Annotated in this window: 43 protein-coding genes and 2 pseudogenes; 17 read left to right on the plus strand and 28 right to left on the minus strand. The window is 51.6% G+C overall.

The window, feature by feature from the left end:
* Nucleotides 1-424: 424 nt before the first annotated feature.
* From NWF35_RS12495 to NWF35_RS12515, 5 genes are all read left to right on the plus strand, one after another.
* Nucleotides 425-787 (plus strand): VOC family protein, encoded by a 363-nt coding sequence (locus NWF35_RS12495; protein WP_301239503.1) that lies wholly within the window; start codon nt 425-427, stop codon nt 785-787.
* Between the two features lie 300 nt (nt 788-1,087).
* The gene (locus tag NWF35_RS12500) at nt 1,088-1,780 is read left to right on the plus strand and encodes a DUF421 domain-containing protein (RefSeq protein WP_301239504.1); all 693 of its coding nucleotides are present in this window, start codon (nt 1,088-1,090) and stop codon (nt 1,778-1,780) included.
* Nucleotides 1,781-2,261: 481 nt separating this feature from the next.
* A complete protein-coding gene (dapD, locus tag NWF35_RS12505) occupies nt 2,262-2,972 on the plus strand; it encodes a 2,3,4,5-tetrahydropyridine-2,6-dicarboxylate N-acetyltransferase (protein WP_301239505.1) in 711 nt (236 codons plus the stop codon).
* A gap of 65 nt (nt 2,973-3,037) precedes the next feature.
* Nucleotides 3,038-4,240 (plus strand): aspartate aminotransferase family protein, encoded by a 1,203-nt coding sequence (locus tag NWF35_RS12510; protein WP_301239506.1) that lies wholly within the window; start codon nt 3,038-3,040, stop codon nt 4,238-4,240.
* A gap of 14 nt (nt 4,241-4,254) precedes the next feature.
* Nucleotides 4,255-5,406 (plus strand): N-acetyldiaminopimelate deacetylase, encoded by a 1,152-nt coding sequence (locus NWF35_RS12515; protein ID WP_301239507.1) that lies wholly within the window; start codon nt 4,255-4,257, stop codon nt 5,404-5,406.
* Between the two features lie 120 nt (nt 5,407-5,526).
* Here NWF35_RS12515 and NWF35_RS12520 read toward each other — a convergent pair whose 3' ends face one another.
* Nucleotides 5,527-6,642 carry an RNA-guided endonuclease InsQ/TnpB family protein gene (locus NWF35_RS12520; RefSeq protein WP_301239556.1) on the minus strand — a complete coding sequence of 372 codons (1,116 nt, stop codon included), beginning with the start codon at nt 6,640-6,642 and terminating at the stop codon, nt 5,527-5,529.
* Between the two features lie 602 nt (nt 6,643-7,244).
* On the opposite strand from NWF35_RS12520, the gene NWF35_RS12525 reads away from it, so the two are divergent.
* Both NWF35_RS12525 and NWF35_RS12530 read left to right on the plus strand, forming a co-directional pair.
* Nucleotides 7,245-8,057 (plus strand): ABC transporter ATP-binding protein, encoded by an 813-nt coding sequence (locus NWF35_RS12525; RefSeq protein WP_301239509.1) that lies wholly within the window; start codon nt 7,245-7,247, stop codon nt 8,055-8,057.
* Nucleotides 8,017-8,838 carry an ABC transporter permease gene (locus NWF35_RS12530; RefSeq protein WP_301239510.1) on the plus strand — a complete coding sequence of 274 codons (822 nt, stop codon included), beginning with the start codon at nt 8,017-8,019 and terminating at the stop codon, nt 8,836-8,838. Before NWF35_RS12525 ends, NWF35_RS12530 begins: the two co-directional genes overlap by 41 nt.
* Nucleotides 8,839-9,258: 420 nt before the next feature.
* Here the strand turns inward: NWF35_RS12530 and sufB are convergent, their stop codons facing one another.
* The 5 genes from sufB to sufC are packed head-to-tail and all read right to left on the minus strand — an operon-like array spanning nt 9,259 to nt 14,465.
* The gene (gene sufB / locus NWF35_RS12535) at nt 9,259-10,683 is read right to left on the minus strand and encodes a Fe-S cluster assembly protein SufB (protein WP_205496518.1); all 1,425 of its coding nucleotides are present in this window, start codon (nt 10,681-10,683) and stop codon (nt 9,259-9,261) included.
* Nucleotides 10,684-10,705: 22 nt separating this feature from the next.
* Nucleotides 10,706-11,146, minus strand: coding sequence for a Fe-S cluster assembly sulfur transfer protein SufU (sufU, locus tag NWF35_RS12540; protein ID WP_301239511.1), 441 nt, complete (start codon nt 11,144-11,146; stop codon nt 10,706-10,708).
* Nucleotides 11,133-12,353, minus strand: coding sequence for a cysteine desulfurase (locus NWF35_RS12545; RefSeq protein ID WP_301239512.1), 1,221 nt, complete (start codon nt 12,351-12,353; stop codon nt 11,133-11,135). Before NWF35_RS12545 ends, sufU begins: the two co-directional genes overlap by 14 nt.
* Nucleotides 12,350-13,660: a Fe-S cluster assembly protein SufD gene (gene sufD / locus NWF35_RS12550; protein ID WP_301239513.1), complete on the minus strand. Its 1,311-nt coding sequence runs from the start codon at nt 13,658-13,660 to the stop codon at nt 12,350-12,352. Before sufD ends, NWF35_RS12545 begins: the two co-directional genes overlap by 4 nt.
* Nucleotides 13,661-13,676: 16 nt before the next feature.
* On the minus strand, nt 13,677-14,465 hold the full coding sequence (sufC, locus tag NWF35_RS12555) for a Fe-S cluster assembly ATPase SufC (RefSeq protein ID WP_301239514.1): 789 nt from the start codon (nt 14,463-14,465) through the stop codon (nt 13,677-13,679).
* Nucleotides 14,466-14,892: 427 nt separating this feature from the next.
* On the opposite strand from sufC, the gene NWF35_RS12560 reads away from it, so the two are divergent.
* Entirely contained in the window at nt 14,893-15,417 is a 525-nt protein-coding gene (locus tag NWF35_RS12560; RefSeq protein WP_301239515.1) for a type 1 glutamine amidotransferase domain-containing protein, read from the plus strand.
* 245 nt (nt 15,418-15,662) lie between these two features.
* Here the strand turns inward: NWF35_RS12560 and NWF35_RS12565 are convergent, their stop codons facing one another.
* From NWF35_RS12565 to NWF35_RS12580, 4 genes and pseudogenes are all read right to left on the minus strand, one after another.
* A complete protein-coding gene (locus tag NWF35_RS12565; protein WP_301239557.1) occupies nt 15,663-17,246 on the minus strand; it encodes an APC family permease in 1,584 nt (527 codons plus the stop codon).
* A 680-nt stretch (nt 17,247-17,926) separates the two neighbouring features.
* Nucleotides 17,927-18,484: a hypothetical protein gene (locus tag NWF35_RS12570; RefSeq protein ID WP_301239517.1), complete on the minus strand. Its 558-nt coding sequence runs from the start codon at nt 18,482-18,484 to the stop codon at nt 17,927-17,929.
* A 380-nt stretch (nt 18,485-18,864) separates the two neighbouring features.
* A pseudogene (locus NWF35_RS12575) lies at nt 18,865-19,412 on the minus strand (tripartite tricarboxylate transporter permease); the annotation flags it as partial.
* Nucleotides 19,413-19,427: 15 nt separating this feature from the next.
* Nucleotides 19,428-19,532: pseudogene (locus NWF35_RS12580) on the minus strand (FMN-binding negative transcriptional regulator); the annotation flags it as partial.
* A 284-nt stretch (nt 19,533-19,816) separates the two neighbouring features.
* Here NWF35_RS12580 and NWF35_RS12585 point away from each other — a divergent pair.
* The gene (locus NWF35_RS12585) at nt 19,817-20,362 is read left to right on the plus strand and encodes a GNAT family N-acetyltransferase (RefSeq protein ID WP_301239518.1); all 546 of its coding nucleotides are present in this window, start codon (nt 19,817-19,819) and stop codon (nt 20,360-20,362) included.
* On the opposite strand, the gene NWF35_RS12590 is transcribed toward NWF35_RS12585, so the two are convergent.
* Complete coding sequence (locus tag NWF35_RS12590) at nt 20,359-20,709, minus strand: Mpo1-like protein (protein ID WP_301239519.1); 351 nt, start codon at nt 20,707-20,709, stop codon at nt 20,359-20,361. The two genes, NWF35_RS12585 and NWF35_RS12590, sit on opposite strands and share 4 nt — an antisense overlap.
* Before the next feature lie 30 nt (nt 20,710-20,739).
* A complete protein-coding gene (locus NWF35_RS12595; RefSeq protein ID WP_494515712.1) occupies nt 20,740-22,659 on the minus strand; it encodes a sigma-54-dependent Fis family transcriptional regulator in 1,920 nt (639 codons plus the stop codon).
* Nucleotides 22,660-23,000: 341 nt separating this feature from the next.
* Between NWF35_RS12595 and exaC the strand changes: the two genes are divergently transcribed.
* On the plus strand, nt 23,001-24,533 hold the full coding sequence (gene exaC / locus NWF35_RS12600; protein ID WP_301239523.1) for an acetaldehyde dehydrogenase ExaC: 1,533 nt from the start codon (nt 23,001-23,003) through the stop codon (nt 24,531-24,533).
* An 18-nt stretch (nt 24,534-24,551) separates the two neighbouring features.
* Complete coding sequence (locus NWF35_RS12605; protein WP_301239524.1) at nt 24,552-24,929, plus strand: DUF779 domain-containing protein; 378 nt, start codon at nt 24,552-24,554, stop codon at nt 24,927-24,929.
* Between the two features lie 610 nt (nt 24,930-25,539).
* Here NWF35_RS12605 and modB read toward each other — a convergent pair.
* The 11 genes from modB to NWF35_RS12660 form a co-directional block, all read right to left on the minus strand.
* Complete coding sequence (gene modB, locus NWF35_RS12610) at nt 25,540-26,205, minus strand: molybdate ABC transporter permease subunit (RefSeq protein WP_301239525.1); 666 nt, start codon at nt 26,203-26,205, stop codon at nt 25,540-25,542.
* On the minus strand, nt 26,202-27,005 hold the full coding sequence (gene modA / locus NWF35_RS12615) for a molybdate ABC transporter substrate-binding protein (protein WP_301239526.1): 804 nt from the start codon (nt 27,003-27,005) through the stop codon (nt 26,202-26,204). Before modA ends, modB begins: the two co-directional genes overlap by 4 nt.
* A gap of 367 nt (nt 27,006-27,372) precedes the next feature.
* The gene (locus NWF35_RS12620) at nt 27,373-28,926 is read right to left on the minus strand and encodes a DUF4179 domain-containing protein (RefSeq protein WP_301239528.1); all 1,554 of its coding nucleotides are present in this window, start codon (nt 28,924-28,926) and stop codon (nt 27,373-27,375) included.
* Nucleotides 28,923-29,468 (minus strand): RNA polymerase sigma factor, encoded by a 546-nt coding sequence (locus NWF35_RS12625; RefSeq protein WP_301239529.1) that lies wholly within the window; start codon nt 29,466-29,468, stop codon nt 28,923-28,925. The genes NWF35_RS12620 and NWF35_RS12625 overlap by 4 nt, the downstream gene beginning before the upstream one ends.
* Nucleotides 29,458-29,772: a hypothetical protein gene (locus tag NWF35_RS12630; RefSeq protein ID WP_301239530.1), complete on the minus strand. Its 315-nt coding sequence runs from the start codon at nt 29,770-29,772 to the stop codon at nt 29,458-29,460. The genes NWF35_RS12625 and NWF35_RS12630 overlap by 11 nt, the downstream gene beginning before the upstream one ends.
* A 14-nt stretch (nt 29,773-29,786) precedes the next feature.
* Entirely contained in the window at nt 29,787-29,930 is a 144-nt protein-coding gene (locus tag NWF35_RS12635; RefSeq protein ID WP_301239531.1) for a hypothetical protein, read from the minus strand.
* A gap of 45 nt (nt 29,931-29,975) precedes the next feature.
* Nucleotides 29,976-31,772: a M3 family oligoendopeptidase gene (locus NWF35_RS12640; RefSeq protein ID WP_301239533.1), complete on the minus strand. Its 1,797-nt coding sequence runs from the start codon at nt 31,770-31,772 to the stop codon at nt 29,976-29,978.
* A 190-nt stretch (nt 31,773-31,962) separates the two neighbouring features.
* Entirely contained in the window at nt 31,963-32,319 is a 357-nt protein-coding gene (locus NWF35_RS12645; RefSeq protein WP_301239535.1) for a carboxymuconolactone decarboxylase family protein, read from the minus strand.
* An 88-nt stretch (nt 32,320-32,407) separates the two neighbouring features.
* A complete protein-coding gene (locus tag NWF35_RS12650) occupies nt 32,408-33,391 on the minus strand; it encodes an NAD(P)H-quinone oxidoreductase (protein WP_301239536.1) in 984 nt (327 codons plus the stop codon).
* 177 nt (nt 33,392-33,568) lie between these two features.
* Nucleotides 33,569-34,165: a DUF1802 family protein gene (locus tag NWF35_RS12655; protein WP_301239538.1), complete on the minus strand. Its 597-nt coding sequence runs from the start codon at nt 34,163-34,165 to the stop codon at nt 33,569-33,571.
* Between the two features lie 809 nt (nt 34,166-34,974).
* Nucleotides 34,975-35,118 carry a hypothetical protein gene (locus tag NWF35_RS12660; RefSeq protein WP_301239539.1) on the minus strand — a complete coding sequence of 48 codons (144 nt, stop codon included), beginning with the start codon at nt 35,116-35,118 and terminating at the stop codon, nt 34,975-34,977.
* 172 nt (nt 35,119-35,290) lie between these two features.
* Between NWF35_RS12660 and NWF35_RS12665 the strand changes: the two genes are divergently transcribed.
* Both NWF35_RS12665 and NWF35_RS12670 read left to right on the plus strand, forming a co-directional pair.
* Entirely contained in the window at nt 35,291-36,151 is an 861-nt protein-coding gene (locus NWF35_RS12665; RefSeq protein WP_301239541.1) for a DMT family transporter, read from the plus strand.
* 14 nt (nt 36,152-36,165) lie between these two features.
* Nucleotides 36,166-36,600: a TlpA family protein disulfide reductase gene (locus NWF35_RS12670; RefSeq protein ID WP_301239543.1), complete on the plus strand. Its 435-nt coding sequence runs from the start codon at nt 36,166-36,168 to the stop codon at nt 36,598-36,600.
* Nucleotides 36,601-36,721: 121 nt separating this feature from the next.
* Here NWF35_RS12670 and pdxK read toward each other — a convergent pair whose 3' ends face one another.
* Entirely contained in the window at nt 36,722-37,549 is an 828-nt protein-coding gene (gene pdxK / locus NWF35_RS12675; protein WP_301239545.1) for a pyridoxine/pyridoxal/pyridoxamine kinase, read from the minus strand.
* The gene (locus tag NWF35_RS12680; RefSeq protein ID WP_301239546.1) at nt 37,546-39,699 is read right to left on the minus strand and encodes a heavy metal translocating P-type ATPase; all 2,154 of its coding nucleotides are present in this window, start codon (nt 39,697-39,699) and stop codon (nt 37,546-37,548) included. Before NWF35_RS12680 ends, pdxK begins: the two co-directional genes overlap by 4 nt.
* Nucleotides 39,700-39,842: 143 nt before the next feature.
* On the opposite strand from NWF35_RS12680, the gene NWF35_RS12685 reads away from it, so the two are divergent.
* A complete protein-coding gene (locus NWF35_RS12685; protein WP_301239547.1) occupies nt 39,843-40,625 on the plus strand; it encodes an undecaprenyl-diphosphate phosphatase in 783 nt (260 codons plus the stop codon).
* Here the strand turns inward: NWF35_RS12685 and NWF35_RS12690 are convergent.
* A complete protein-coding gene (locus NWF35_RS12690) occupies nt 40,591-41,106 on the minus strand; it encodes a VOC family protein (protein WP_301239549.1) in 516 nt (171 codons plus the stop codon). The genes NWF35_RS12685 and NWF35_RS12690 overlap by 35 nt on opposite strands.
* Nucleotides 41,107-41,183: 77 nt before the next feature.
* Here NWF35_RS12690 and NWF35_RS12695 point away from each other — a divergent pair, with 77 nt between their 5' ends.
* Nucleotides 41,184-41,327: a hypothetical protein gene (locus NWF35_RS12695; protein WP_301239550.1), complete on the plus strand. Its 144-nt coding sequence runs from the start codon at nt 41,184-41,186 to the stop codon at nt 41,325-41,327.
* A gap of 29 nt (nt 41,328-41,356) precedes the next feature.
* Here NWF35_RS12695 and NWF35_RS12700 read toward each other — a convergent pair whose 3' ends face one another.
* Both NWF35_RS12700 and NWF35_RS12705 read right to left on the minus strand, forming a co-directional pair.
* Nucleotides 41,357-42,292 (minus strand): DMT family transporter, encoded by a 936-nt coding sequence (locus NWF35_RS12700; RefSeq protein ID WP_301239551.1) that lies wholly within the window; start codon nt 42,290-42,292, stop codon nt 41,357-41,359.
* A gap of 199 nt (nt 42,293-42,491) precedes the next feature.
* Complete coding sequence (locus NWF35_RS12705) at nt 42,492-43,328, minus strand: MBL fold metallo-hydrolase (RefSeq protein ID WP_301239552.1); 837 nt, start codon at nt 43,326-43,328, stop codon at nt 42,492-42,494.
* A 150-nt stretch (nt 43,329-43,478) separates the two neighbouring features.
* Between NWF35_RS12705 and NWF35_RS12710 the strand changes: the two genes are divergently transcribed.
* Together NWF35_RS12710 and NWF35_RS12715 are read left to right on the plus strand one after the other, a co-directional pair.
* Complete coding sequence (locus tag NWF35_RS12710; RefSeq protein WP_301239553.1) at nt 43,479-43,673, plus strand: hypothetical protein; 195 nt, start codon at nt 43,479-43,481, stop codon at nt 43,671-43,673.
* A gap of 66 nt (nt 43,674-43,739) precedes the next feature.
* Nucleotides 43,740-44,525 carry a phosphotransferase gene (locus NWF35_RS12715; RefSeq protein ID WP_301239554.1) on the plus strand — a complete coding sequence of 262 codons (786 nt, stop codon included), beginning with the start codon at nt 43,740-43,742 and terminating at the stop codon, nt 44,523-44,525.
* Nucleotides 44,526-44,762: the final 237 nt, after the last annotated feature.

Genomic DNA, 44,762 nt, shown 5'->3' on the forward strand with positions numbered 1-44,762 from the left:
CAAACAGTGCGGATACACCATCCACGCTGATCTGAATGGGGCGATCAACATCGCCAAAGCCATTTCAGGGTTAGTAGCCTAGCACACTGGTAACAGGTGTGCCGCCCATCCGGGTACGTGCTAACCGGGTGGGATGGGCTGATGACACAGCCCTAGCTTGAGGGTTGCCCGAAACAGAAATGGACTGAGGGCGTTAACCACTCAAGAATCCCACGGCTTTAGCCGTGTGGAGTGTCAATACGATTACGCCCATTTTTCCAGAGCCTTCAAAAACGGCATCGGCATGACCCCGCGGCAGTTTCAACAATGGATTATGAATTTGAACATCCCGGGAAACAATGGAGATGTCGTTTTTGTACAAGATGAGCGGGACCACATGTGCTAATGTAAGAAATGAAGAGAATATTGAAAGGTGGGTAAGAGCATGATCAAACAAATTGCCACAGTAGCCATCTATGTGGAAGATCAGGATGCAGCACTTCAATTTTGGACCGAGAAAATCGGATTCAAAGTATATCGCGATCAACCGATGGGGCCACAAGGAAGATGGATCGAAGTCGGACCAGAAAACGTTCAAACCAGACTGGTACTGTACCCGAAATCGATGATGCCCAACTGGGAGGAACTGAAACCTTCTATCGTGTTTGAATGTGAGGACATCCAAGGAACGTACGAGCGACTCTCCGCCAATGGCGTCAAGTTTTTAGACGAGCCCAAAAAGATGCAATGGGGTACCTTCGTTCAATTTGAGGACCCGGACGGGAACCGTTTTGTGTTGAAGGGATAATTGTATTCTTACAAACGGGAGCCGTTGACTACTTCCGCTTTCAAACCAACAGATGGTTTTCATCAAGCGGTGGTCAACGGCTCTCTATTTTTCGATTCGACATCTGTCCCTCCCGGAATGATTTCACTGATTCGACCGTAAAACAAACGGGTTGACCAACATGATACACGATTATGTCACGCTATTCAGTCATTTGATGAGAAATCAGCCAGTCATTTAGCATGCGGTTAATTCCAATCCCATTTTGGCGACAATAGTAAAAAACACCAAACAAAAATTCCCTTTATCAGGAGGAACATGATGTCTGACTTTATAGAAACCATTATAAGAACGATATTCTCCGTTTTTTTACTCATCATAAGCACTCATATTATTGGAAGACAATCCATTTCCCGTTTAACTTACTTACACTATCTCTCGAGTATCACAATAGGATCGATTGCAGGGAATCTTGCCTTTGATTATAAACTAAGTGCTTTTAATTTAACGGTTTCTGTTGTATTATTTAGTGCCCTTGCTGTTCTGTTGTCATATCTCGCTTTAAAAAACCGCGCTGTAAAAAGATGGATTATCGGAGAACCGGTTATCCTCATCGATAAAGGAAAAATTCTTGAAAAAAATCTATCCAAAATTAATATGAGCCTGGAAGTATTAAGTCAATGTTTAAGAAGAAAAGACATCTTTGATATCAATGAAGTAGAATGCGCGATAATAGAACCGGACGGGGAATTATCAGTTTTAAAAAAATCAATGTATCTTCCAGTCACTCGTAAAGACTTATCGCTTCAAACATCGAACAGTTCATCTCCTACAGAATTGATTGTAGACGGAGAAATCATTTTTGAAAATTTGACCACAAGAAATTTGACGATGGAGTGGTTAGAAAAAGAGTTGAATAAGCGCAAATTGACCCCCAAAGATGTCAACTACATGGTACTGGGTTCAAATCAGCAACTGTATATTGACTTATATCAAGACCGTTTGAATCAATAACCTCTTTCATCAAAACGGTTTCCGATTTTGTGCAAAGCTATGGCGATTCTTTGCGACGAACCACACGCATCGGCCAACTTCCAGTATTGCTCATTTCACAATGCTCACATCGCCCAGTTGACCACGGTCATATCCTCCCGGGCACAAAGCGTTTCGTTCATTTGTCAAGTGGCAAGCTCCATATGCGAGAACAGGATGGGGGCTTTCAGTTACCGTAGATTGTCGCAAGTCGGTGAACGTGACCCCAAGCATCTTCCACCATCCCCAAGGCCCGAGAGTGGGTGAACCCATAACCGTGCCCTCATACCTCACAGAGATACCCGTTTCCGTGAAAGAATAGACTTCAAAAAGATCATCAATCCATTCACTGTTGGATCAACTATTCCACCTTTGTCCGTCAAATGGAGTGTGGTATACTGGTAAAAGGACTTTTGCGGTCATATACCGGATATCAGCAAAAAAGGACAGGTGACATAACGGAATGGAAATGATGGATGCACATCAGATTATCCAATTCATCGCCAACAGTGAGAAAAAAACGCCCGTCAAAGTGCATATCAAGGGGCATCTGGATCAGATCGACTTCGGCCCGAACGTGAAAACGTTCTTTAACGGCAACGTAGGCGTATTGTTCGGGGATTGGAAGGAAGTACAGCCCGTCCTTGAAGCCAACAAAGACAAAATCGAAGATTACGTGGTGGAAAACGACCGGCGCAACTCCGCCATTCCGCTGCTTGACCTGAAAAATATCGAGGCGCGGATCGAACCGGGCGCCATCATTCGTGAGCAGGTGGAAATCGGGAAAAACGCGGTTATCATGATGGGAGCGGTCATTAACATCGGTGCAGTGATCGGCGAAGGCACGATGATCGATATGAACGTGGTCGTCGGCGGCCGCGGTACGATTGGGAAAAACTGCCACATCGGTGCGGGAGCCGTCATCGCCGGTGTGATCGAACCTCCGTCAGCGACACCGGTCATCATCGAAGATGATGTCGTCGTCGGTGCCAACGCCGTGATCCTGGAAGGTGTCCGTGTCGGCAAAGGTTCGGTGGTGGCCGCAGGTGCCGTTGTGACGGAAGATGTGCCGCCCAATACCGTGGTGGCGGGAACCCCGGCCCGGGTCATCAAACAAATTGACGACAAAACCCGGTCCAAAACGGAAATCATGCAGGAACTTCGCAAACTCTAAACCAACCATTTCACGGGCCCTCGGCGGCCCGCCTTTCATATTGGTACAGAAAAAGGGGGAGCCCGATGACCGACTGGCACACACTGGATCAGACCTATATCATGCCCACGGTTCGCCGCTTGCCCATTGCTATTGACAAAGCGGAAGGCAACTACCTGTACGACACGGAAGGCAATCGCTATCTGGATCTGTTCACCGGATTGGCCGTCAACGTGCTCGGCCATTCCCATCCGGCTATCCTGCGGGCTCTGCGAGCACAAGGAGAACGGTTTTTGCACATTTCCAACCTGTTTCTCAACCCACCCGCGATCCGACTCGCGCAACGCTTGGTGGAAAACAGCATCCCGGGCAAAGTGTACTTCGCAAATTCCGGTGCGGAATCGACCGAGGCAGCTATCAAGCTGATCCACAAATGGACAGTCAAACGTGGAGAAGGACGCGACGGAATTGTAGTGATGAAAAACAGCTTCCACGGTCGGACGCTGGGCGCACTGCGGCTGACCCGTCAACCGGGTGTCTATCAGGATTTTCCACAACCCGATTTCCCTTTTTATGAGGTGGAGCCGGAAAACATCGACGAACTGCGGCGCGTTTGTGAAACCCACCGACCCGCCGCCGTTTTGGCTGAACCGATCCAGGGCGCGGGCGGCGTCGTACCGCTGTCTGATGCCTACTTACAGGAAATGGCCCGTCTCTGTGAACAACACGGCATCCTGCTGTGCATGGACGAGATTCAGACCGGTATAGGTCGGACAGGCAAACTATTCGCTTACCAACACTACGGCCTGCAACCCGACCTCATTCTCTTTGCCAAAGGGATCGGCGGTGGTCTGCCGCTGGGTGGCATCATCGCCGGGGAGAAACTGATGGATCTCTTCCAGCCGGGCGATCACGGCACCACATTCGCCCCGTCACCACTCAGCGCCGCTCTGGGCAATGCCGTGCTGGACGTGCTGTTTGAAGAAGGGCAAATGGAGAAGGGACGAGAAACGGCGGAGTACTTGTGGAGCCGACTGCGAGAGCTGAAAGAACGTTATCCCGAGATCATCCACAGTGTTCAGGGAAAAGGGATGATGATTGGCATCCGCACCAATCGGAGTGCGGAGGAAATCGCGGATTGGCAAAAAACGTTGTTGAAGGAAGGCATTTTGTTCAATGTGACCGCGAAAACTGTGATCCGCCTGCTGCCGCCGCTGACGCTCACGCGGGAAGAAGTGGACCTTTTCATCGAACGGATGGAACAATACATGAAACGTACCTTTTTGTGAGAGGGGTGGGCCGGATGAGCGCCGTTTCAGATCAGAGCCTGAATCCGTTTATCCGGATTCGGCGGCAATTGCATCAAATCCCCGAACCCGGTTTTGCCGAATTCAAAACGCAGCAATTCATCCTGGATTATCTCGCGGGACTGCCACAAGAACGGTTGCAGGTCCGCACTTGGCGCACCGGTGTGTTGATGAGGATTCCCGGAACCGCTCCACGCCGATGCATCGGATACCGTGCCGACATGGACGCCCTGCCGTTGGATGAGGAGACGACGCTTCCCTTCAAATCAACTCATCCCGGTTATATGCATGCCTGCGGTCACGATATGCATATGGCGATCGCGCTAGGTGTATTGACCCATTTCGTCCATCATCCCGTTCGAGACGACCTGTTGTTCGTCTTTCAACCGGCTGAAGAAGGACCGGGCGGTGCCCAACCCATGTTGGAAAGTGAGGAATTCCGCTCCTGGAAACCGGATTGCATGTTTGCCCTTCATATTGCGCCGGAGTATCCTGTGGGAACAATCGCTGTCAAGCCCGGCATCCTGTTCGCCAACACATCGGAGCTGTTCATCGACCTGGTCGGCAAAAGCGGCCACGCCGCCTATCCCCACCAGGCCAATGACATGGTGCTGGCCACCTCCCATCTGGCTATTCAATTGCACCATATCGTTTCGCGCAACATCGACCCGTTGGATTCGGCCATTGTCACCATCGGCAAAGTGACCATCGGCACCAAGCAAAATATCATCGCCGGGAAAGGGCGGCTGGAAGGGACGATCCGCACCCTGTCGATGGATTCGATGCGGAAAATCAAGTCACGAATTGAAGCGATGGTGCGTGGAATCGAAGAGAGTTTTGAATGTGAGGCAACCATCGACTGGGGCGCCAACTACTGTCAAGTGTATAACGACGAACCATTGACGACGGAGTTTATGGACTGGCTCCGTCAAACGAACATCGCCAACCTGACGGTATGTAAAGAAGCGATGACCGGCGAGGATTTCGGCTACTTTTTGCAGAAGATCCCGGGCTTCATGTTCTGGCTGGGCGTTGACACGCCGTACGGATTACATCATCCGAAAATCGAGCCGAATGAAGAGGCCATCCCCGTCGCTATTCGTGTATTGACAGAATATATCACGTGGAAAGCTTCAAAAGAAACCTGAAACCGACATTCTTGTTTGCCGGAACGCACCCAGTGACTTGCTCCGCACGGCTAAAGCCGTGGGCTTCTCGCTTTATCTGGCGTGGCAACCCACATCCATCCACGAAGGCTTCGTCCAAGCCTAGAAAAGGTTTAGTTCTAGTTGTCCGTATCTCGGTTCAGGAACGTATCCATTCGCTTGATGTAGGATATTTCTTGCAGCATTGACATCTCTGTCTGCAACATATCCGCATGAGCAACGATGGATACGTTCTTTTAATGTCTTCTTTACGGTCCGACCACATTCAGAGCATGCCTGTGACGTGTTGTGAGGATCGACCGTGATCACCTGCTTACCGGCCCACTCTGCCTTGTAAGTTGTGAATTGCACGAGCATCCTCCAACCAGCATCGGCAATGCTCATAGCCAGATTGTGATTCTTCAACATACCCTGAACGTTCAAGTCCTCGAAAGCGATTAGATCGTAGTTGTCCACCAGATAGCGGCTTATCTTGTGCGCGGTGTCCCTTCTCTGGTTTGCTATGTACTCGTGAACCTTCGCCAACATCGCAACCACTTTACGCCTACGATTCGACCCTTTTTTCCTCCGGGAAACCATACGCTGAAGAAATTTCAACCGTCTTTCCGCTTTCCGAGGGTACTTGGGATGATCGAAGAATTCGCCATCAGACGTGATAGCCAGATGTTTCACACCGAGATCGACTCCTACTTGTCGACCAGTTCTGGATAACTTCAGCTCTACCTCACATGAAATACAAGCGTAATACTTCCCGTTCTTCCGTTTGATGGTGCAAGTTTTGATCTTTCCTTCAATCTGGCGGTGTAGTTTGATTCTCATATCGCCGATTTTGGAGAGCTTTAGGTACTTTCCATCCAGTTTGTAGCCAGCTTGAGGATAGGTGAAGCTATCGTATCGGTTCTTACCTTGAAAGCGAGGGTATCCTTGTTTTTCCCCGCGTTGTACTCGAAGGAAAAACGCTTGAAATGCTTTGTCTAACCGCTTGGCTACGTCTTGAAGAACCTGAGAATGGATCTCTTTAAACTCCGGGATCTCCTTCTTGATCTCTGGGAGCTCTACTGCTTGCTTGTTATAGTTCAACGTAATACCGCGTCTTTTGTAGGTGAACTTTCGTTGTTCAAGCATGGAGTTGTAGAGCCAGCGGCACATGCCCAGTGTCCATTCAATCTTCCCGATTTGCTCTTTCGTTGGTTTCAGCTTGAATTTGTAGGTTCTCATCACCGTGATCAACTCTTTGTACGGTCTTTTTCTTGTATTATACGGGACTCTATATACGGGATTCTACCATTTTCAGAATTGACCAGAAGAACATTGGAACAATGTCGGACTTGCGAGAGCTGAAGCCCTCCCGCGTCCAACGCTCGCTTTCATCCCAACCCTAAAGGGGTGGGTTTTCCCGCTCGCTCTTTATAGCAAAAGCCGCCCTCCGGCCAATTGTTCCAGATCGTGTTCCTGCCGAGGAAGGCGGTCTTTTCCCAGTTAGTGACGGTTGAGTTCAAAATCGTTATCAACAGGTGTTTTCTCATCGCTGTGAAAACGCCTGTTTATTTTGTGGTACAAATGCGTACCGCTGATGACGGATACACAGTTGCAATGAAAAATGCCCCAATCATTGATACAAGACCCTAAAAATTGCGATACACTGGAAGTGTCCAAACCAACTTTTTCATTATCTTCCTGATCTCAATCAGGGTCATCCGGTTACATCTGATCGATCAGCCGGTACTGGCAAAACTGGTTTCTCGTTTAATGATACAAATAACGACTGAAATGGAGACGATTTTATCTGATGAATATCAACACTTGTCGAGGTGAGGGGTGTGCAAAAGAACATCGCTGTTCGTGTTGAACATTTGTCCAAACGTTTTGGAGAAGTTCAAGCGGTTCATGATATCAGTTTTGATGTGTTGGAAGGCGAATGCTTCGGATTGCTTGGGCCAAACGGGGCTGGAAAGTCAACTACGATCAAAATGATGACCACCCTTCTGTCGATCGATGAAGGGGTTATAGAAATCGCAGGTCATTCTGTTCAAAAACATCCTACACATGTACGTGAATCCATTGGATATGTTCCACAGATGTTGTCAGTCGACGGTACGTTAACCGGGTATGAAAATCTTTTGATCTTTAGTAAGCTTTATGGGTTACGGCGCAAAGAACGGGAAGAACGAATCGCTCAAATTCTATCGCTCATTGGACTGGAAGAAGCAGCAGACCGACAGGTTAAAACCTATTCCGGCGGAATGATTCGAAAACTGGAGATCGGACAGGCGATCCTTCATTATCCAAAAGTACTGTTTTTGGACGAACCGACTGTTGGACTTGACCCGGTTGCGCGCAGGGGAATTTGGGAACATATTGAAAAGTTGCGTCAAGAACATCATATGACCGTCATTCTAACAACACATTACATGGACGAAGCTGAATCTCTTTGTTCACGGATTGCCATTATGAACAAAGGTCAAATTGCTGCATTGGGGACAGTTGAAGAGCTTCGTGAAAAGACGGGAAATCCCGAAGCCAGCATGGACGATATCTTTGCTCACTTTGCTGGACAAATTGACAATCAGAATCAGGAAGGGGAGTTTCGAAATGTCTTCCGTAACCGCCGCACCGCAAAACGACTCGGTTAAAAAACGAAACCCCATAATTCAGTATTTTTTTCATGTTTGGACGATCGTGGAATTGGAAGCTCGGAAGGTACGAAAAGATCCGACGGACCTTCTCATGCGTGGAATTCAACCGGCTTTGTGGCTGCTCGTGTTCGGTCAGGCATTTTCCCATATAAGAGCAATTCCGACAGGTCATGTCAGTTACCAGGCTTTTTTAACTCCGGGAATTTTGGCACAGTCTATTACATTCATCTCCATATTTTATGGAATCGCGATCATCTGGGAACGTGATATGGGGCTGTTGCAAAAAATTGTTTCTACGCCCATCAGACGGTCATCGCTTATCCTTGGCAAAATGTTGTCGGCATCCTTACGGGCGCTTTTTCAGGCGGCTGTGATCATGATCTTGGCAATCGTCCTGGGTATTCATTTGAATTGGAGCTTCATTTCAATCGCTGGAGTCTTGTTCACTGTCGTCCTAGGCGGAACTTTTTTTTCAGGAATGTCGATGTTTATTGCAGCTTTAGTACGTACACGGGAACGGATGATGGGATTTGGACAACTCATCACGATGCCGCTTTTCTTTTCATCGAACGCATTGTATCCAAGGTCAATCATGCCAACTTGGTTAAAAGTACTGGCTACTGTCAATCCAATGAGTTATCTTGTTGATGCACTTCGAGGATTATTGATTTCGGTTTCTGAAGTTCATCTCTTTATGGATTGGTTCGTTCTCTTTGCAGCTTCAGTGGTTATGTGGTTGCTGAACAAAGCGTTATTCTTTCGTATACTGTCCGTTTAAACCCGAATCTTCTCCACTTGTCAAACTCCCCGTGGATCTCAAATTCAATTCCTTGAAAACCCGGCAACGAATTGTAGCCGGGTACTTCTTTGTATAAAGACTCATTTTTGCTCTATCATTCTGAGTGAATCACAATTCATTCTTCTCTTGCAATGGGGAGCGGATCGAGATATACTAATTACGAACATATGTTCCGATCCGTGAGGAGGAGATACTTTGCAACTCACACTCGGATGGCGCGTGACGTATCGGCAGTTGGCTTGTATTGGCCATGGGTTAGATCCCTTTCATATCGTCCCTTCCGCTTCCACTGGAAGTCCCGTCTCCGGGGCCGTTTCTCCCCGACGTTGCCCCGAATAGTAAAAAGGGTGACCGGTTCAATAATAAACCGGTCACCCTTTTTTGTGTTTTAGCTGACCATCAACCGATCGAGCCTTCCATCTCCAGCTTGATGAGACGGTTCATCTCCACCGCATATTCCATCGGCAGTTCCTTGGTGAAAGGTTCGATAAAGCCCATCACGATCATTTGTGTGGCTTCTTCTTCACTCAACCCACGACTCATCAGGTAGAAGAGCTGATCTTCGCTCACTTTGCTGACCGTGGCTTCGTGTTCTAGAGTGATATCATCGTTCAGAATTTCATTGTACGGAATCGTGTCGGAAGTGGATTGGTCATCCAGAATCAAGGTATCGCATTTGACGTTGGCTTTGGACCCTTGTGAATTGCGGCCGAAGCTGGTCAAACCGCGATAAGTGACCTTACCACCTTGCTTACTGATCGACTTGGAAATGATCGTCGCTGTGCAATTGGGAGCCAATGCCACCACTTTGGCACCAGCGTCCTGATGCTGACCTTTGCCTGCGACCGCGATGGAGAGGACGTCCGCCTTGGCACCTTCCCCTTTCATGATGACGGCCGGATACTTCATGGTCAGTTTGGAGCCAATGTTGCCGTCCACCCATTCCATGTGCGCCCCTTCTTCGGCGACCGCACGTTTGGTCACCAAGTTGTAGATGTTGGGCGCCCAGTTTTGAATCGTGGTGTAGCGGCAACGGGCATTCTTCTTGACGATGATCTCCACAACAGCGCTGTGCAGCGAGTCGGTGCTGTAGATCGGAGCCGTACAACCTTCGACGTAATGGACGAAGCTCCCTTCGTCCGCAATGATGAGCGTCCGTTCAAATTGCCCCATGTTTTCGGAGTTGATCCGGAAGTACGCCTGCAACGGTACTTCGCATTTTACCCCCGGCGGGACGTAGATGAAGCTGCCGCCGCTCCAGACCGCACTGTTCAAAGCGGCAAATTTGTTGTCAGACGGCGGTACGACCGTGCCGAAGTACTCCTTCACCAGTTCCGGATATTCGCGTACGGCAGTGTCCGTGTCGCAGAAAATGACCCCTTGTTCTTCCAGCTCTTTTTGCATGTTGTGGTAAACCACTTCCGACTCATACTGCGCCGATACGCCTGCCAAGAACTTCTGCTCGGCTTCCGGAATCCCCAAACGATCAAAAGTCCGTTTGATCTCTTCCGGCACTTCATCCCAAGAACGTCCTTGGCGTTCAGACGGTTTTACATAGTAGGTGATGCTGTCAAAGTCCAAATCATCCAATTTACCGGGCAAAATGGAGAACCATTTGCTATTCATTTCGTTGGGCAAAGGCATTTTGTAAAACTGCTCCAACGCTTTCAGGCGAAACTCCAGCATCCACTCGGGTTCGCCCTTCATCCGGGAAATCTCCTCAACGATCTCCCGAGTCAAACCCCGTTTGGCCCGGTAAACGGCTACATCTTTATCGCGAAAGCCGTATTTGTACTCAGACAGATCCGGCAGTTCTTTCGCCATGTTCAATCCCCCCTTGTAGGGCTTAGTGCCCGCTTGCCTGGGAGCTCTTCAATCCTTTCTCCAAGGCCTTCCAAGCCAGAGTGGCACATTTGATCCGCGCTGGAAACTTCGACACGCCACTCAAGGCTTCGATATCTTCCAACGGGAACTGTTCAAAGTCCACGTCTTTTCCTTGCATCATTTCAGAAAAGAGATCCACCAAGCGAAGGGCTTCTTCCACTTTCAGTCCTTTAACAGCTTCCGTCATCATCGAGGCGGAAGCCAGACTGATCGAGCAGCCTTCACCCAAGAACTTTGCTTCTTCTATTGTACCATCCTTCACCCGCATCTGCACGGAGACACGGTCACCGCATGTTGGATTGTTCAGATCGACGGTGACTGCGCCGTCCTCGATTCTTCCACGATTGCGGGGTTTCTGGTAATGGTCCATAATCACGCGACGGTACAAATCATCCAAGGACATGACCGAAATACTCCTTCGTTTTTTGTAACCCTTTCACCAACAGATCAATATCTTCTTCCGAGTTGTACAGATAGAAGCTGGCCCGCGCCGTGGCCGTCACATTCAACCACCGCATCAGCGGTTGCGCACAGTGGTGTCCGGCACGAACGGCAATCCCTTCAGCGTCCAGTACCGTGGCCACGTCATGCGGATGGATATTGCCCAAGTTAAACGTGATGACGGCCATTCGGTCCTGTTTGGGACCGTAAATGGTGAGACCATCGATCTTCTCCAACTGCTCGATTGCATAAGCGGCCAGTTTGCGGTCATGCGCTTCGACGGTGTCCATGCCGATCTCCTGCAGATAATCGATGGCTGCCCCGAGACCGATCGCGCCGGCGATAATCGGCGTGCCACCTTCAAATTTCCACGGCAATTCTTTCCAGGTGGAATCGTACAAATCCACATGATCGATCATTTCCCCGCCGAATTCGACCGGCTCCATCCGTTCCAACAGCGATTCTTTCCCGTAGAGTACGCCGATCCCGGTCGGTGCCATCATTTTGTGTCCGGAAAAGGCAAGGAAATCGCAATCCAAATCCTGAACGTCTACTTTCATGTGCGGCACACTCTGCGCCCCGTCGACGACGATGACACCGCCGACTGCATGCACCATGGCAGCAAGCTCTTTGACCGGATTCACCGTACCCAACACATTGGACACATGTCCGATAGCGACGATTTTCGTCCGCTCGGTGATGATTTGTTTCGCCTTTTCCAGATCGATCGTGCCGTCCGGTTCCAGCTCAAAATATTTCAGCGTCGCGCCTGTCGCTTTGGCCGCCTGTTGCCACGGAATCAGGTTACTGTGATGTTCCGCCGGGGAAATGACGATTTCATCGCCTTCACCCAGATGAGTCCGTGCGTAGCTGTGCGCCACCAGGTTGAGGGCAGTCGTCGTTCCCCGCGTGAAAATCACTTCCTTGGTGGAACGGGCATTGATAAATCCGCGTACTTTTTCCCGTGCTCCTTCGTACGCATCCGTAGCGCGGGTGCCCAGCGTGTGTACCCCGCGGTGCACATTGGAGTTGTAACCGCGGTAGTATTGTTCCACAGCCTCGATAACCTGAATCGGCTTTTGCGACGTAGCTGCACTATCAAGATATACCAACGGATGACCATTTACTTCCTGATGCAGAATCGGAAAATCTTTTTTATACTGATTCATCTTCCGAATTTCCTTTCGATCACGCCGTGCAGACGTTCACGCAGCGCCTCAATCGGAATGGCCGACAACACCGGGGACAAGAAACCGAAAATGATGAGCTTTTCCGCTTCCTGACGCGGGATGCCGCGGGCCATCAGATAAAACAGTTGCAACTCGTCGACCCGTCCGACACTGGCAGCGTGACCCGCTTTCACGTCGTTTTCATCGATCAGGAGAATCGGGTTGGCATCCCCGCGGGCTTCGCGATTGAGCATCAACACTTTTTCGGCTTGCTGACCGTTCGCTTGCTTCGCACCCTTTTCGATTTTGGTGATGCCGTTGATGATCGAAGACGCTTGGTCTTTCACCACGCCGCGCGCGTTGATGTCACTTTCGGTCGCTTTGCCCCAGTGATGTACGGTCGACGTGATGTTGGCGCGCGTTTCTTCGGTCCCCACGGCGATGGTTTTGACGTCGACGGAACCTCCGTCGCCTTTGAGATGCGTCGTGTTATCGGAGATGACCCGACCGGTGCCGAGATCGCCGACGATCCATTCCATCCGCCCATCCCGATCCACGATGGCACGGCGGTAGGTCGTATCGACGATTTGGTCACCCATGTTATTCACCGTTGCCACACGAACATGGGCTCCCGATCCGACAAACGTTTCGATGATGCTGTTGTTGACACCGGTCGTCCCGTTTTTGTCGGAAACGAAATTGACGACCAAATCCACACGGCTGTTGTCTTCAGCAACCACCAACACGTGCGGCAACATGCCGACTTCCGAACCTTCGGCCCAGAACAAGCTTTGGAACGGCAGATCCACTTGCACATTGCGTGGAACATACAGGAAGACGCCACCCGACCACAATGCGGCATGCAACGCAGCTAGGCGATGTTCATCCGCCCGTACTGCATCGGTCATAAAGTATCGTTTCACCAGCTCCGGATGTTCACGCACAGCGGAGGCGAGATCCTGGAAGATGACACCTTTCTCCGCAAGTTCGCTCTGCAAGTAGCGGTACACCGGGCTGGAGTTTTTTTGTACGATCACATTGTCATCCTGTGCTTCAGAGGACAGCAAGGCGCGAATCTCTTCGGGCAGTTGACTCAGACCCGACAGCGATTCTGCCGGGGTGTACGGTTGGAACGAAGTGAAGTTCCAACGGTCAATCCGCGTCTTCTCCACTTTAGGCAGAGGGAGTGACGCGGCGGTTTTCAACGCGTTCAGGCGAAGCTGGAGCATCCATTCAGGCTCTTGCTGGGACTGAGACAGTGTCTCGACGACGTTTTGCTCGAACAACAATCCGGTATCTACGCTCATGATCGCCACCCCGCCTTTACGATTGCTGCCCGACGGTTTCGTCTTCGATGCCCAGCTCTTCCTTGATCCAATCGTAGCCTTCCGCTTCCAGCCGTTCCGCCAATTCCGGGCCGCCCGACTTCACGATCCGTCCTTGCATGAATACATGGACGAAATCAGGTTTGATGTAGTTCAACAACCGTTGATAGTGCGTAATGATCAGAACGCCCAAGTTGGGACCCAGCATGGAGTTGACGCCTTTAGCCACCACTTTCAACGCATCGATATCGAGACCGGAGTCGATTTCGTCCAGGATGGCAATGCGGGGTTCCAACATCATCATCTGCAAAATCTCGTTCCGTTTTTTCTCCCCACCGGAGAAACCTTCGTTCAGATAACGGTGGGCAAATGATTCATCCATGTTGAGCATGGCCATTTTTTCGTCCATTTTGCGGATGAACTTCATCAGGGAAATTTCGTTACCTTCCCCGCGTTTCGCGTTGATGGCGGTACGCAGGAAATCCGAGTTGGTCACCCCGCTGATCTCACTCGGATACTGCATCGCCAGGAACAAGCCCTTGCGAGCCCGTTCATCCACTTCCATCTCCAACACGTCTTCGCCGTCCAGCGTCACGCTCCCACTGGTCACTTCGTATTTGGGATGTCCCATCAGCGCCGAAGCCAACGTACTTTTCCCCGTCCCGTTGGGACCCATGATGGCGTGTACTTCGCCGCCATTGACTTCCAGATTGACGCCTTTGAGAATTTCTTTTCCTTCTACGTTGACGCGGAGATTTTCTATTTTGAGCTTAGGTGCGTTCGACATATACAATTCCTCCAATGTGTCAGCACTTGACTTGTATGATCAAACCGAACGGCGCCTGTCTGGGCGTGTCTGGTCGATCCAAGTTTGCTGATTTACCGCCCAACAAAGTTCGGGCAAAAAATTGCCCTTCTGACTTTGTTTCATAACCTATTCTTGGGCCGGTATATGACCAGACTCGTCCTGGGCGCCTTCGGGAATTTCCAACGCCAGTGCGTCCCGATTCCATTTGCGAGGTGGCCGTAGCTGATGGTACGATGAAACCGAGACGTTGAAACCAATCCTTCCTTAAAGTGATTATCATCTGATTCTCATTCTATTCTATACCATGTGCTCAAGGGGATCAAGGTACAATCGTGTATGAATGAACATAGTGTTATCCCATCCAGAAAGTCTGTCAGCTTTAACTTGCAGGAATAGGAGGAGAAACATGCGCCTCGCTGGAAAAAAAGTGATTGCGCTGGTGGAAAACGAATTTGAGGATTTGGAGCTCTGGTATCCCGTCCTCCGCGCTCGGGAAGAAGGAGCGGAAGTGGTATTGGTCGGCCCTAAGGCAAACGCCCAGTACAAAGGAAAATATGGTGTACCCGTCCAGACGGATGCAGCATTCGACGACATCAACCCGCATGATTTCGACGGCATTCTGGTTCCTGGCGGATGGGCACCCGACAAGCTGCGGCGTTACGAATCGGTGCTGAATATGGTCCGCGTGATGGATGCGGCACAAAAACCGATTGGACATATTTGCCATGCGGGTTGGGTGCTGATCTCCGCCGGCATTCTCCGCGGCAAACGGGTCACATCAACGCCCGGCATCCGCGACGATATGGTGAATGCCGGGGCGATCTGGGTCGATGAACCAGTCGTCGTCGACGGACACATCATCTCCAGCCGTCGCCCGCCGGATTTACCGCCTTACGCCAAAGCGTTTTGCGACGCATTGGCCGAAAGCTGATCCATGCAGCCGATCCGATGTATTCAGTGCTACCTACAGAGACCGGGCGGCCGATGTGAATATTGCCCCCTGCACAAGAATAACCGGCATCTTTACCGACCCATTGGCGATGGTTGGTATGTTCGAGTGGAGTCCGATCCGTCCCCGCCCCGCGATTCCGCCAAACAGAATGACCGAGATCAGCACAAACCTTAAAAACAAAACAGCCTTCCGCATTAATCGCGGAAGGCTGTTTTGTTTCGTACTTATATCGAAGCCGCAAATTTTTCCGGATCTTTTTCTTCTTTGCTGGCTTGGATGTACTCAGTTTCCCAAGCGCTTTTGATTCCCCAGTAGTAGAAGACCAAAGACGTTACGGCAATCAGCACCATATCGACACCGTACGGAATATAGTTGTGTCCGCCGAATTTGTCGCTACCCAGATACGAGACCAGAATCATATAGGCCAGATACACGATCAGCCACAAGCCCGCTTTCATCTGGCGGCCAAAACCGTTCCAGTTCGATTTCGCCTGATAATAGAAGTAAATCGGCAGACCCAACAGCATGATGAAGATGACTTCACCCGTCAACGGCCATGTCGCCCAGTACAAAATCAAAGACGCCAGGATGAACGCCACCGGTGCAATGATCGACATGCCCTTCACTTTGAGCGGGCGGTTCAGATGCGGACCCGTACGGCGCAACGCCATGACCGAGATTGGTCCCGTCACATACGAAATCAATGTCGCGACCGAAATCACCTCAGCCAAGGAACCCCACCCGCGGAACAAGAGCAGGAACATGAACGAAATGGCCAAGTTGAACCACATCGCCGCGCGCGGCACACCGTAAAGCGGGTGAATGACGCCGAAAATTCCCGGCATGTATCCGTTTTCTTTCATGCCGTAAATCATCCGCGCAGTGGTGGCGGTATAGGTGATCCCCGTGCCTGACGGCGAAACGAAGGCATCTGCGAACAGGATCAACGCCAACCAGTTCAGATTCAGCGCGATGGCCAAATCGGCAAACGGAGAATTCAGGTTGATGTTGGCCCAACCTTTGGACACCTGTTCAGGTGACACCGAACCGACATATGCGACTTGCAACAAGACGTAGATCAGACCGGCGATCAGAATCGAACCGACCACAGCTATTGGAATGGAGCGGTTCGGGTTTCTTGCTTCTCCCGCCAGGTTGACAGGGCTTTGGAATCCGTTGAACGCAAACACCACACCGGAGGTGGCGATCGCCGTCAGCACCCCGGACCATCCGTAAGGGGTGAAACCACCGTGGTCCGTAAAGTTGCCGCTGTGGAATCCGGCGAAAATCAGACCCAGCGCCGTCAATGCCGGCACGATGAATTTGAAGACGGTGATGGCGCTGTTGGCCACGGCAAACAGACGAACGGTCCAGTAGTTCAACAGAAAATACACAATGACCAAAATGCCAGCCAAGAAGAGACCCATCGGCGACAATTCTTTCCCGTCATACAAACTGTGGGCCCACTCCCATGGCCACGAGCTCATATACTGAATGGACGCTTCCGCTTCAACCGGAATAACGGAAACAATCGCGATCCAGTTGGCCCAACCGGAAATGAAACCGACAAAAGATCCATGAGAATATTGGGCATAACGCACCATTCCGCCCGATTGTGGAAACATCGCGCCCAACTCCGCATACGTCAAACCGATGAACATAATGGCGATCATACCCAAAATCCAGGCGAAAATCGCCGCAGGTCCGGCAACTGATGCCGCTTTCCACGCACCGAACAACCAGCCAGAGCCGATGATGGAGCCCAAGCCCGTCATCATCAGGGCAAACGTTCCCAAATCTTTTTTCATGTTTTTTTCTGACACGGAATCACTTCCTTTCCATCGGCGATAAACATACATACAAATGCATAAATATGCAATGGCAACCATGCTGGGGTTGGCTGACGCGGATGTCGGCCCTGCTGTCGTTCCGAATCCGCAAAAGCAACATATCGCTGATTTATTACGACAAAAATGACGGAAGGTGCTACACTGGATAAATCATACGTTAACTAATATAACATAATCAGTGGGAACCATGCCAATACTTTATACTTGGAAGTGTTTGACAACTCTTGTTTGTGAAAAAGAAAACCTGCCAAAAGGCAGGTGAGATCACTCTGACAAGCTGACAAGTGGTTGGACAACTGGGATTTCTGGTGTACCGTTTTTCCTCTCGCTCCTCTTTCGGTAGACTCCAAGGTCGCTCATGGGAAAACGACCACCCCTTATAGCGGAGCACCACGTTTATCTAAAAAGTACATCAGATGGATGAATTTGGCTCTCCCTCATAACAACTCTTTGTTTTCATCCATTCTCGATATTGTCTGCCAACAAAAGAAAAACAGATCTGATGATCCAAATGAACTCAACAAATACGCATTCGCACCTAATCCCAATCCATTTACAATCGATTATATGTATATCCATGATTCTTTTTCGTTTAGCTTACCCCCGGGTTAAATTCCAATGTGCATTCAGTAGATCACTTATTTCGTCTGTAGTTTTTTTCCGTTCTGATCGACCACGATGAATTTTTTCCCGTCGAGCGCTCCCCGTTTGACAGTCATATACACCCGAGCCGGTTCTTTCTCATCCGTCTGGAACTCGTCTTTTTCCAGCTTCACCACTACCCGTACCACGTCGGGCTTGATTACCTGGAGATTGGTCGGGGTCATTTCATATCCTTCATACTCCGGATTGCCGATCTGTACCAACAACACATCTTCTTCATCCCAAGTAAAGGAATCCTCAAGATTGCCGGGATGTTTCTCTTTGGTATACACCCAAACCCCCGGTGTGGGCTGTGGATCCGGTGCGCCGTTGATCCAGTTGATCGGCTGGAACTCGATCTCCTGATACGTTTCCTGTGGAGCCGTGGCGCCTTCCACATCTTCCTGATTTTGTTTGTCTTTCGCATCACTTGTATTCTCAGATGCCTTGCCATCTTTAGGCGGGTTGCTGATAGCCGAAAGAAGTTGACCGCATCCGGATAATAAACTGCTTATGAGGGCGAAAGATACGAGGATGATGAGTTTTTTAAACATATGTACCCGATTGCCTCCCATCTGTGGACTCCATACAACTTAAAATAAACCCAATATTTACACGCGTCAAGCAGATTGCGTTAAAAAATCATGAATATCGGTAATAAGTATTATATATTAATCTGATTTTGATATATATATCCATATATATAAATAAAAGCCTCTCCAAAAAAAACGGAGAGTTCAAGTTGTTGCAACAATCCATGGCCTCCCGTCTGAAAACCGCCTTTCCCCTCTTAAAAGTGGTTGATCGAATTTCTGACAACGACCTTTGAGCGTAGCGATTCTGGGTCGGGAAAGAAAATGGCGCGTGAAATCGCAAGTGGTTAAAAAGAGAAAACGAAGATTTTCAGTTTTTCTGATCAGCTTACCTTCAGAAACTATGCCTTTCTCTCTTGAGCAGTTTCGTCACAACACGACAACCATCCCAACGGCAGCCAACAGGAAAAACAATGACATCGGAACACCGTCCAGTCGCCGTTGGAAGCGGTGAGCACCCGCCGCATGTTGTTCTCGATCATGGGCCCAGAACGAGCGGTGCCAACGGAAAATCATTTTGAGAGAGCACGTACCCGATCACGCCCCAACCGATCAACAAAAACACGTCAAAACTGTTGTCTTGGAGGGCATTTACCCCGAACACGGAAATGGCGATCATCAGCTAAATATTTCGACAGCGTTTCGATAATCTTGGCAAACATCTTAACCAGTGGCATATTGAGGATCAACAACATCACATTGCCGATGAACATGCTGGCAATCAAGCCCCATGCCACGTGAGGATGTTCCAAAAACAGCAGCGGACCAGGCTGAATGTTGTACAGGATCAGTGCTCCCATGAGGATAGCCGCGTGCCGGAACCAAGAATCCCCAGCGTCAGCATTTGGATCATGGGACCACCGGACTCCCCGTTGTTGGCCGACTCCGGCACGTCTTCTTTCAGCAGGAACGGCAAATGCGAAGCGGTGGCACGACAGACAGTCCATGAAAACAAGATCCCGAAACTGTTCTCCTTTATAAAATGGATCAATTTTTCCTTATCCGTCACATCAAGGTTGTTTCAAAAATTGGCCAAATGATGTCTGCGAAATCAACATCGAATCCGCTGATCGGAAAGAAGCCCGCGCCACAGGGGCTTTCTCCCTCACAGGGAGCGGGATATAATAGTCTCAACGCGGCAGGTCAACGTGATTTCACCCATAAACTTGGCATTGTAGTTAGTAGACATCGGCAGTTGGCTCGACGGAATCACGAATCGGGACGGGAACGTTTCCCAGTTGGATGGTTAAATCGTTGCGGAGAAATATCAAATCATTTTAAGAAGGTGGAAAAATGAAATGGGTCGGAAACCGTGTTTATATTCGTTTTCTAGAAGAGTCAGATGCACAGGCAATACTGGATCTACATATGAGAAACCGGGATTTCTTTCAGCACTACTTACCTGATCGTGATGATGCCTATTTCACTTTGGAAGCGCAATTGCTGAATATCAGAGGTGAGATCGAAAAGCGAAAACAAGGTGAATTATACGCTTTCGGCATATTTTTAAACGCAACAAATGAGCTGATCGGGAAGGTCACTTTATCGGAGATTCTTCATGCGCCTCATCTTCGCAGTTGTTGGATCGGTTATTATCTTGATCAAGCACACAACGGAAATGGCTATATGACAGAGGCCGTACGCCTTGCCGTCAAGTTTGCATTTGAAGAGCTCAACCTTCACCGCATCGAAGCGGGTGTCATGCCGCACAATATCGCTTCTATCCGCGTCCTCGAAAAGGCGGGTTTTGAAAAAGAGGGCATTGCGAGAAAGAATGTGAAGATCAATGGAGAATGGAGAGATCATCAAATTTTGGCGATAATTAATGAAAATGATTAATCCCATTCGGACGAGCGCATCTCGACATGCCCGAGCTGCGCTTTCTTCAACTCCGCATCCAGTTTGCCGGTCAACATGAGAAACACCATACGAAAATCAGCAACCAATGACCAAAACGGATGACCGAACGTCGCTGGTTTGTTTCCCTCGATGAAAAAGTGGCTGTACCACGCCAGTCCGTACGCGATCACAGGCGCCAACAACAGCCACTTCCATTCCAGAGTGACCAACGCCAACACTGCGCACACCACCACCATCGATGTGCCCGCCGCGTGCCACTGTCGCGTCTTCTTCTTGCTGTGCTGTCTCAAGTAATGTAGCCAGAACGATTGAAAATCAGAGAACATGGTGAACACCTCCTCTTTTTGTTTACCGATTCAACATGTCGGTTTGAGATGGGGGTATTTGCGCAATTTCCGATACAACGTGGTTCGGCCGATCCCGAGCAGTCGGGCCGCCTCCGAAAGATTGCCGCGTGCGGCTTGAATCGCCTGAGCAATGGCCTGCTCTTCAGCGTCGTCGATCGAGAGAAAAGGAACCGTCTTTCCCGTTTCGGGCTTTTCGCGCTTCAGGGGAGGCAGGTCCTGTGGGCTGATCCAATCCACCCCACGAATCAAACACGCTTGATAAGCCGACTGCCGGATCACTTGCCTCAGTTCACGGAGATTTCCCGGCCAATCGTGCTGTTCGAGGATGGACCACACCTCAGCTGAAACACCGATCGCACGTCCCAGCTCCTGCTCCACCTTCTCCAAAAAATGTTCCGCCAACAACCGCAGATCGGTTCGTTCCCGAAGGGGCGGCAGAACCAATTCCATCTCGCGCAAACGGTAAAAGAGATCAGCACGGAAACGGCCTTCTGCAACAGCCTGTTCCAAATTCTGATGCGTCGCGGCGATCACGCGTACATCAACCGGGATCGGCCGGTGGGAACCGATCCGGGTCACTTTCTTTTCCTCCAAAACACGTAACAACGCCACTTGTGAAGCGGGCGGCATGTCCCCGATCTCATCCAGAAACAGCGTGCCCCCATCAGCCGCTTCAAACTTCCCTTTGTATCCGTCCTTTCGCGCCCCCGTAAATGCACCTTTTTCGTATCCGAACAATTCCGACTCCACCAGCGTCTCGGGAATCGCCCCACAGTTGACGGCAACAAACGCCCCTTTTCTCCCGCTGGCCTCGTGAACGGCACGTGCCAGCCGATCCTTGCCTGTCCCGGTTTCCCCACGGATCAGCAACGTAAGAGGGGAGGGAGCGATCCGAATCGCCAGCTCAAACACTTCCCGCACCTTGGGACAACCTATCACCAGATTGGAAACGGCTGTCTGTTCGACGGTAGGCCTGTTCACCGGAATCCGACCAACAAGATGAATGCGGAACGTCCGTTTCCGATCGTCTAGGATGGGTTTGGCCACCCAGGAAACGTCCCTGTCCGTGAAGATGGGCTTCAGAACGCTCACATCGTGGACCGAACTGGTAAGCAGTGCTTTTACCTCGTCGGGATCAAACCAACGGGTCAGCGGTTGGCCGATGCAATCTTCCATCGCGTGTCCCAACCACCTAGCCGCGGACTGATTCACCCGGGTGATCAGCCCTTCCGTATCGACGGCGATCATCGGATGACTCAAACTTTCCATCATCGCGTCTGCTTCCCGCAAATGCAAGACCAGTTCACGTCGGGCCTGATGCAACAACAGACGAGCCTGACACGCTTGCGCGGCCGTGATCACCATCCCCAACGTATGAGGATGATGTAGCCGGGCATCGCCGCTGACGTCGAGAATCCCCAACAGTTCTCCCGTCGGTGAATACAAAGGAGCCGCATAGCAGGTCAAAAACCGATTCTCTTCACAATAATGCTGGTTTCCCCAAACCGTAATCGGTTTGGATTCTGCCAAGGCCGTACCGATCGCATTGGTACCTTTCACCCGTTCTTCCCAATTGGCCCCGACATCCAGCCGGACTCGAGACGCACGTTCGGTAAACGGCGGATCCCCCCACTTGGCCACGATATATCCGTCCCGATCGGATACCAACACCATGAAAGCGGAATGCCTCACCTGTGTATACAACGTTTCCAATACTGGCGCGCAGGCCTGGAACAAATCGTGCATCCGCTCCCTCCGGTCTTCCAGTTCGCCGTCGGTCAGCAACTCGTCTTGCACCCTTTTGGGATCGACACCCCATTTGCGACTTCGTTTCCACGACGACACCAACATCGGGGGAAGCTCATTTAGTTTCGGCTCCGTTTGCATAAAATCCCTCCGCGATCGACTGAGACGTGTCTGATACATCATGTCCACTTTCCCATCTCTTCGCTCAGTCAGGGCTTCGGTTTTCGCTCGCTTGGGAAAACATTGCTCCCTTACGAATGACACACGCCCTGAACAAAGCGTTGGCTTCTCATCAGCTGATCAGACACACCCAGTGTCTTCCAAGTTTGAGTATAGCGTTTAAGTTCGGAAATTTCAATTGATTTCAGAAAATCCTGTTTCAAACTGAAACACCGATACACTGCCGGAACACAAACCGGAACAAGTGATAGCCGTGTTTCGGGTTGTGAGCGTCTGGCACGGAATTTGCTCTTTCCTGAGGGGCGGAAGCCCTACCAAACTATTTTTCAAGGAGGCTGGGAAGGATGAGCATCACGTTGTCCGGCTACAAAAAACCCAATACGGAGGGGAGCTTGGTTCACTATCGGTCGCAATATGAAAACTTCATCGGTGGAGAATGGGTCCCGCCGGTGGGCGGAGAGTATTTCGACAACATCTCTCCAGTTGACGGTCAGGTGTTTACCCGTGTTCCCCGCTCCCGAAAAGAAGATATTGAGTATGCTCTGGACAAAGCACATGCCGCCAAGGAAAAGTGGGCGAACACCCCCGTCACCGAGCGTAGCAATATCCTGCTGAAAATCGCCGACCGTATGGAGGAAAATCTGGAGAAACTGGCTTTGTCAGAAACCTGGGACAACGGAAAGCCGATCCGCGAAACGCTGAATGCTGACCTGCCGCTGGCCATTGATCACTTCCGTTATTTTGCCGGCGTGATTCGCGGTGAAGAGGGCAGCATGTCCGAAATTGACGCCAACACGGTATCGCTTCATATTAAAGAACCGATCGGCGTCGTCGGGCAAATCATCCCCTGGAACTTCCCGCTCCTGATGGCGGCGTGGAAACTGGCTCCCGCTTTGGCCGCCGGCAACTGTGTGGTGCTGAAACCGGCGGAACAAACACCGGTTACCATCCTACTCCTCATGGAATTGATCGCTGATCTGCTCCCGCCGGGTGTGGTCAACGTGGTTAACGGTTTCGGGCCGGAAGCGGGTCAACCGCTCGCATCGTCTCCCCGTGTGGGCAAAGTGGCCTTCACAGGAGAAACGACTACCGGGCGCCTCATCATGCAGTACGCCTCCGAAAATATCACACCAGTCACGCTGGAGCTGGGCGGAAAATCGCCGAACATCTTTACGGAAAGCGTGCTGGAAGCCGATGACGAATTCCTGGATAAGGCTCTGGAGGGCTTCACCATGTTTGCCCTCAATCAGGGGGAAGTCTGCACCTGTCCATCCCGTGCTCTCATCCAGGAATCGATCTATGACGTCTTTATGGAACGGGCGCTGGAACGAGTGAAGAAGATCAAAATGGGCGACCCGCTCGATCCAAACACGATGATCGGCGCGCAAGCTTCCAACGATCAATATGAAAAGATCCTGAGCTATATCGCCCTCGGCAAGGAAGAAGGAGCCAAATGCCTTACCGGTGGCCGACCGTATCAAAACGAACGCTACCCGAACGGCTTCTACATCGAACCGACCGTCTTTGAAGGGCACAACAAAATGCGCATCTTCCAAGAGGAAATCTTTGGTCCGGTCGTTTCCGTCACCACGTTCAAGGATGAAACGGAACTGCTGGAAATCGCCAATGACACACTATACGGCCTGGGTGCCGGTCTCTGGACACGCGATGTGCATCAGGCCTACCAAATCGCCCGGAAGATTGAAGCCGGCCGCGTGTGGGTTAACTGCTACCACCTGTATCCGGCACATGCCGCCTTCGGCGGGTACAAACAATCCGGTATCGGTCGGGAAAATCACAAAATGATGCTGGAACACTATCAGCAAACGAAAAACGTGTTGATCTCCTATGACAAGAATCCGATGGGATTCTTCTAAACCCGGGAGTCGGTTTCAATGGAATCGGTCAAACGCGTACTTGTCACCGATGAGGCCAAACGTGTGATTGAGCAATTGCGAGCTGAACACGGCGAGCTGATGTTTCACCAAAGCGGCGGTTGTTGTGACGGTTCCTCCCCCATGTGCTTTCGCAAAGGAGAGTTCCGGGTCGGTTCCAACGATGTGTTGCTCGGCGAAATCGACGGCTGTGAATTCTATATGTCCCGTTCCCAATTCGAATACTGGAAGCATACGCAACTCACGGTGGATGTCACCACCGGTAGGGGGGCCTCATTCTCCCTGGAAATCCCATTGGGTGTGCGCTTTCTCATCCGGTCCCGCCCGTTTACGGCGGAGGAACGGGAACGGCTGGAGCCGATTCGTACCCCCGGCTGATCGGTTCCTGATCCAGGCAGGGTCGTTGGTGATCCTGCCTTTTTCTTTGATTTAGAAAATTGGGGGAGAGCGAGAGGGCAGGAATCCCCCTCAATTCTTTGAGGGGATACACGGACATCCTCTTCTGTTTAAGATTGAAAATTCTTGATATAAGGTATACCAAAATGGTTATGAGAAAAGAATCTTGGCAGTGAAAAGGAACAGCGGTTTATGGCTTTCATTACCATTTCGTATGATCTACCAAATATCGCAGAAAAGTTCTGCGTGAATCAGTTGGTGAGACACTGAAAGAAGCAATAAAAGCACTGTGTCGACATTGAAAGGCTACAGTAAGGACACTTTTTACTAAAACACCCTGAACTTAAGAGCAAACTTCGTAACAGCCATACTTCTAGAACTTGTCACTCTTTTTTCCAGATTCTGGTTTCTAATCGAAAGCATCGAGGTTTATACCTTTGCTCTTGCGGTTAGAAAGCTCAAGCGGATTTGACACGGCACGGCCCGTGACCATGTCCTCCCATCTTGGTTGGCATGGTGTCACTGAACCGAAGTACAGCGCTTCACTGTATGCATCCTAAGTGGAAGCCCCGAATTTATTTGGGGGAGGATGTCACGAGCGTATTTTCATCCGCTGGACAATGGCCAACAATGTAAATGAAAGCAACACCGTGGAAGCAACCCAGTAGGCGGCCAACTGTGTGTCACCCGATTCTACGGCAATATAAATGGCGGTGGGAATGGTTTGCGTTTTTCCCGGGATGTTTCCCGCCACCATCAGAGTCGCACCAAACTCTCCCATTCCTCGCGCAAATCCAAGCACATACCCCGTCAAAAGCGATCGCCACGACAATGGGAGCGTGATATATCGGAATACCTGCCATTCCCCAGCTCCCATTGATCGGGCCGCATCTTCCAATTCCCGATCCACCGACTCAAAACCGTTCTTCAGCGTCTGATATACCAGGGGAAAAGCCACCACAACCGCAGCGATCACGGCCGCCCACCAGGTAAAGAGTACTGGCTGATGAAACAACCATTCAATTGCTTGTCCGATCCAGCTATTTCGCCCCATCAGAACGAGCAGTCCAAAACCGACCACCGTGGGCGGCAAGACAAGGGGCAGGATCAACAAGGTCTCTACCGCACTTTTTCCATAAAAAGAACGTCCTTTCATCCACCATGCAGCCACAAGGGAAAGAACAAACACGAAAATGCTGGCAACCCCGTTTATTTTCAGAGACAACCAAATGGGTGACCAGAAATCCTGATTCATCATACCGGATGATGCGCCTTTTCAAATCCGTATTTTTGAAAGATTTTCATTGCTGTGGGGCTGCGCAACCAATTATAGAAATCTCGTGTTTGCTTGGGGTGCTGGGTCGCTTTGATCATACCGAACGGATACACGATCGGTTGATGCGTTTTCGGATCAGCCTCAGCCACTACTTCTACGTCATGGGCAGTTCGGATATCCGTCCGATACACGATCCCCGCATCGACATTTCCCGTTTTTACATAAGCGAGCACTTGGCGAACATCACCTGCGAACACCAACTTGGATTGCACCTGCTTCCACAAGTTCATGTGTTCCAATGTTTGTTTCGCATATTGACCGGCTGGTACCGTTTCAGGTTGCCCGATAGCGATCGTTTTGATTTGGGGGGATGTGAAGTCGGAAAACCCGCTCACTTTCACGCGGGATTCTTTCGGCACGATCAGGACCAATTCGTTACTGAGCAAATCAGAACGATCACTCGGATCGACAATCCCTTCCCGAACCAACGCATCCATCTCTTTCGCTCCGGCAGAGATAAACAGATCTGCAGGAGCCCCCTGTTCGATCTGTTGTTTCAGCTTGCCGGAAGACGCAAAGCTGGGTACAAGTTGGACGCCGGGATGTGTGGACTCATATCGGGACTTAATTTCTTTCATGGCATCAGTCAGACTGGCGGCCGCCAGTACCGAGATTTCCACCGGTTGTGGATGGGCTTGATTTTCCCCCCGATTGCAGGCAACAACCATCAGCAACAGCAGCACAATTGCAATCCAACTGAACGATTGAGCGAGTCTTCTCATAGGAACCTCCAAAAGAAAATACATTTTTTCATGTTCATGTATCTCGAATCATTTCTATTTTAGCATGAAAAAGCCCGGCCGGTATCTGGCCGGGCGAAGTGATCCACTGCCTGTATTCTGGGAAACCATTGCTTTTCTTATGACTGGCTCCTCATCGCCAACGAGGATATGAGAAAAGTGATCCACTGTGACTTGTTACACACGGCTAAAGCACCAGGGGCACTCTATTTGTCGCCGAGGCTTCTCGCTTCATCTGGCGTGGTAACCCACATTCATCCACAATGGCTTCGTCCAAGCCTGGGTGATTTCGTTTAACGAGTTTTCGCTGGCTATCATCCCTACCCTGAAGGGCGTTTCTCCTCGGTCCTTATAAAAATGGAGGAGCATTTATATGGTTTCGTCTATTCATTTCTGTTTCGGCAGCGGAATCTTCACCTGATACTTGTACGCTGTGACATCGTACGGTCGGATTTTCAGCTTCCTCAGGGACTCGGTAAAGGTCCGGAACTTCCAGCACCCAACGTCCATTGTCGTTAATGACCATTCCCGAATACTCCTTCCCAGACTCATCGTATACCAGCCACAAATCTTCTTTGGCGATCAGGAGGGGATCCTCATTTTCCACCACGGAAGTTTTGGTCAAGTCGACGAGCAGATGGTTCGGCGTTTTTGGCAAGGAGGCGGTTGTTTTGCCCAATCTCGCATTGTTGAGCGTGTAGGCGGCGCGGTTCAACCGGATCGTCTGCTCCCGGCCAGGAATGAACTCATAAGTTTTGTCGGTCAGTTCAGCCAAATAGACGGCATCAAACAGCAAATACAATGGTTTTTTCGGAAGAGGACCGAAATTGTATTCCTCTCCACCGCCGCCTTTGGGAAAGACGTGATAACGCATGACCCATTTGTCCTCATGGTGCGTGCCGGAGATCACCTCGCCACTTTGATCCACGATCTGGTATGCAAAGTGAAGTTCCGGGCGCCGTTCTTTGTGCCTGGCCTCTTCTTGTCCATTCAGTCGAACACCGGCAACAATCTGCGCACTGGTGGGAGTGTAAGACACTTCCTTGAGCGTGAATGCAAACTTTCCGTCGGGGGTCACCCTTTGCTCACCGGGCTTGAATTTTTGCACACGGGCTTTACTGAGATCCAGAGGGATTTTCAACTCCCAATTTCCTTGAACGCCCTGAATGGACTTGGCCTTCACGACCAAGGTGATCCGGGAATTTTTGGGTTGGTTGAAACCCTTTAAACCGACCATTTCCGACCGCCAATCTTTGGCAGGTCTGTGAGACTCCATGGTATTGATCCATTTCCCCTGTGCATCAAACAATTTGGAACGAATGGCCAGAAAATGACGGTCTTTGCTGATGTCGCGCACATCCAGGATCTTGCCGTCCCTCTCCACTTGGTATATGAAATACACCTCATTGGTGTTGGCCAGCACTTCCGTGACACGCAACGTATATCCTTTGTCCGTCACGCTGTAGCCGTTGCGGTATTCATTTTTCTTGACAACTCCGGGGAGTAAACCGAAATCCCGGAAAGTGGCCGTCAAATATTCCGCAAACGTCGGTGAAGCCCAAGCGGTGATTCCGATTCCCAACACCAGAAAAGCGAAGGCCGCGGCGGTTCGCTTCATCCATTTGAATCCGGATTTTCTTGCCCCCGACTTTTCCGGTCCGGCGCCACAGGCGGACTTCCGAGCAATCTTCTCTACTTCCTTCCGCACTTCCGCCACAAAGGAGTTCGGCAGGGACGGTTCGGTCAAAACCTCACGGAACTGCTGATCCTCATCTTTCCACTCGTCCAGCAAAGATCGGCACGCCGGGCACTTCAACAGATGGGCCGCCGTCTGGCTCCTCTCTTCCGGTGACAGTTCACCATCCAGATACGCGAACAACACGTTCAGACCGGGACATTTCATGCTCCATTCCCCGCTTTCCTGAGCGTTTTCTGTTCTCTGAGCTTCTTCCTCGCCCGGTAGAGGCGGTTTTTCACATCATCATCCGTGATGCCTAGCACGTGAGCAATCTCCGCGTAACTCAAATCATCCAGATACTTGAGCAGAAACACCCTCCGGTAGTGTTCTGGCAAGTCATAGATCCGATCCATGAGCGACCGGTATACCTCCTGTTTCAGAACGATGCTTTCAGCGCTTTCGCTTCCGGGCGGCTCCCCATCGGTCGGGACGGCGCCCATTCTGTCGCGCTTCCGGAGTTCATCCACGCAGCGGTTGAAGGCGATCCGATACAGCCAGGTGGAAAAGCGACGTGAAGAATCAAACCGCTGAAGGTTCCGGTACACCTTGATGAACACTTCCTGCGTCAAATCCTGGGCGTCTTCCGGATTACCGATCATCCGGAGCATGAGGCGGTACACGCGGTCCTTGTAGCGGAGAACCAGGGCATCAAACGCATCCAGGTCTCCGGCGAGAACCTTCCGTACCAAGGTCAGATCATCCGGCATGTCCTGCACTCCCATCTGCTGATTTCTGTTTTACCCTTGATACGCCGGAGAGCCGGTGGCTTCTCACCGAAAAAAGAAAAACTCCGCGCCGGGAATGGCAACGGAGCAGAGCATAAAGAAGAACGGGGTATGGAACCCGATTTTCAAATATCAATTTTTCCGCGGCCGCAAAGTACTCCTCATCCAGCAGGGATACATCACTTGGTCTTTCCAGCGGCCCTTGATCTTCAGATTCTTCCGGCCCACCCCCTCCCGGACAAAGCCAGCCTTCTCCAGCACTTGGATAAAAGCGATGTTCGGGCATAACTCCCGTCTCGTTCAGTTGAAGACCCCGCTCTTCGAGGAACGGACAGCCAACCGTACCGTTTCTGTGTCCAGCCACCTGCCGGTGTGCTCCCGGTCGAGGAAATATCCCAGCTTACAGTTCAAAAGCTGCTCCCTGCTGATCCTCACCAGTTTCACATTTACCGATCACCCTGGGCTTTGATGCACTGAAGCGTCATCTACTCACTTGGTCTCTGTCAGTTCCAGAAACAGATCGACATCTTCGAGTACCGTATCCACGGCCGACTGCCAAAATTCCGGTTGCGTCAAATCAACGCCCAAGTGTTTCCTCGCAAGGTCTTCCACCGTCATGCGCCCCGTATCGCGTAACAACGCCGCGTATTTCCGGGCGAACGAAGGTCCCTCTGCTTGTGCTCGGGCGTAAATACCGGTACTGAACAGGAAGCCAAAGGTGTACGGGAAATTGTAAAACGGTGCACCGGTGATATAAAAGTGCAGTTTGGAAGCCCACATATACGGATGGTAGACACTGAGTGCGTGATGGAAACCATCCTTTTGCGCCTGCAACATGAGCGCGTTCAATTCCTCCACACTGACCGGTCCCTGTTTGCGCCGTTCATAAAACCGCGTCTCAAACAGGAAACGGGCATGAATATCCATGAAAAAGGCCACGGCGCGTTGCAGTTTATCTTCCAACAGTTTCAATTTTTCCTTGTTCGAAGAAGCATGGCGAATGGCGGCGTCGGTAACGATCAGCTCCGCAAACGTCGATGCCGTTTCTGCCACGTTCATCGCATAATCCTGAGCAAACTCAGGCAAGTCGTTCATCACGTGCTGATGGTACGCATGACCCAACTCGTGTGCCAAGGTGGAAACGTTGCTAGATGTCCCCGCATAGGTCATGAAAATCCGGGATTGGCGGGAAAGTTTGAAGCTCGTACAGAAACCGCCGGGTCGTTTGCCGGGACGATCCTCCGCTTCAATCCAACGGTTCTCAAACGCATGACGGGCAAACTTCGCCATCTCCGGGTCGAAGTGCCCAAACTGTTCTACGATGAAATTGGCGGCCTCATCATACGGAATCTGTTTTTCCTCTCCCGGAAGGGGTGCACTCAAATCGTACCAACTGAGAGCGTCCACTCCCAGCAACAACGCTTTTCGATCCATATAATAGATCAGGCGGGGCTTGTTTTTCTCGATCACTTGCCACATCGTCTCCAGGGTTTCCGCCGACATTCGGTTGTCATCCAGTGGCTCCTTCAACACCGAATCCCAACCCCGGTGACGGTACAAATTCAAACGATATCCCGCCAAATGATTAAGTGATGCGGCACACAACTCTGCCTCCTGCGACCAAGCCTTTTCCAGCGCGGCAAAAGTGGATTGGCGTACGCGGCGATCGGGATGGGACAACCGGTTGGACGCCTGCCCGACGGAGAGGTGAACGGTTTTCCCCTTCTCCTCCACAGGGATTTGCATCCTGCCGACGACGGTGTTGTACAGTTGACCCCAAGCATGGTATCCATCAACGGACAAATCTCCCGCCAAAGTTTCCATCTCGGGAGAAAGTTTCTCCTTGGCATGTCGACGCCGTTCTTCCAAGTAAAAGGCGATTGGCTGAAGACGTTCGTCTTGCAGCAATCCCGCCCAATCGGAATCCGTCACTTTCAAGAGCGCGTCATCCATCGCCGTCATCGCGGCCCGGTAAGCGGCACCCAATTGCGTGAGTCGCCCTCGCCACAATTTCGCTTTTTCATCCTTTACATCCTGAGCGGTCAAACAACTGACAAAAGCGCTCGCCTGATACAACCGACTGGTGGCTTCTTGTGCACGCGCCAACGTCTCGTACCAACGATCAGGGTTCGCCGGCTTGAGATTGGCCAGTTTCGTGATCTCCCGCTTCAGTTCATCAATTCGCCCCGAAAGGTCATTGACGAACTGTTCAAACTCAGGAGATGCACTCCCTCCTGGAAAAAAGCAATCTAAATCCCATTTCAAGTTATATTTTTGTTTGCTCATGTCATCACCTTCTCACTGATTTCCCATCGTTCATCTCATCCGATGCCAATGCGTTTCTGAATTTTTACATCCGGATTAATCAGGCACGTTCTACTGATTCACTATGTAACAGTGAAGCACAAATTTCCTCTTTTTATCATAGCGCAAGTCGGCAATAAAAAAGAGGGGGAGATCCTCTCTCCCCGGTTAGTTAATGGGTGTGACCGCTAAACGCCTGCAACGCATCCTGCACCAACGTCACGGCCTGAGCCATGGCGGAACCTCCACCGAAAGCGGCGGATACCGCGGCAGCCTCCATGACTTGCATGTCGTTGGCGCCTTGGTCCACCGCTCCTTTCGTATGGTACAAGATGCAATACTCATCATTAGTGAGGACACCCAGCGCCAGACCGATCAGATGTTTGACCTGACTCGAAAGCTCTCCGTCTGTGAAACATGCATGGGTGAATGCATGGTAGTGGCGAGCCACTTCCGGGAGATGGCGCTCCAGCTCACCCAATCCTTCCTTGTATTCCTGCAGGGCGTCTTGAATAACGGAATGGTCCATCAATCATCCGTCCTTTCGGGCATGATGTGATTTGCTTGACAATGCTAGCATTTGCCCTTCATAGGACAGACATGCATGCAACACTCCGTCATTCTACCCGCAGGACGATTTTTCCGATATTCCGGTTTTCTTCCATGTATCGGTGCGCTTCTCGCACTTGTGTCCATGACCAAACGCGGTTGATGATCGGGCGTAACCGCCCATCGGCAAACCGTTGCCATGCAAATCGGGTAAAATCACGGACCAACCGGGCTTTATACGCCACACTCCTGGCACGTAAGGTGGTGCCGATCACATGAATGCGTTTGGCTAGCAACGGTGCCAGATTTACCTCGGCCACCTTGACACCGCCCAATGTGCTGATGAGAACGAGCCGCCCATCTGTAGTCAGGCATTCCACATTTTGATGCCAATACGGCGCACCGACAAAATCGAGGACGGCATGCACACCTGTACCTTCAGTCGCTTCCATTACTTTGGGGGCGAAAGGGCCTTCCTTGTAGTTGAACGCCGCGACCGCACCCAACTCACGACAGAACGCCAGTTTTTCCTCCGTCCCGGCGGTGACGATCGGGATGAAACCGGCTTCTTTGGCCAGTTGAATTGCGGCCGTGCCCACGCCGCTGGCTCCTGCGTGAATCAGTACGTACTGACCCGCTTGGAGATCAGCCAACCAAAACATCGCCTGATAGGCGGTAAGAAACACTTCCGCGATGGCCGCCGCTTCCGTGAAGTCCAAGTGATCGGGAATCGGCATAGCCAACGATTCGGGGATGACGGCATACTCGGCATACCCACCACCTGGAAGCAGACCGAACACCCGATCCCCCTCGCGAAACTGTGTGCATTGCGTCCCCGTCTTTTCCACAATCCCCGCCATTTCCAAACCCAGAATGGGACTGGCACCCGGCGGCGGCGGATATTGGCCGCGCCGCTGCAAAATATCCGCCCGATTGAGGGACGTCGCTTTTACCCGTACCAGCAGCTCGTCCGGTTTGGGTTCGGGAGTCGGATATTCACCCAAGTACAGTTGTTCCACACCACCGGGTTCCTTCACGAGAATCGCTCGCATCATTCGTCTCCTTTCCCGTGATTGGCACAACTACTATCTCTTAGGACGATCAAGACTTAGTCACGTGAAGCCGTGACAGAGACGTCTCACTCGCAGTTCATCAGATCAGGATGACCGTTTTTCCTTCTCCCGTACCACAAGCGGTAGACAGCGCTTCACGTAACACTGTCGGCCATATCACGCACGACCCAGTGCCTGTTTGATCTCCCGCACTTGCTGCTCAAATTCCGCATCGGACAATACCGGCTCCGCCGCCGACGTCTCCCGAATCAGCTCTTCCGGCAAGCGGATCCACGAGCGGCAACCCAGATACTCTTCCAAAATCGGCACTTCCAACGGGCGCTCCAACCGGTAGGTGCGCACCAAAAGCAAATGCAACGGTTGTTTCCGTTTCCACTTCAATCGTTTCACGGCAAAGTCGGGCACCCAGATATGAAACGACGACAAACGATGCAGTGCCTCTTCGTCCGAGATTTCGATGTCTTCAGCCAGGCTGGCAAAGTATTTGACGGTGTTGGTCTGGGCTTCCGGGTTCCACTCTTTCATCGTTTCTTGCAGCCTATCCTGGTATTCCGGTTTGACCAGATCGGCTTGTTCCTGCTGATGTTCATAAGTGGGGTAAAGGAAGAACGCATCCGCTTGCACTTGGAAATGACGGGTTTCCTCATGAATGCCCCCTTTACGCATGAGCAAAATCTGCTTTCCTTCGGCCAGCGCTTCCACTGCCACTGCCCATTCTTTCAATGCGATTGGGGTCAACGTTTGCACCGTCATCTTTATTCCTCCTTCATGCTTTCATTGATCCCGGTCGATCGGCCCCTACCCGCATGCACGTCAGTGCCATCAGCAACCGGGTATTGGGATCGTCATATTGACGGAATCTATGATTGGGCAACAGGTGTGCCGTTTTTGCTTCGGCTCTTCGTGAAGACATTGGTGTCCGGATCCGCCATCTTATTCCCTCTGGAGTATCATGGACAAACTGAATTCGAAGATGAGAGTTGTAGTGATACGTCGTCTCCTGCCACCCTATTGCTCAACAGAACGTACTGTATCCTTATTGTACCATGAACCACATCCGTACACGGCATCCGTTCCGTGACAGATTGGTCAACCAGCATGAAAAAAACACCGCTCCCTAAGCGGTGTATGTTGCTGAGCCTGAGGTGGGACATTCATGATTTCGGGTAAGCCGTTTTTCCACTCTCTCTTCCGGCCAGCTCAGAGGTCGCTCACAGGAATTCGGCCACCTCCTCTTGGGTGTGTCTCCCACATTGCTTCCCCGGCTCGCTCCACCTGCACCCTGCAGGGAAGCAGATGATGACTCTCCGACCCTGCCAGAGCAGGAATCGGGCAAAGTTCTTTGAGGAAATTGCCCGTGATTTCAACTCTACGCTTTTCGAACCTTCGCTCAGTCAGTACTTGGTAAGTCGCTCGCTTGGGAAAACGTTGCTCCCTTACGGAATGACAGACACTCCTTAAAGCCCTTTTCAAAATCTCGACCAAATGGTCCCTGTTTGCTCAGCTCTCTCCGTTTTACGCCCCGGTTGACGCGATGTCCAATCCGGACACGGTCTCCCGTGTCATCGGGATGGTGGAATTTGCCTCTGTGGCTGTTGTTGGCGCAGTTCATCCACCTTTTTCGGATCAGGCGTTGATTCCACCATCTGCTCGACGGCATCGACATGTTTCGGCACTTCGCGATCGCCTTTCATGTTGCGGTTCATATTCGTCCCTCCTTTCTCCTCTCATAAAGTACCTCCAGACTCGAAAACTATACAATTATTTTTATATATTCCAACGATAAAAATGAGCTCATCTCTGATCTGGTGAGCGGGCTGATTTTGTGTTAATGTAATTTCAGTCGTTGTTTGATAGAAACGAAAGGATCGAAGCATCATGGCATGGTTTGTGATTGCCGCGCTCAGTTCGCTCACGTTCGGACTGGCCGGATTCTTCATGAAAGTGAGTGCTGCTCGACGCGGTTCCGTGGCCCATCTGCTCCTGGGCCTGTATCTGACCGGGACTCTGGGCTTTTTTCTATGGATGTGGAGGGAAGGTACATTTCAGGCAGATGTACCGACACTGGTGAGCGGCTTCCTGCTCGGCCTGGGATCGACTCTGGGCAACTTGCTGTTTATGAAGGCGTTGGATCACGGACCCGCCAGCTTGACCACCCCGTTTGTGAACACCAATATTTTGCTGATCATCCTTTTCTCCGTGATCGTCTACGGAGAAAGATTGTCTTGGTTTGAAACCGCCGGGGTAACCCTGTTGGTGCTGGCCATTTTGCTCATTCCCATCGACCGCAACGAAAAACTGGCCATCCGCAACCCGCGCTGGTATGCCCTGGTGTTGACGGCCACCCTGCTGTTCTCATTCCGAAACGGGGGACTCAAAGTGACGCAGGAAATGCACATACCCGGCACACCCGTGTTGTTTTACGGATACCTGATCGGCCTAATCTGGTTTATAGTGGAGATACTCCGGCAACCGCGGTCGAGGGACACGGAATCGCGCCGGGCAGCCAGGACGGGGCTGTTTTGGGGGTTGTTGAGCGGCATCTTCTCGTTTTTAGGCATGCAATTGTACTCCGTCGCACTGATCGACGGTCCCGCAAGCATCGTAGCCCCGATGTTTGCCACTAACAGCCTGATCGTCGCCATTTTGTCCATCCTGATCTACCGGGAGCGATTATCGCTCTTGCAAACCTGCTCCCTCGTCTTTTTGTTCGCCGGTTTGATTCTGATCCGCTTGTGAGGAGGGGATGATTCGTGACCAGCCGCTCAGCGCCTGACTTCTGCCTGCCCACCATTGATGGAGAGAAAACGGTTTGTTTGCGACAATTTCGTGGTCATGCCGTCTGGCTGTCGTTTTGGGTGACGTGGTGCGGAGCATGCCAACAGGACCTCCCGCAAAAAGAGGTACTGTACCGCTTCGTCCGACATCCCCGGTTTACGTTTTTGTCCATCAACGTTACCGGACGGGAATCTCGCCCGGAGTCCGTCCCGGCCTTCCTACGGGAGCATGGGTATACCTTTCCCGTGCTGAAGGATGACGGCCGACGGGTATATGATGCGTTCGGCATCACCTCTGTCCCTGCCACGGTGTTGATTGCGCCTGACGGTACCATCGCTGGCGTTTATGACGAAACCGTGCCGATGGTGGAGATCATGCGGGAGCTGGAGCGGATTTTACCGAAGGAGTGAAGGGTAGGGGGAAGGCAGCATCTTGACGTCGGAATCAAAGAAAGCGTGGCATTTCCGGCGAGCAAACTTTGAGCGAAGCAAAAACCGGTCCGCTTTTATAAGCGGACCGGTTTCCTTCCAATCATGGTTGCACCGATTGTTCCTTGTACCAGCGATATGCCGCGTGCAGGGTGGGGCCGACGTATTGGTTGAGCGGGAAACCGTGGCGGATCGCTTCGGTGATAAACACCTTAGCTGTGCGGACCGCTTCCGAAACGGACGCACCTTTGGCCAGCTCAGCGGTGATGGCCGCCGAATATGTGCATCCGGCTCCGTGGGTGTACGTGGTGTCGATGCGCTCGCCTTCCAGGATGTCGAACGTTTCTCCGTCGTAAAAAACATCGACAGCCTTTTCATGTTCCAACTTGCCGCCACCTTTGACGAGCACGTATTTTGCTCCCAACTCGTGGATTTTCTTGGCGGCTGCTTTCATGTCCTCCACCGTGCGGATCGGGCCGTGTCCGCTCAACTGCCACGCTTCAAACAGGTTGGGCGTCACGACGGTCGCCCGGGGCACCAACACATCGCGCAAGGCGACGGCCGTCTCCGGATGAAGAACCTCGTCCGTTCCTTTGCATACCATGACGGGGTCGATCACCACATTTTTCAATTGATAACGGTCAATCGTCTCCGCCGCCAGCTCGATGATCTCCACGGAGCCCAGCATCCCGGTTTTCATCGCGTCGACACCGATCCCTTCGACGATCGTCTTCATCTGCGCTTTCAACGTTTCTAAGGCAACAGGAAACACTTGATGTGCCCATCCATTGTCCGGGTCCATCGCCACAATTGTCGTCAACGCGGTCATACCATAGACGCCACGCTCCTGAAACGTTTTCAAATCAGCCTGAATACCCGCTCCTCCACTGCTGTCCGATCCTGCGATGGTAAGTACTTTACGAATGCTCATACGTTGTCCCTCCTCATTTCCAAATCCGGTTTTTCCTTCAATAAACGCATGCCATTCAACAACACCAAGATCGTTGCACCCATATCTGCTCCAATTGCCAGCCACAAGGTTAACAACCCCGGTATCGCCAGCAAAAAGGCCAACACTTTGATCCCGACAGCAAACGCGATATTTTGCCGGATGACGCGAAGAGCCGCCCGGCTCAGCCGAACCGTAAACGGCAATTTGCTCAAATCATCGGCCATCAGGACGATGTCCGCCGTTTCCAGAGCCACGTCGGTCCCTGCCCCGCCCATCGCGATTCCCACATCGGCGGTTGCCAGTGCCGGAGCATCATTGATTCCGTCGCCCACCATACCGATCGGGCCACCCGCCTCAGTATATTGGCGGACTTGACGCACTTTATCTTCCGGCAGCAACTCTGCACACGTTTCGTCTATATCAGCCCGACGGGCTACGGATCGCGCCGCCGCCGCATGATCTCCGGTCAACAGCACCGTACGGTGTATACCGAGCTGTTTCAGCGCATGAATCACCTGAACGGCATTATCCCGCAATTCGTCTGTAAGGGCGATGATCGCCAACGACTCTTGATCCCTTCCCAAAACAACGACCGTTTTCCCTTCTTCCTGCAAGCGGTTGATCGTCCCCCGCCAGGGACCCAAATCAAATCCTTCTTCTTCCATCCAACGCGTACTGCCGATCCAATAGGGGGTCCCGGCGATGTAGGCCTTCGCCCCTCGGCCGGGTACGGATTGAAAGTGATCCACATGCGCCACCGGAACCCGTTTTTCCTTCGCCTTCCGAACGATGGCCAGCGCCAGCGGATGTTCGGAAAGCCGCTCAATCCCCGCCGCCAGAACCAACACCTGTGCTTCACTCTGATCCTGCAGGGGGATGATGTCCGTCACCACGGGTTCACCGCGGGTCAGCGTACCGGTTTTATCGAAGGCGATTGTTTGGAGTCTGCCCGCCTTTTCCAGGTACAGACCCCCTTTAATCAGCACACCGTATCGAGCCGCATGGCCGACAGCCGTCACGACGACAACTGGCGTCGAGACGACGAGGGCACAAGGACAAGCCACGATCAGCAGCGCCAACGCTTCATACAGCCAGGGCTTCCACGCCGCTCCCAATGCTAACGGCGGGATGACGGCGATAGCGAAAGCCAATGCCAACACAATGGGCGTATAGACACGGGCAAACCGGTCGACAAACGCCTGTGCAGGTGCACGCTGCTCCTCGGCTTCCCCCACCAAGGCCACGATCTTGGCAATGGTGGTCTCATCCGCCCGTCGTGTCACCCGCACCTCGATCGCCCCGGAATGATTGAGCGATCCTGCGAACACCATATCTCCCTGCGACTTCTCCACCGGAAGGGACTCCCCGGTGATCGCCGCCTGATTGACGGCTGTGCTCCCTTTGACCACTTCGCCGTCGGCGGCGATTTTCTCTCCGGGACGGACGATCAACACGTCTCCCACCTTCAACTCTTCTACGGGAACGGATTGTTCCTCCCCTTCGCGACGTACCGTCGCTGTTTTCGGCGCCCAATCCATCAATGATCTGATCGAGGCGCGTGCGGATTCCATCACGGTTCGCTCCAACCAACCGCTGACACCGAACAAAAAGGCCACTACCGCCGCTTCCTCCCAATAGCTGATGGCCCATGCTCCCGCCACCGCTATGGTCATCAACGCGTTCATATTGAAATCCAAACGTAACAATCCCACTATACCGCGGCGGAAATGGTTCCATCCTCCCAATAAAGTGGCTGCCGCAAACAAACCGATAGAAACCGTCGAAGGAAGCACCAGCCACTCAGCCAGTTCGGCAAGTAAAACAAGCACCAAAGCGGTGGCGCTTGTGAGAAACAACGGATCGTTCAAACGGAACCGCCCCGATCCAATGTGCTCTTCCTGCCTAGCTACACGGATGTCGTCAAAGGCTCCAAGCTGCTCCACTTCCTCGATGCTCAGCTTGCGCCCCGTCACCACCAGCCGGGAAGTGGCCAGATGGACGCGGGCATCGATCACTCCCTCCGCTTGACGCACTTTTTCTTCGAACTTGGCCGCGCAATCGGCGCAAGTCAATCCCGCCAACGGGTAGACATGCTGTTCGCGATGCTTCGCCTGTCCCCTGAGCGTCACCCGTTATCCTCCTTCGAAATCACACATGGATGATTCCCGCTTATCCACATTGTATTGCGAAAAAGCGGAGAATGAAAGCGGTGGGACATTCTCCCCCAATCCCGCCCATACACATAGACCAGAAAGCGAAAGGAGCGAACACAATGAACTGGTTGGAAGCGATGATGCTGGGTATCATCCAGGGACTGACCGAATTTTTGCCAGTAAGCAGCACTGGACATCTCTATCTCGGCCGCCATTTGTTCGGGTTGGATTCGGCCGGTTTGTTCCTGGACACGATGCTCCACCTCGGTACGCTCGCAGCAGTGATCACCGTTTATGGAGACGAACTCGCCGCCATCTGCCGCAATCCGCTGGGAAAAACGGGACGACTGCTGATCGTCGGCACGATTCCCGCGGTAGTGGTGGGCATCACCTGGGAAGACACGTTGGAGGCGATCTCGCAAACGGGTGTCACCATCGGATGGGAGTTTCTTATCACCGGCGCAGTATTATACTGGGCTGGCCGGATAAAAGCAGGTGGTCACAAAGGGATCAATGACCTCACCTACACCGATGCACTATGGATCGGATTGGCCCAAAGTGCGGCCATTCTCCCCGCTGTCTCCCGCTCGGGGATGACCATCGCCGCAGCGTTGTGGCGCAACGTGGAAACATCCGCCGCGGCCTCCTATTCGTTTTTGCTCTCCATTCCGGCCATCGGTGGCGGAGTCCTGTTGCAAGGCGCCAAACTGTTGGACGTGCGGGCAGAGCATATCTCCCTGTCCTCCCTATTGATCGGAACGGCCATGGCCGGGATCTGCGGTTACGCGGCCGTTCGCTGGATGGTCCGCATTCTGAGCCGTGGATCACTCAAAGGGTTTGCCTGGTACGTGTGGGGGTTGGGAGTGCTTATTCTGCTAATGCAGTGGTCGGGACTTTTTTAACCCCAAAGTAATCCGGGCTGTACACGACTTCCAGCTTCAATCGGAACGGGTCTTCGAAAAAGACGGCATAGTAACGGATCGTATCGTGAAACTGCCCCGGGCTGTCATAGAGGATGGGGATATTTCTTTCCCGCAAAAACTGGGCGGTCCGATCCACATCTTCGGCCGAGGCGATATGGTTTAGTCCCGGACGCTTGCGGTGGAACGGCGGATCGGCATACCGCTGTTCACACTGCACCAAACACAGTTTCATCCGCCCGTTATTGTACAGCACCCAATCGGGATGGTCCGCTTCTTTTTCAAATCCGAGAAAATGCATCAGCGGATCGTAGAACGCCACAGCGTGAGACAGGTCCACCACATTGTAATCGAGATGGGAAAAGGAGACACGAACCACGGATCCTACACACCCGCCTTCGGGAGATGATGCGTCAAAGTCGTTTGAACGGCCCCCGCTTCTCCTCCAAATGGAGCGAATCAAGTGAATCGCCCCCATCTCTCCCGACGAAAATCATTCCAACAGGGTGGAGCCCTGTAACAGTTTCCGGGCGATGAGGCGTGCCGGCATTCCTTTTAAAAGGCAATATGGTTCAGTCCCGGACATTTGCGGTGGAACGGCGGATCGGCAAACCGCTACCCACAGTGTATACTATAGCGAGCTGGGAAAACGGAGTGGCAGTGCAAGGGATTCAGGATCAGTGAATTTTGAAATGACTTCTAAAAATGATTGATCATACAGATCTCTGATCCGTGAGCCGTTTACCCCCTGATGCCGCCCGGTCTGCCTGTTCCCGCAGATACCAAGCAATGCCGCCAATGGTCAGCGCGCAGCCCAGGATCTGAACCGTCGTTACCGGCTCGCCCAGGAGCCAGAGAGCCAGCAAAATCGCTCCCACCGGCTCGCCCAGGATCGCCGTCTGGATCGTGACCGCACCGACAAACTTCAGCAACCAGTTAAAGAGTACATGCCCGAACACCGTAGGCGCCAGCGACAGAAGCAGGAAAATCCCCCACTCCCGGGAGGGCCAGTCAAACAGTGGAACCCCATCCGCCAGATTCATCGCCATCAGGAGAAGAGAGGCAACGCCGAACACGGAAAAGCTGTAAACCGTGGAGGACAGCTTGTTTCTGAGCTGCTCACCGATCAGCATATGGATGGCGACCGACAATGCACCAAACGCAGACAAGAGATCGCCAATCCAAGCCGTCCTGCCCACCTGCAGGTCGGCTCCGGCTACCATCACAGAGCCCGCCAGAGCCAGCCCCATGCCACTGAGCGCGACGCGGCCGAACCGCTGACGAAAAGCCAGAAATGCCCCCATAGCGGTGAACAAGGGCGCGGTGTTGAGGAGCACCATCGAACTGGCCACACTGGTATAGTGGAATGAGGAGATCCACCCCCAGAAGTGTAGCCCGAGAAACACCCCGGACAAGATAAGCCATCCCCACTCCTGCCGGCTGAGCGTGGTCCATTCGCCGCGGCGCTTCCACACCCACGGAAGCATCAGCACCATGGTGATCAGCAGCCGGTTCATGCCCAGCACTCCTGCCGGCGCGTCAGACCATTTGATGAAAATAGCGGAAAACGACACCGCCACCACGCCGACAGCCAAAAGCAGCACCCTTATCGGCGCCGGCAACGCTTTCGATTCCATGCTTTCGTCCACGACTCTCTCCCTTTCCTACATACGCCCGTTGTTGTACATCACCCTATCGAGATGGTCCGCTTCTTTTAAAAATCCGAGAAAATACATCAGCGGATTGTAGAATGCCACGGCACGGGACAGGCCCGCCACATTGAAATCGTGATGGGTAACGGAAACACGGCCCAAGGATCATATATACCCGCCTTCGGGAGATAATGCGTCAAAGTCGTTTGACCGGCTCCCTCTTCTCCTTCAAAATGGAGCGAATCAAGTGAATCGCCCCCATCTCGCCCAATGAAAACCATTCCAACAGTGTGGAGCCCTGTAACAGTTTCCGGGCAATGAGGCGTGCCGGCATTCCTTTTTGTGCGAGATGGTGGGTTTCCTCCACCAACTCCAACAAAAAGCGACGTTTCGCCTCCAACGATTTGCGCCCCTCCTTCACTACACCGGCATGGGCGCAAAACACTGTCTCAAACGGATATGCCAAAACGCGCTCAATCGAGGCGATCATGTCTGCCACTGATTCTCCGCGCATACCGTAATGTAATCGGGTCCCCAAAAACAAATCACCCGAAAACAACCATCCTCGCTCTTCTTCCAAATACGCGATATGGTCTTGGCTATGGCCAGGTGTCGGAATGACGCGAAACCGATAACGTTCCGTCTGCAACACTTCTTCTGCGACGGTTCCCGAAACCGGCTCCATCTGCCCCCACACCCATTTCCGATAGACGGGAATGCTCGGAGGCTGCTTCAGGATCCGGGCCGTTTCCTCGCTCATCATCACCGGAATACCATAGGTACGGGCCAACCATCCCGCATTTCCGGAATGATCTTCGTGAAAATGGGTCAGCGCCACGACTGAAGGAGGTTGCTCCGCTGCTAACGCCGCCACATGGTCTCGTGCCCTCGGCGGGCCGGTATCGATCCACAGCCGGTCGACGCAATACCAATAAAAGCGAAGCGTATGCCCCATATACGAAAACGTACCTTTGACTGTCTGGACGTGATCATGATGTTGAATGGATAATTGCAACTTTGTCACCTTGGTCACCCGTGATTCTTCAGGTTGTTTTCTATCTTAGCACAAAACACGCTGACAATATCAGTTTTTTCTCCTTTTCAGGCAAATTGTGAAGGATACACCCAACCGAAGTGGAACATAGAGCAATTGCTAGATTTCCAAAATGATGGAGGGTTCCATATGAACGCCATCGGGTCCTTGATGATCTTGATCGGGGTAATCGCCTTGTATGCAGCCAAAACCGCCATGGGAAACCGCGACAACCGCTATATAGATGCCCAAATCGAACACATGAAAACTCAGAAGGCGAAGCGCCAGGATGCCAAGCGGTCACTCAGCGGTCACTCTATTATTTCGTTGGGGGATTGTTGTTAATCTCAGGTGATATAATCGTTCAGTTTTTGTAACCTTTTTCTCAAATAGAATAAGGAGTGTTCTCCAATGATAAATAGAGAAAGACTTGGACAAGGTTACACAGCAGACATATATCCATGGGAAGAAAATCGAATTATCAAGTTGTTTCACATGGGGATCTCCGTTTCTTCTATCAACCGGGAGTTCTCTGTAAGCAGAGTAGTGGAAAAACTGAGACTAAACGTTCCAAAAGTGTTTGAAAGAAGGCAATACCGAGGAAGGGAAGGGATTATCTACGAGCGGATCGATGGACCTACCTTGACACAAGCAATCTCCCAAGAACCCGAAAATACCAAAAAGTTCTCACACAATCTGGCCGCTTTACATGATGCGATACATCGAAAAAATGGTCTGGGATTACCAGCACAAAAGGATATACTAAGTAGGCGCGTACATCATACGGACTTACTTTCTGCAAACACAAAAAAGTTTATTCTTCGTCATCTTGAGCTTCTACCCGAAGGAAGCCAAGTTTGCCACGGAGATTTTCATACCTATAACATCATCATCTCCTCTCAAGGCACAGCCATCATTGATTGGATGGACGGAACCTGCGGCCATCCGTTGGCAGATGTTGCAAGAACAGTGTTGATTTATCGATTTGCTTCGATTTCTGATCGTGTCGTTGAAAGCTTACGAGATCGCATCATTCAAGAATATCTTAATGCTTACATCCGATTGTCAAACTGCTCTCTGCAACAAATCAACACTTGGGAACTTCCTGTTGACGCAGCAAGATTGACAGAAAGTGTTCCAACAGAAGAAAAGAAGAGGTTACTGTTTCGAATCGAACAGCTAATCAGCCATCAATGAGCTAGATTTCGTTTCTTGACACTCCACACGGCTAAAGCCGTGGGATTCTTGAGTGGTTAACGCCCTCAGTCCATTTCTGTTTCGGGCAACCCTCAAGCTAAGGGGTGTGTCATCACCCATCCCATGCAGTTCTACGTTTCTGCCGTATGTACCCACATGGGCGGCGTACCTGCTACCAGTACGCTAGTTCCTTTTCACTCACTCTCATGGTTTTATCCAGTGGGAGTGATTGGTTCG

The organism is Polycladomyces subterraneus, from assembly GCF_030433435.1.
In the GTDB taxonomy this organism is placed as follows: Bacteria; Bacillota; Bacilli; order Thermoactinomycetales; family JIR-001; genus Polycladomyces; species Polycladomyces subterraneus.

Coding starts and splice junctions, on each gene's coding strand:
- exaC (WP_301239523.1), top strand. CDS start 23,001: ATGAGCATCACGTTGTCCGGCTACAAAAAACCCAATACGGAGGGGAGC.
- pdxK (WP_301239545.1), bottom strand. CDS start 37,549: ATGAGCATTCGTAAAGTACTTACCATCGCAGGATCGGACAGCAGTGGA.
- NWF35_RS12495 (WP_301239503.1), top strand. CDS start 425: ATGATCAAACAAATTGCCACAGTAGCCATCTATGTGGAAGATCAGGAT.
- NWF35_RS12520 (WP_301239556.1), bottom strand. CDS start 6,642: ATGAGAACCTACAAATTCAAGCTGAAACCAACGAAAGAGCAAATCGGG.
- NWF35_RS12570 (WP_301239517.1), bottom strand. CDS start 18,484: ATGTTTAAAAAACTCATCATCCTCGTATCTTTCGCCCTCATAAGCAGT.
- sufC (WP_301239514.1), bottom strand. CDS start 14,465: ATGTCGAACGCACCTAAGCTCAAAATAGAAAATCTCCGCGTCAACGTA.
- NWF35_RS12620 (WP_301239528.1), bottom strand. CDS start 28,926: ATGAAATGTCCCGGTCTGAACGTGTTGTTCGCGTATCTGGATGGTGAA.
- NWF35_RS12565 (WP_301239557.1), bottom strand. CDS start 17,246: ATGAAAAAAGATTTGGGAACGTTTGCCCTGATGATGACGGGCTTGGGC.
- sufD (WP_301239513.1), bottom strand. CDS start 13,660: ATGAGCGTAGATACCGGATTGTTGTTCGAGCAAAACGTCGTCGAGACA.
- NWF35_RS12665 (WP_301239541.1), top strand. CDS start 35,291: ATGGCATGGTTTGTGATTGCCGCGCTCAGTTCGCTCACGTTCGGACTG.
- NWF35_RS12515 (WP_301239507.1), top strand. CDS start 4,255: ATGAGCGCCGTTTCAGATCAGAGCCTGAATCCGTTTATCCGGATTCGG.
- NWF35_RS12530 (WP_301239510.1), top strand. CDS start 8,017: ATGTCTTCCGTAACCGCCGCACCGCAAAACGACTCGGTTAAAAAACGA.
- NWF35_RS12660 (WP_301239539.1), bottom strand. CDS start 35,118: ATGAACCGCAACATGAAAGGCGATCGCGAAGTGCCGAAACATGTCGAT.
- modB (WP_301239525.1), bottom strand. CDS start 26,205: ATGATGAATCAGGATTTCTGGTCACCCATTTGGTTGTCTCTGAAAATA.
- NWF35_RS12630 (WP_301239530.1), bottom strand. CDS start 29,772: ATGCCCGAACATCGCTTTTATCCAAGTGCTGGAGAAGGCTGGCTTTGT.
- NWF35_RS12560 (WP_301239515.1), top strand. CDS start 14,893: ATGCGCCTCGCTGGAAAAAAAGTGATTGCGCTGGTGGAAAACGAATTT.
- sufU (WP_301239511.1), bottom strand. CDS start 11,146: ATGTCCTTGGATGATTTGTACCGTCGCGTGATTATGGACCATTACCAG.
- modA (WP_301239526.1), bottom strand. CDS start 27,005: ATGAGAAGACTCGCTCAATCGTTCAGTTGGATTGCAATTGTGCTGCTG.
- NWF35_RS12590 (WP_301239519.1), bottom strand. CDS start 20,709: ATGTTCTCTGATTTTCAATCGTTCTGGCTACATTACTTGAGACAGCAC.
- NWF35_RS12585 (WP_301239518.1), top strand. CDS start 19,817: ATGAAATGGGTCGGAAACCGTGTTTATATTCGTTTTCTAGAAGAGTCA.
- NWF35_RS12545 (WP_301239512.1), bottom strand. CDS start 12,353: ATGAATCAGTATAAAAAAGATTTTCCGATTCTGCATCAGGAAGTAAAT.
- NWF35_RS12510 (WP_301239506.1), top strand. CDS start 3,038: ATGACCGACTGGCACACACTGGATCAGACCTATATCATGCCCACGGTT.
- NWF35_RS12710 (WP_301239553.1), top strand. CDS start 43,479: ATGAACGCCATCGGGTCCTTGATGATCTTGATCGGGGTAATCGCCTTG.
- NWF35_RS12645 (WP_301239535.1), bottom strand. CDS start 32,319: ATGGACCATTCCGTTATTCAAGACGCCCTGCAGGAATACAAGGAAGGA.
- NWF35_RS12715 (WP_301239554.1), top strand. CDS start 43,740: ATGATAAATAGAGAAAGACTTGGACAAGGTTACACAGCAGACATATAT.
- NWF35_RS12685 (WP_301239547.1), top strand. CDS start 39,843: ATGAACTGGTTGGAAGCGATGATGCTGGGTATCATCCAGGGACTGACC.
- NWF35_RS12655 (WP_301239538.1), bottom strand. CDS start 34,165: ATGACGGTGCAAACGTTGACCCCAATCGCATTGAAAGAATGGGCAGTG.
- sufB (WP_205496518.1), bottom strand. CDS start 10,683: ATGGCGAAAGAACTGCCGGATCTGTCTGAGTACAAATACGGCTTTCGC.
- NWF35_RS12650 (WP_301239536.1), bottom strand. CDS start 33,391: ATGCGAGCGATTCTCGTGAAGGAACCCGGTGGTGTGGAACAACTGTAC.
- NWF35_RS12625 (WP_301239529.1), bottom strand. CDS start 29,468: ATGCCGGATGATCTGACCTTGGTACGGAAGGTTCTCGCCGGAGACCTG.
- dapD (WP_301239505.1), top strand. CDS start 2,262: ATGGAAATGATGGATGCACATCAGATTATCCAATTCATCGCCAACAGT.
- NWF35_RS12500 (WP_301239504.1), top strand. CDS start 1,088: ATGTCTGACTTTATAGAAACCATTATAAGAACGATATTCTCCGTTTTT.
- NWF35_RS12595 (WP_494515712.1), bottom strand. CDS start 22,659: ATGATGTATCAGACACGTCTCAGTCGATCGCGGAGGGATTTTATGCAA.
- NWF35_RS12605 (WP_301239524.1), top strand. CDS start 24,552: ATGGAATCGGTCAAACGCGTACTTGTCACCGATGAGGCCAAACGTGTG.
- NWF35_RS12640 (WP_301239533.1), bottom strand. CDS start 31,772: ATGAGCAAACAAAAATATAACTTGAAATGGGATTTAGATTGCTTTTTT.